This is a genomic window from Micromonospora sp. CA-248260 (assembly GCF_050942205.1).
Lineage (GTDB): Bacteria > Actinomycetota > Actinomycetes > Mycobacteriales > Micromonosporaceae > Micromonospora > Micromonospora antibiotica.
The window spans coordinates 6,700,133-6,757,086 of the sequence record NZ_CP192021.1; the positions used below are offsets into that span (position 1 = coordinate 6,700,133).

General features: G+C 73.4%; 50 protein-coding genes, 1 tRNA gene and 3 pseudogenes (2 of these 54 running past the window's edge). 23 read left to right on the top strand and 31 right to left on the bottom strand.

Features of this window, described 5'->3' with window-relative positions:
* Both hpt and ACQP2H_RS29185 read right to left on the bottom strand, forming a co-directional pair.
* On the bottom strand, positions 1–371 hold the 5' portion of the coding sequence (gene hpt / locus ACQP2H_RS29180; protein ID WP_208567737.1) for a hypoxanthine phosphoribosyltransferase. Its footprint begins 205 nt before the window's first position; 371 of the gene's 576 nt are visible here — the first part of the coding sequence; the start codon lies at positions 369–371; its stop codon lies beyond the left edge, outside the window.
* A gap of 100 nt (positions 372–471) precedes the next feature.
* Complete coding sequence (locus ACQP2H_RS29185; protein ID WP_363819843.1) at positions 472–609, bottom strand: hypothetical protein; 138 nt, start codon at positions 607–609, stop codon at positions 472–474.
* Between the two features lie 150 nt (positions 610–759).
* Between ACQP2H_RS29185 and ACQP2H_RS29190 the strand changes: the two genes are divergently transcribed.
* Complete coding sequence (locus tag ACQP2H_RS29190; protein WP_357536483.1) at positions 760–1,725, top strand: GlxA family transcriptional regulator; 966 nt, start codon at positions 760–762, stop codon at positions 1,723–1,725.
* 51 nt (positions 1,726–1,776) lie between these two features.
* Here ACQP2H_RS29190 and ACQP2H_RS29195 read toward each other — a convergent pair whose 3' ends face one another.
* From ACQP2H_RS29195 to dacB, 6 genes and pseudogenes are all read right to left on the bottom strand, one after another.
* Entirely contained in the window at positions 1,777–3,405 is a 1,629-nt protein-coding gene (locus tag ACQP2H_RS29195; protein WP_357536484.1) for a gamma-glutamyltransferase family protein, read from the bottom strand.
* 324 nt (positions 3,406–3,729) lie between these two features.
* The gene (locus tag ACQP2H_RS29200; protein WP_433233723.1) at positions 3,730–4,131 is read right to left on the bottom strand and encodes a TilS substrate-binding domain-containing protein; all 402 of its coding nucleotides are present in this window, start codon (positions 4,129–4,131) and stop codon (positions 3,730–3,732) included.
* A gap of 63 nt (positions 4,132–4,194) precedes the next feature.
* Positions 4,195–4,661, bottom strand: a pseudogene (locus ACQP2H_RS29205) (ATP-binding protein); the annotation flags it as partial.
* Positions 4,562–4,951, bottom strand: a pseudogene (locus ACQP2H_RS29210) (hypothetical protein); the annotation flags it as partial. The pseudogenes ACQP2H_RS29210 and ACQP2H_RS29205, both read right to left, overlap by 100 nt.
* A gap of 5 nt (positions 4,952–4,956) precedes the next feature.
* Positions 4,957–6,024: a zinc-dependent metalloprotease gene (locus ACQP2H_RS29215; RefSeq protein ID WP_208567733.1), complete on the bottom strand. Its 1,068-nt coding sequence runs from the start codon at positions 6,022–6,024 to the stop codon at positions 4,957–4,959.
* Positions 6,025–6,158: 134 nt separating this feature from the next.
* Positions 6,159–7,769: a D-alanyl-D-alanine carboxypeptidase/D-alanyl-D-alanine endopeptidase gene (gene dacB, locus ACQP2H_RS29220; RefSeq protein WP_255598743.1), complete on the bottom strand. Its 1,611-nt coding sequence runs from the start codon at positions 7,767–7,769 to the stop codon at positions 6,159–6,161.
* Positions 7,770–8,341: 572 nt separating this feature from the next.
* On the opposite strand from dacB, the gene ACQP2H_RS29225 reads away from it, so the two are divergent.
* Entirely contained in the window at positions 8,342–8,848 is a 507-nt protein-coding gene (locus ACQP2H_RS29225) for an inorganic diphosphatase (RefSeq protein WP_204927072.1), read from the top strand.
* Between the two features lie 71 nt (positions 8,849–8,919).
* Here the strand turns inward: ACQP2H_RS29225 and eccD are convergent.
* Positions 8,920–10,319, bottom strand: a pseudogene (gene eccD, locus ACQP2H_RS29230) (type VII secretion integral membrane protein EccD).
* Positions 10,320–10,422: 103 nt separating this feature from the next.
* Here eccD and eccCa point away from each other — a divergent pair.
* The 4 genes from eccCa to ACQP2H_RS29250 all read left to right on the top strand — a co-directional run bounded on the left by eccCa (position 10,423) and on the right by ACQP2H_RS29250 (position 17,462).
* A complete protein-coding gene (gene eccCa / locus ACQP2H_RS29235) occupies positions 10,423–14,394 on the top strand; it encodes a type VII secretion protein EccCa (RefSeq protein ID WP_357536488.1) in 3,972 nt (1,323 codons plus the stop codon).
* A gap of 73 nt (positions 14,395–14,467) precedes the next feature.
* Positions 14,468–15,865, top strand: coding sequence for a type VII secretion-associated serine protease mycosin (gene mycP / locus ACQP2H_RS29240; RefSeq protein WP_357536490.1), 1,398 nt, complete (start codon positions 14,468–14,470; stop codon positions 15,863–15,865).
* A gap of 41 nt (positions 15,866–15,906) precedes the next feature.
* A complete protein-coding gene (locus tag ACQP2H_RS29245; protein WP_357536492.1) occupies positions 15,907–16,704 on the top strand; it encodes a phosphatase PAP2 family protein in 798 nt (265 codons plus the stop codon).
* Positions 16,705–16,733: 29 nt separating this feature from the next.
* Positions 16,734–17,462: a phosphatase PAP2 family protein gene (locus ACQP2H_RS29250; RefSeq protein ID WP_357536494.1), complete on the top strand. Its 729-nt coding sequence runs from the start codon at positions 16,734–16,736 to the stop codon at positions 17,460–17,462.
* A gap of 63 nt (positions 17,463–17,525) precedes the next feature.
* Here the strand turns inward: ACQP2H_RS29250 and ACQP2H_RS29255 are convergent, their stop codons facing one another.
* From ACQP2H_RS29255 to ACQP2H_RS29280, 6 genes are read right to left on the bottom strand one after another with little or no spacing between them, the layout of a single operon-like run.
* Positions 17,526–18,704, bottom strand: coding sequence for a MarP family serine protease (locus ACQP2H_RS29255; protein ID WP_208567727.1), 1,179 nt, complete (start codon positions 18,702–18,704; stop codon positions 17,526–17,528).
* 58 nt (positions 18,705–18,762) lie between these two features.
* Positions 18,763–19,461, bottom strand: a complete 699-nt coding sequence (locus ACQP2H_RS29260; RefSeq protein ID WP_208567726.1) for an NUDIX hydrolase — start codon at positions 19,459–19,461, stop codon at positions 18,763–18,765.
* A gap of 28 nt (positions 19,462–19,489) precedes the next feature.
* On the bottom strand, positions 19,490–20,236 hold the full coding sequence (locus ACQP2H_RS29265; protein ID WP_433229610.1) for a TlpA family protein disulfide reductase: 747 nt from the start codon (positions 20,234–20,236) through the stop codon (positions 19,490–19,492).
* Entirely contained in the window at positions 20,233–21,021 is a 789-nt protein-coding gene (gene nth / locus ACQP2H_RS29270) for an endonuclease III (RefSeq protein WP_433229613.1), read from the bottom strand. The genes ACQP2H_RS29265 and nth overlap by 4 nt, the downstream gene beginning before the upstream one ends.
* Before the next feature lie 52 nt (positions 21,022–21,073).
* Complete coding sequence (locus ACQP2H_RS29275) at positions 21,074–22,231, bottom strand: CapA family protein (RefSeq protein WP_357536500.1); 1,158 nt, start codon at positions 22,229–22,231, stop codon at positions 21,074–21,076.
* Between the two features lie 56 nt (positions 22,232–22,287).
* On the bottom strand, positions 22,288–23,043 hold the full coding sequence (locus ACQP2H_RS29280; protein ID WP_357536502.1) for an adenosylcobinamide amidohydrolase: 756 nt from the start codon (positions 23,041–23,043) through the stop codon (positions 22,288–22,290).
* Positions 23,044–23,263: 220 nt separating this feature from the next.
* Between ACQP2H_RS29280 and ACQP2H_RS29285 the strand changes: the two genes are divergently transcribed.
* From ACQP2H_RS29285 to ACQP2H_RS29325, 9 genes are all read left to right on the top strand, one after another.
* A complete protein-coding gene (locus ACQP2H_RS29285; RefSeq protein ID WP_067306583.1) occupies positions 23,264–23,941 on the top strand; it encodes a Crp/Fnr family transcriptional regulator in 678 nt (225 codons plus the stop codon).
* A gap of 167 nt (positions 23,942–24,108) precedes the next feature.
* Positions 24,109–24,852 carry a metallophosphoesterase family protein gene (locus tag ACQP2H_RS29290; RefSeq protein WP_357536504.1) on the top strand — a complete coding sequence of 248 codons (744 nt, stop codon included), beginning with the start codon at positions 24,109–24,111 and terminating at the stop codon, positions 24,850–24,852.
* Between the two features lie 104 nt (positions 24,853–24,956).
* Positions 24,957–25,595 carry a TetR/AcrR family transcriptional regulator gene (locus ACQP2H_RS29295; RefSeq protein WP_208567720.1) on the top strand — a complete coding sequence of 213 codons (639 nt, stop codon included), beginning with the start codon at positions 24,957–24,959 and terminating at the stop codon, positions 25,593–25,595.
* 34 nt (positions 25,596–25,629) lie between these two features.
* On the top strand, positions 25,630–25,836 hold the full coding sequence (locus tag ACQP2H_RS29300) for a hypothetical protein (RefSeq protein WP_357536506.1): 207 nt from the start codon (positions 25,630–25,632) through the stop codon (positions 25,834–25,836).
* Positions 25,833–27,539, top strand: a complete 1,707-nt coding sequence (locus ACQP2H_RS29305) for an acyclic terpene utilization AtuA family protein (protein WP_433229619.1) — start codon at positions 25,833–25,835, stop codon at positions 27,537–27,539. Before ACQP2H_RS29300 ends, ACQP2H_RS29305 begins: the two co-directional genes overlap by 4 nt.
* The gene (locus tag ACQP2H_RS29310) at positions 27,536–28,732 is read left to right on the top strand and encodes an acyl-CoA dehydrogenase family protein (protein WP_219465102.1); all 1,197 of its coding nucleotides are present in this window, start codon (positions 27,536–27,538) and stop codon (positions 28,730–28,732) included. Before ACQP2H_RS29305 ends, ACQP2H_RS29310 begins: the two co-directional genes overlap by 4 nt.
* A gap of 118 nt (positions 28,733–28,850) precedes the next feature.
* Positions 28,851–30,452: an acyl-CoA carboxylase subunit beta gene (locus ACQP2H_RS29315; RefSeq protein ID WP_433229622.1), complete on the top strand. Its 1,602-nt coding sequence runs from the start codon at positions 28,851–28,853 to the stop codon at positions 30,450–30,452.
* Between the two features lie 73 nt (positions 30,453–30,525).
* Positions 30,526–32,541: a biotin carboxylase N-terminal domain-containing protein gene (locus ACQP2H_RS29320; RefSeq protein WP_433229624.1), complete on the top strand. Its 2,016-nt coding sequence runs from the start codon at positions 30,526–30,528 to the stop codon at positions 32,539–32,541.
* Positions 32,538–33,701, top strand: coding sequence for an acyl-CoA dehydrogenase family protein (locus ACQP2H_RS29325; RefSeq protein WP_219465106.1), 1,164 nt, complete (start codon positions 32,538–32,540; stop codon positions 33,699–33,701). The genes ACQP2H_RS29320 and ACQP2H_RS29325 overlap by 4 nt, the downstream gene beginning before the upstream one ends.
* A gap of 18 nt (positions 33,702–33,719) precedes the next feature.
* Here the strand turns inward: ACQP2H_RS29325 and ACQP2H_RS29330 are convergent, their stop codons facing one another.
* Together ACQP2H_RS29330 and ACQP2H_RS29335 are read right to left on the bottom strand one after the other, a co-directional pair.
* Complete coding sequence (locus ACQP2H_RS29330) at positions 33,720–34,760, bottom strand: hypothetical protein (RefSeq protein ID WP_208567713.1); 1,041 nt, start codon at positions 34,758–34,760, stop codon at positions 33,720–33,722.
* Complete coding sequence (locus ACQP2H_RS29335; protein WP_208567712.1) at positions 34,757–35,698, bottom strand: transporter substrate-binding domain-containing protein; 942 nt, start codon at positions 35,696–35,698, stop codon at positions 34,757–34,759. The genes ACQP2H_RS29330 and ACQP2H_RS29335 overlap by 4 nt, the downstream gene beginning before the upstream one ends.
* A 233-nt stretch (positions 35,699–35,931) precedes the next feature.
* On the opposite strand from ACQP2H_RS29335, the gene ACQP2H_RS29340 reads away from it, so the two are divergent.
* Positions 35,932–36,258, top strand: coding sequence for a hypothetical protein (locus ACQP2H_RS29340; protein ID WP_208567711.1), 327 nt, complete (start codon positions 35,932–35,934; stop codon positions 36,256–36,258).
* Here ACQP2H_RS29340 and ACQP2H_RS29345 read toward each other — a convergent pair.
* The 7 genes from ACQP2H_RS29345 to ACQP2H_RS29375 all read right to left on the bottom strand — a co-directional run bounded on the left by ACQP2H_RS29345 (position 36,245) and on the right by ACQP2H_RS29375 (position 44,179).
* Positions 36,245–37,804: a serine/threonine-protein kinase gene (locus tag ACQP2H_RS29345; protein ID WP_357536518.1), complete on the bottom strand. Its 1,560-nt coding sequence runs from the start codon at positions 37,802–37,804 to the stop codon at positions 36,245–36,247. The two genes, ACQP2H_RS29340 and ACQP2H_RS29345, sit on opposite strands and share 14 nt — an antisense overlap.
* A 30-nt stretch (positions 37,805–37,834) precedes the next feature.
* Positions 37,835–38,353 (bottom strand): hypothetical protein, encoded by a 519-nt coding sequence (locus ACQP2H_RS29350; RefSeq protein ID WP_219465108.1) that lies wholly within the window; start codon positions 38,351–38,353, stop codon positions 37,835–37,837.
* A 154-nt stretch (positions 38,354–38,507) separates the two neighbouring features.
* Positions 38,508–42,080, bottom strand: coding sequence for an adenylate/guanylate cyclase domain-containing protein (locus ACQP2H_RS29355; RefSeq protein ID WP_433229629.1), 3,573 nt, complete (start codon positions 42,078–42,080; stop codon positions 38,508–38,510).
* Positions 42,077–42,877: an MBL fold metallo-hydrolase gene (locus tag ACQP2H_RS29360; protein WP_433229632.1), complete on the bottom strand. Its 801-nt coding sequence runs from the start codon at positions 42,875–42,877 to the stop codon at positions 42,077–42,079. Before ACQP2H_RS29360 ends, ACQP2H_RS29355 begins: the two co-directional genes overlap by 4 nt.
* A gap of 147 nt (positions 42,878–43,024) precedes the next feature.
* Entirely contained in the window at positions 43,025–43,486 is a 462-nt protein-coding gene (locus ACQP2H_RS29365) for a RidA family protein (RefSeq protein WP_208567707.1), read from the bottom strand.
* Positions 43,487–43,496: 10 nt separating this feature from the next.
* Positions 43,497–43,652, bottom strand: a complete 156-nt coding sequence (locus ACQP2H_RS29370) for a DUF4177 domain-containing protein (protein WP_088643831.1) — start codon at positions 43,650–43,652, stop codon at positions 43,497–43,499.
* A 44-nt stretch (positions 43,653–43,696) separates the two neighbouring features.
* Complete coding sequence (locus ACQP2H_RS29375; protein ID WP_219465111.1) at positions 43,697–44,179, bottom strand: hypothetical protein; 483 nt, start codon at positions 44,177–44,179, stop codon at positions 43,697–43,699.
* Positions 44,180–44,506: 327 nt separating this feature from the next.
* On the opposite strand from ACQP2H_RS29375, the gene ACQP2H_RS29380 reads away from it, so the two are divergent.
* Genes ACQP2H_RS29380 through ACQP2H_RS29390 form a run of 3 tightly spaced genes read left to right on the top strand, consistent with a single transcriptional unit; the run spans position 44,507 to position 47,334 of the window.
* Entirely contained in the window at positions 44,507–45,127 is a 621-nt protein-coding gene (locus ACQP2H_RS29380; RefSeq protein WP_219465112.1) for an Rv0361 family membrane protein, read from the top strand.
* A 26-nt stretch (positions 45,128–45,153) separates the two neighbouring features.
* The gene (locus tag ACQP2H_RS29385) at positions 45,154–46,131 is read left to right on the top strand and encodes an ArsA family ATPase (protein ID WP_357536525.1); all 978 of its coding nucleotides are present in this window, start codon (positions 45,154–45,156) and stop codon (positions 46,129–46,131) included.
* Positions 46,132–46,185: 54 nt separating this feature from the next.
* Positions 46,186–47,334: an ArsA family ATPase gene (locus ACQP2H_RS29390; RefSeq protein ID WP_208567703.1), complete on the top strand. Its 1,149-nt coding sequence runs from the start codon at positions 46,186–46,188 to the stop codon at positions 47,332–47,334.
* A gap of 6 nt (positions 47,335–47,340) precedes the next feature.
* On the opposite strand, the gene ACQP2H_RS29395 is transcribed toward ACQP2H_RS29390, so the two are convergent.
* Complete coding sequence (locus ACQP2H_RS29395; RefSeq protein WP_208567702.1) at positions 47,341–47,661, bottom strand: WhiB family transcriptional regulator; 321 nt, start codon at positions 47,659–47,661, stop codon at positions 47,341–47,343.
* A gap of 403 nt (positions 47,662–48,064) precedes the next feature.
* On the opposite strand from ACQP2H_RS29395, the gene ACQP2H_RS29400 reads away from it, so the two are divergent.
* Positions 48,065–50,500: a penicillin-binding protein gene (locus ACQP2H_RS29400; RefSeq protein ID WP_219465115.1), complete on the top strand. Its 2,436-nt coding sequence runs from the start codon at positions 48,065–48,067 to the stop codon at positions 50,498–50,500.
* Between the two features lie 74 nt (positions 50,501–50,574).
* Here the strand turns inward: ACQP2H_RS29400 and ACQP2H_RS29405 are convergent, their stop codons facing one another.
* Together ACQP2H_RS29405 and ACQP2H_RS29410 are read right to left on the bottom strand one after the other, a co-directional pair.
* Entirely contained in the window at positions 50,575–50,976 is a 402-nt protein-coding gene (locus ACQP2H_RS29405) for a peptidoglycan-binding domain-containing protein (RefSeq protein ID WP_219465116.1), read from the bottom strand.
* Positions 50,977–51,214: 238 nt separating this feature from the next.
* The gene (locus ACQP2H_RS29410; RefSeq protein ID WP_433229640.1) at positions 51,215–51,670 is read right to left on the bottom strand and encodes a GatB/YqeY domain-containing protein; all 456 of its coding nucleotides are present in this window, start codon (positions 51,668–51,670) and stop codon (positions 51,215–51,217) included.
* Between the two features lie 25 nt (positions 51,671–51,695).
* On the opposite strand from ACQP2H_RS29410, the gene ACQP2H_RS29415 reads away from it, so the two are divergent.
* Together ACQP2H_RS29415 and ACQP2H_RS29420 are read left to right on the top strand one after the other, a co-directional pair.
* A complete protein-coding gene (locus ACQP2H_RS29415; protein WP_433229643.1) occupies positions 51,696–52,589 on the top strand; it encodes a metallophosphoesterase in 894 nt (297 codons plus the stop codon).
* Between the two features lie 331 nt (positions 52,590–52,920).
* Positions 52,921–52,997 (top strand) — tRNA-Pro (locus ACQP2H_RS29420).
* Positions 52,998–53,053: 56 nt separating this feature from the next.
* On the opposite strand, the gene ACQP2H_RS29425 is transcribed toward ACQP2H_RS29420, so the two are convergent.
* From ACQP2H_RS29425 to ACQP2H_RS29440, 4 genes are read right to left on the bottom strand one after another with little or no spacing between them, the layout of a single operon-like run.
* Complete coding sequence (locus ACQP2H_RS29425; RefSeq protein ID WP_433229646.1) at positions 53,054–54,154, bottom strand: tyrosine-type recombinase/integrase; 1,101 nt, start codon at positions 54,152–54,154, stop codon at positions 53,054–53,056.
* Positions 54,145–54,429 carry a helix-turn-helix domain-containing protein gene (locus tag ACQP2H_RS29430; RefSeq protein WP_377685296.1) on the bottom strand — a complete coding sequence of 95 codons (285 nt, stop codon included), beginning with the start codon at positions 54,427–54,429 and terminating at the stop codon, positions 54,145–54,147. The genes ACQP2H_RS29425 and ACQP2H_RS29430 overlap by 10 nt, the downstream gene beginning before the upstream one ends.
* A 13-nt stretch (positions 54,430–54,442) precedes the next feature.
* A complete protein-coding gene (locus ACQP2H_RS29435) occupies positions 54,443–56,167 on the bottom strand; it encodes a replication initiator (RefSeq protein ID WP_433229650.1) in 1,725 nt (574 codons plus the stop codon).
* On the bottom strand, positions 56,164–56,484 hold the full coding sequence (locus ACQP2H_RS29440) for a hypothetical protein (RefSeq protein ID WP_433229652.1): 321 nt from the start codon (positions 56,482–56,484) through the stop codon (positions 56,164–56,166). The genes ACQP2H_RS29435 and ACQP2H_RS29440 overlap by 4 nt, the downstream gene beginning before the upstream one ends.
* Before the next feature lie 303 nt (positions 56,485–56,787).
* On the opposite strand from ACQP2H_RS29440, the gene ACQP2H_RS29445 reads away from it, so the two are divergent.
* Positions 56,788–56,954, top strand: partial view of a GntR family transcriptional regulator gene (locus tag ACQP2H_RS29445; RefSeq protein WP_433229655.1) — the 5' portion only. Its footprint extends 625 nt past the window's final position; only the first 167 of its 792 coding nucleotides appear in the window; the start codon lies at positions 56,788–56,790; its stop codon lies off the right edge, out of view.

Consider the following 56,954-nt stretch of genomic DNA (forward strand, 5'->3'; position numbering starts at 1 on the left):
TAGCGCAGCAGCCAGGACAGGGTCAGGCCGGAGTCGACGATGTCCTCGACCACCACCACGTGCCGACCGGCGATGTCCCGGTCCAGGTCCTTGAGGATGCGTACCACGCCGGAGGAGGTGGTGCCCTGGCCGTACGAGGAGATGGCCATGAAGTCCAGCTCCACGGGTGGACCCTGGCGGCCCAACGCCCTGGCGAAGTCGGCCATGAACATGACCGCGCCCTTGAGTACGCAGACGAGCAGGAGCCCGTCGGTGACCCCGGCATAGTCCGCCGAGACCTGCTTGGCCAGCTCCGCCGTTTTCTCGCGGATCTGTGCCTCGGAGATGATCACGTGATCGATGTCGGCGTCGTACCAGGAGCCGTCAGCCATGCTCCTAGCCTGCCGTACGCCGGCCGACCCGCGTCGGCGGGGCCGCACCTTTCGGCGCGACCCCGCCACGGTTTTTTCCGGCACACCGGGAGCAACCACCTCAGCAGGCGTGGGACCGCCAGCGGCGACCGTCCTCGGTGGGCTTCCAGTCGGCGGAGTCACGGGTGTCGGCGGTCAGGCCGACAGCCGAGGCGACGGCCAGCGCGACGATGAAGAGCAGGAACAACAGCAACTGCATGGCGGCGCTCACTTTCCGGGGATCTGCGTGGTTTTCGCCGCCGGCGCGCACCGGACTGCTACCAGTTTCCGCCCCCATCCCAGCGCCGGACAGTGGCAGTAATGCCATGCCCCCTCGATTTTCTGCCACTCCTGCGGTTACCCTCGTCACATGATCCGATCGGTGGCCGTCATCGCACTGGACCAGGTGGCCGTCTTCGAGCTGGGCGTGCTCACCGAGGTCTTCGGCACCGACCGCACCGACGACGGTTTCCCCGGCTACCGGTTCACGGTCTGCACCGCCGACGGCGACCCGGTGCGCACCGCCTCCGGCTTCGGCCTCACCCCGCACGCCGACCTCGCCCCGGTCGACGACGCCGACCTGGTCGCGGTGCCCGCGTACACCCACGGCGACGGTGAGCTGCCCGAGGCGGTGCTGGCCGCGCTGCGCCGCGCCGCCGACCGGGGGGCGTACGTGTTCAGCGTCTGCTCCGCGGCGTTCGTGCTCGGTGCGGCCGGCCTGCTCGACGGCCGGGAGTGCACCACCCACTGGAAGTACGTCGACGAGCTGCAACGCCGCCACCCCTCGGCCCGGGTCCGGTGCAACAGCCTCTACGTGGCCGACGGGCCGGTGCTGACCAGCGCCGGCACCGCCGCCGGCATCGACGCCTGCCTGCACCTGGTACGCCAGGAACACGGTTCGGGCACCGCCACCCGGCTCGCCCGGCGGATGGTGGTCCCGCCGCACCGCGACGGCGGCCAGTCCCAGTACGTCGAGGCGCCGATCCCGGCCACCCCCGACGCCCCCACCCTCGAACCGGTGCTGAGCTGGCTGGTGGGGCACCTGGACCGGCCGACCACCGTGGACGAGCTGGCCGCCCGCGCCGGCATGTCACCGCGGACCTTCGCCCGCCGGTTCCGGGCCGAGACCGGCACCACCCCGCACGACTGGCTCACCAACCAGCGGGTGCTGCTGGCCCGCCGGCTGCTGGAGGAGACCCGGCTCAGCGTGGAGAGCGTCGCCGGCCGCTCGGGTTTCCCCGACGCCGCCGCCCTGCGCCACCACTTCGCCCGCCGGCTCGGCACCACCCCGCAGGGCTACCGCACCACCTTCCGCGACCGGGTCCCCACCGCCTGAGCCCACCACCGATCCGGCACGGACCACATCACCGACCGGACGCGCCGACGATCAGTAGCCCAGTGCCGCGCCGTCCACCCGGGGCTCCGCGCCGACCACCCAGCCGCCGGCCGGGTCACGCCACAGCGCCTGGCCGTACCCGAAGACCGACGGCTCGTCGGCGACGGTGACCTCGTGGCCCCGAGCACGCAACCCCGCGACCAGGCCGGGCTCCGCCGCCAGGGCCGGCTCGACGAGCAGGGTCCGGCCGGCGTGCCAGTACCAGCGGGGAGCGTCCAGGGCGGCCTGCGGATCGAGGCCGGCGTCGACGGTCGCGGCGACCAGTTGGACGTGCCCCTGCGGCTGCATGTGCCCGCCCATCACCCCGAACGGCCCGACCGGTGCCCCGGCACGGGTCAGGAAGCCCGGGATGATCGTGTGGAAGGGCCGCTTGGCCGGCCCCACCACGTTGGGATGACCCGGGTCGAGCCGGAAACCGGTACCCCGGTTCTGCAGGGCGAAACCGTGGCCGGGCAACACCACCCGGGAGCCGAACCCCAGGTAGGTGGACTGGATCAGGCTGACCATCAGGCCGTCGGCGTCGGCCGTGCAGAGGTATACGGTGCCGCCCCGTTCGGGCGTGCCGGCCACCGGGTCGCCGGCCCGGTCGGTGAGCAGCGCCCACCGCCCCGCCAGGTAGCCCGGGTCGAGCAGGCCGGCGGTCGGCACGTCGGCCCGGTCCGGGTCGGCCACGTGCGCGTGCGCGTCGGCGAAGCCGAGCTTGACCGCCTCCACCTGCCGGTGCACCCGGTCCACCGGGTCGGCGACCGGGTCGAGCCCGTCGAGGACGCCCAGCGCCTGCAGCGCCGCCAGCCCCTGCCCCGGCGGCGGAAGCTCCCACACCTCGTGCCCCCGGTAGCGGACGCTGACCGGGTCGACCCAGGTCGAGGTGTGCGCGGCCAGGTCGGCGGCGGTGAGGAAGCCACCGGTCCGGGCGGCGTGCCGGTCCAGGGCCGCCGCGATCGCACCCCGGTAGAAGTCCTCCGCGCCGCTGGCGGCGATCAGCCGCAGCGTCCGGGCCGCCGCCGGATTGCGCCAGCGTTCACCCGGCCGGGGTGCCCGACCCGCCACCGTGAAGACCCGGTCGAACTCGGTGAACTCGGCACCCGTCGGCACCGGCTGCGCCAGCGCCCGCGCCCAGGTGGCGGCGGTGCCGGTGGAGACCGGGTGGCCATGCTCGGCGTACCCGACCGCGTCGGTGAACAGGTCGGCGAAGGGCAGCACACCGAACCGGTCGTGCAGGTCCCGCCAGCCGGCCGGCGCACCCGGCACGGTCACCGGCAACCAGCCCCGGGCGGGCATCGCCGGCCCGGCCGCCTGCTCGCCGCCGAGCGCCGCCACCGGTTCCGCCGCCGCCCCGCCGGTGGCGGCCAGCACCACCTCCCGGGTCAGCCCGGCCGGTGACCGCCCGGCGGCGGCGAGACCGTGCAGCCGGTCGCCGTCCCAGACGATGGCGAACAGGTCACCACCGATGTCGTTGGACGGCGGCTGCACCACGGTCAACGTGATCGCGGTGGCCAGCGCCGCGTCGACGGCGTTGCCGCCGCGCCGCAGCACGGCCAGGCCCGCCGCCGCCGCGAGCGGGTGGCTGGTCGAGACGGCACCGTGCGGGGCGAACAGGGCACTGCGGGGGTACGCCATCAGCCCTGTCTACCGCACCACCCCAACCCACCCCCACGGGTACGCGGCCACGCCGCTGCGCGGGCGCCTCGACGCTCGGCGCTCGACGCTCGACGCTCGACGCTCGGCGCTCGGCGCTCGGCGCTCGGCGCATCATGATCAGATTGCGAAAATGGAGACGACATGCCGGCCCGAATGCTCAAAACGCAATCTGATCACTCCCCCGCCCCCGGCCACCCTGCCTGAGGCGCACTCGGCCAGCCAACGGATCCCCGCTCGGGACGCGCCCAGCCAACGGGTCCCCCACTCGGGCGCGCCCAGCCGACGGACCCCGATCGGATGTGCTCAGCCGACGGGCAGCAGCCGGCCGCCCCGACGGCCGACGCGTACCCCGCCGGGCAGCGCCGTCGCACCCTGCCCCCGCCAGGCGGTGACCAGCGCGTCCAGCGCGTCCACGTGCCGGTGGGAGAGCGCACCGGGTGGGGCCCCCAACTCCCGCGCCCAGGCGTGCAGCACCCGGCTGCGGACCGCCCCCGGCAATCCGGCCAGCGCCACGACGGACAAGCCCCCACCGTCCCGCAGGGGAGGCCGGTCGACTGCCGCCCCGTCGGATGGGGGTGGCGGGGTGGCGAGGGCGGCGGCGGCCAGGTCGTCCAGGGCGGCGGTGTCGGCGGCGAGCAGTCGGGCTGTCCGGGCCAGATTGTCCAGGACCCCCTCGCCGAGGGCGGTGACCAGGGCCGGCAGCACGTCGGCGCGGACCCGGGCCCGCGCGTACGACGGATCGGTGTTGTGCGGGTCCTGCCACGGGGTCAGGCCCGACGCCGCGCACGCGTCGCGGGTCTGTGCCCGGGTGACGTCGAGCAGGGGGCGCAGCAGCGGCACCCCGGCCAGGTCCCGCCGGGCGGGCATCCCGGCCAGCCCGCGCGGGCCGGCCCCCGGGCGAGCGCCAGCAGCACCGTCTCGGCCTGGTCGTCGCGGGTGTGTCCGAGCAGGACGGCACTGGCCCGATGCCGGCGGGCGGCGTCCGAGAGCGCCTGGTAGCGGGCCTGCCGGGCGGCCGCCTCGGGGCCCCCGGCCGGCCGGCCACCGTCACCGGCACCGCCTCGACCGGATCGAACCCGACGCTCGCAGCCCAGTCGGCGACGGCGGCGGCACGTTCGGCCGACCCGGCCTGCAACCCGTGGTCGACGGTCACCAGAGCGGCCCGCCGCCCGAGCCGGGACGTCACGAAGGCGGTGGCGACGGCGAGGGCGAGCGAGTCCGGCCCGCCCGAGCAGGCCACCAGTACCGGCCCGTCAGCGGGCAACCCGGCCAGGGCACGGCGCACCGCGACCCGGAGGGTGGCCACCGACGGCGCAAGGGCCACCCCGGGCGGGGCACCGCGAACGTGCCGTCCGGCCACGGTCGGGTCGACGCAACTGGTTCCGCCCACCGGCTCGGCACCGCTCTGCCCGACCACCGGGCCGACGGTCGGGCCGACAGCGCTGTCCCCAACCACCGGACCCACGGCCGGGCCGACGGAGCTGTCCCCGGCCACCGGGTCGACGGAGCTGGGCCGACCGGCCACCGGGGTCAGCCGGCGGTCGGGGTGGCGCCGGCCGGGCCGTGTACCCGGGCCACCCAGGCGGCCGGGTCACCCAGCTCGTCCAGCCGGGGCAGGGTCAGCGGCGAACCGAAGATCTTGTTGAAGCCGGCCATGCCCACCTGCTCGACCACGCCGTGCACGAACTTGCGCCCCTCGGCGTACTGGCGCATCTTGACGTCCACGCCGAGCAGCCGGCGGATCGCCTTCTCCAGCGGGTTGCCCGCCTCGCGGCGGCGGTTGAACCCCGCCCGGATCCGCTCCACGCTGGGGATGACCTGCGGGCCGACGCCGTCCATCACGAACTCGGCGTGCCCCTCCAGCAGGGTCATCAGCGCGGTCAGCCGGTCCAGCACCGCCCGCTGCGCCGGGGTCTGCACGATGTCCAGCACGCTGGTGCGGCTGTCCGGGTCGCGTACCGCGTCGGAGAGGGTGGACACCCCCCTGCGCAGGCGCTCGACCAGGTGTTCGGTGCCCTGGGAGGCGTCCACGAACGCCTGCACCTCACCGAGGAAGTACGCCCGCATCCACGGCACGGCGGTGAACTGGGTGCGGTGGGTGACCTCGTGCAGGCACACCCAGAGCCGGAAGTCGCGCGGGTCGGCACCGAGCTTGCGCTCCACCTCGACGATGTTCGGCGCGACCAGCAGCAGCTGACCCGGGTCGGCGGAGAAGACCTCGTACTGGCCGAGCACCCGGCCGGAGAGGTACGCCAGCACGGTGCCGGCCTGCACCCCGGTGAGCCGGGAGCCGACGGCCTCCGTGAGTACGCCTGGCGGCTTGTCGCCGGAGAGCCGGCTGACCAGTGGGGTGATCACCTCCCGCAGGCCGGCGATGTTGGTGGCCGCCCAGTCCCGCCGGTCCACCACCCGCACCGGCGGATGACCCACCTGCGGGCGCAGCCCCGTGTAGTCGGCGACGTGCCCGGCCGCCTCGTCGGTGAGCCGGCGTAGATCGCCGACCACCTCGGTGGCCTCCGCGTACGACACGCGGGGGCCCGACTTGCTCAGCGCCCCCGCGGTGGCGGCGGCCAGATCCCAGTCCACGAACTGCGCCATGCCACCCACCGTACCCGCGCCGCGACACCCCGGCCGGTTCCGCACGACGGGCTGCTCGACGGCCGGCCCGGGCGCGACCCGCTGGACGGCAGCGGGCGGACGGGGACCGCTCAGCGGCAGGCGACCGGACCCGTTCAGCGGCAGCCGCAGCCGGCCAGTGCACCGGCGATCCGGTCCAGTGCCGCCCGGGTCACCTCCGGGTCGCCGCCCGGCGCCTGGTCGGTGAGCACGGCGAAGGTGAGCAGCCGGCCGTCGCGGGTGGTCACCAGGCCGGCGATGGCGTGCACCCCGGTCAGGGTGCCGGTCTTGGCCCGGACCACGCCGGCCCCGGCGGCGGTGGACGTCGACTCGTACCGGGTGCCGAGGGTGCCCGACCAGGCGGCCACCGGGAGGCCACCGAAGATGGCGGTCAACTCCGGGTGGGTGCCGTTGCCGGCCAACGCGATCAGGTCGGTGAGCAGCGAGGGGCTGATCCGGTTGCTCCGGGACAGTCCGCTGGCGTCGGCGAGGCTGATCTCGTCGGCCGGCAGGCCCAGCTCGCCGATCACCTCGTCCATCGCCGCCGCGCCACCGGCGAAGGACGCCTGCTGGTTGCGGGCCAGGGCGACCTGGCGGGCGAGTGCCTCGGCGATCACGTTGTCACTGTCGGTGATCATGATGTCGACCAGCCGGATCATGGGCAGCGACTCGACCTTGCCCAGTTCGGTGCCGGGCGCGGGTGCGCCACCCTCCGTCGCGCCGCCGGCCGCCGGGGCGGTGCCCCGGACCACCCCGGTCTCCGGCAGGCCGAGCAGCCGGGCGAAGGAGCGGCCGGCGGCCAGGTCGGGCTCGGCGTACCGGGTGGCCGCACCGTGGCTGTCGGCGAAGTTCTTCCGCGCCCCCGCCGGGTCCTGGCGTGCGCCGTCGGTCATCAGCGCGGTGATCGACGCGCCGAAGCCGCCGGTCGGGATGTCCGCGTCCCAGCCGGGACCGTGGACCGGGCCGGGGAAGAGGGTCGAGTCGACCACCACCCGGGTCGGGGCGGTGCCGCCGAGGGCCTGCTTGACCTGGGCGGCGAGGGTGTCGAGCCGGGCGGCACCGGGATAGAAGCCGGATTTGTCGACGGCCAGGGTCGGGTCGCCCCCACCGACCAGCACCACCTCGCCCGGGTTCGCCCCGGCGAGCACGCGGGTCGCGATCCGGTAGCCGGGGCCCCGCGCCTTCAACACGGTCACCCCGGTTGCGAGCTTGGTGACCGAGGCGGGGACGGTGCCGTCGTCGCCGCCCCTGGCGTACAGCGATTCGCCGCTCACCACGTCGGCCACCGACACGTTCACCCGGCTACCCAGGGCGGCGGCACCGGTCAGCGGCTCGACCGCGGCGCGTACCCCGGCGGGGGTCGGCACCGAGGCGGCGGCGTCGGGGCCGGCGAGCACCGGGGACGGATCGGGCTCGGGGGGACGCGCGGAGGGCGACGGGGTGGGGTCCGCGCCCAGCCAGCCGGCGACCGGACCGGGCCGGAGCACCGCCGCCGCCCCGGCGAGGCCGACCAGCAGCACGACGACCAGCAGCACCGGCACCCACCGCCGACGACGACGCGGCGGCCCACCGGCCGCCCCCGGGGGGCCGGTGACCGGCGCGGAACCGGGGGGTACGGGACGCGACGCCGGCCCCGGCTGGCCAGCCGACGACGGGTGGGCAGGCGAAGGATGACCAGTCGACCCCGGCTGGGCAGGTGACGACGAATGGACGGGCGGCGACGGCATCCCGCCCCCGGGGGAGACCGACGCCGCGCCACGGTGCGGCGCGACCTGCGCGGACCCGGCGTGCGGCGTGGCCGGTGCACTGCCGGCGTGCGGCGCGACCTGCGCGGAGCCGGAGTGCGGCGCGGCCGGGGCGCTACCGGCGTGCGGCGGGACCTGCGCGGAGCCGGAGTGCGGGGCTGCCGGGGCGGAGCCGACGGCCGCGCGACCGGCGGCGGCCGTGGCCGGTGGACGCCAGACCGGCGGGGGCGGCTGGTCGGCGGCCCGACCAGCGGCCGACGGTGACTCGGGGGTCGACTCCGGGCGGCGTGGGACGTTCGCGTCGGGCACCGACACCCGGCCGGTGGCCCCGCCGGTCACGGGTCGCCCCGAACCCCGGCCGTCAACCCCCTCCGGGCGGTAGTGTGAATCTTCCCTCCTCACGACCCCCTCCTCCCGCCGCCGAACTCGCCTGGGTGACACTACTTCGGTCCGAAGACTATGCGGCGTCCGGAGCCGACGGGTGGCCATTCATCCGCACCGGGGGCGTCAGTGGTTCCGTTCAGCCAGCGTGGGCAGACGAGGGAGCGTGGGAGATGGATTTCGACGTCACGGTTGAGATCCCGAAGGGTCACCGAAACAAGTACGAGGTGGACCACGCGACCGGCCGGATCCGGCTGGACCGCACCCTGTTCACGTCGACCCAGTACCCGGCCGACTACGGCTTCATCGAGGGCACCCTCGGCGAGGACGGCGACCCGCTGGACGCGCTGGTGCTGGTGCCCGAGCCGACCTTCCCGGGCTGCCTGATCCGCTGCCGCACCATCGGCATGTTCCGGATGACCGACGAGAAGGGCGGCGACGACAAGGTCCTCTGCGTGCCCTACGAGGACCCCCGCCAGGAGCACCTGCGCGACATCCACCACCTGGGCGAGTTCGACCGGCTGGAGATCCAGCACTTCTTCGAGGTCTACAAGGATCTCGAACCGGGCAAGTCGGTCGAGGGTGCCACCTGGGTCGGCCGGGTCGAGGCCGAGGCCGAGGTGTTGGCGTCCTACCAGCGGGCCCGCGACGCCGAGGCGCAGGGCGGCACCGCCCACTGACCCACCAGCTCCACCGCAGGCCCGGACCCCGGTGGTCCGGGCCTGCGGCGTGACAGGGCGGCCGGTCGGCCTCAGCCCAGCAGGCCCCGGGCGGTGTCGTAGAGGTCCAGCACCGCGCAGGCCACCGGCACCACCGACACCACCAGCGCGGTGTCCGTCAGGTCAGCCACCCGACCGAGGTACGGCGAGACCGGTCGCCGGGCGTACGTCGTACCGGCGGCGACGGCGAGCAGGGCGACGAACAGCCCTCCCCCGCTCAACGCCAGCAGCCCGAGGGCACCGGAACGGCCGGCGAGCACCGCGCCGAGCACCACGAACCCGGCCAGCCCGGCGACCACCGGGGGCACCCGGTGCCGGACCGCCACGAACAGCCGGGACCGCAGCAGCAGCACCGCCGCCCCGACCGCCACCAGCACCCGCCCGGCGACGCCGCCGGTGACGGCGAGCACCGCCACGGTCGCGACGACCAGGGTGGCGTGCCCGAGCAGCATCCCGGTCAGCATCTCCTCGCTGCGGGCCACCGCCGCGTACACCCGACCCCGGTCCGGCAGGTCCCGCACCCCGTCCGGGCCGCCCGTCGGGGCGTCCGGCAGGGTGATCGGCGGCAGCGGCACCTTGCCCAGCCGGATCGCCGCCAACGGCAGCACCCCGAGGGCGAAGACCAGCACGCAGAGCAGTACGGCGGCGGTGGCGGCCGAGGTGAGCAGCAGCCCACCCAGGCCGGCGAGCGTACCCACCGCGCCGACGGTCGCGCCGGCCACGAAGACCCGCAGCCGGGTGGCGACGCCGAGCAGACCCAGGACGGCGGCCAGGAGCAGCGCCACCGCACCGGCGAGGAGTTCGGGTGCGCCGAGCCAGGGCAGCGGCTGCACCGACCCGACCGGGTCCCCGGAGCTGACCGCGAGGGCACCCGCCGTCGCGGCGTACGGCAGGGCGTAGCCGCCGAGGGTGGCCCCGGTCGGGCCGTCGCCGTACGCCCGGGAGGCGATCGTGGCGGCGAGGGTGAGCAGCAGCGCCACCGCGCCCGCGGCGGGCCAGCCGGCGGGTTGCCCCGGCCCGGCGGCCAGGACGGCGAGCAGCCCCACGGCCAGCGGCACCCCGCCCCGGCCAGTACGGCGGCCCGGGTGGTCGCCGCCGACCAGGCGGCCCCCCGGCGGCGGGCGCCGTCGGCGATGGCCTCGACCACGTCGTCGTACTCCAGCTCGGGCCACTGGTCGTGGGCGGGCACCAGGTGCAGCACCTCGCCGTCGCGCACCCCCTGCGGCAGCAGCGGCTGCGCGGTCACCAGGACCGCGCCGTCGGTGCGTCGCAGCACCCAGCCGCCGTGCCGCTCGCCGTCGTCGGCCAACCCCTCGCCGGCGTGCCGCAGCACCTCGGGGAGCAGTTCGGCCAGGGGCACCTGCTCCGGCAGGGCCACGTCGACGCGGCGCCCGGGGGCGCTGATGGTGACCCTGGCCAGCCCGGTTGTCATCGACTGGACTCCATATCGATCGGGAGCGGTGGCTGACGGACGACGCGCACTTTACCTACGATGAGCCAGGTTCGGGTTACCGAGCGCCACAGGGAGGTGCCTTTTGTCCACTGTCGTCATCAAGCGGCCACCGCGCCGGCCCGCGCCGGAGATCCCGGTCGGCGAGCTGCCCGTGGAGGGCCCGCCGGAGATCCCCGTGGTCACCGGCGGACGCTGGCAGCAGGCACTGATGGTGCTGCCGATGCTGGGTGGCACGGTGGCGATGGCGATGATGTTCGGTCGGGGCGGCGGCGCCTACTCGTACGTGGTGGGCGGCATGTTCGGGCTCTCCTCGGTGGCGATGCTGATGACCTCCTGGGGCAGTGCCTCCGGCACGCCGAGGAAGTCGGAGATGATGGCCGCCCGCCGGGAGTACCTGCGGCACCTGACCGGGCTGCGGCGACGGGTCCGGCAGACCGCCCGGCAGCAGCGTGCCGGGCTGTACTACCGGCACCCGGACCCGGGTCGGCTCTGGTCGACGGTGGACAGCCACCGGGTCTGGGAACGCCGCCCCGGCGACCCGGACTTCGGTGTGGTCCGGATCGCCGTCGGGCCGCAGACGCTGGCCACCCCGCTGGTCCCGCCGGTCACCCGCCCCCTGGAGGAGTTGGAGCCGATGACCGCCGGGGCGCTGCGGCGTTTCCTCGACGCGTACTCGGTGGTGCCGGACCTGCCGGTGGCGCTGTCGCTGCGCAGCTTCGCCCGGGTCTTCGTCCGGGGTGGGCGGTCCGACGGCACCGGCGGGGCGGCGGAGAGCGGCGGCACGGGGTCGCCCGACGCGCAGGCGCTGGCCCGCGCGATGCTCACCCAGCTCGCCGTCTTCCACGCCCCCGACGAGTTGCTCGTCGCGGTCTGCGCCGGCCCGGAACGGCGGCGGCACTGGGAGTGGGTCAAGTGGCTGCCGCACGCCCACCACCCGAGCAGGGTCGACGCGCTGGGCCCGGTCCGGCTGGTCGCCAGCTCCGCCGTCGAGCTGGAACGGCTCCTCGGCGAGGTGCTGGCCAGCCGGTCCCGGTTCAGCCCGGCCGGGCCGGCCACCGACGGCCCGCACGTGGTGGTGCTCCTCGACGGCGGCGACCTGACCGACGCCACCGAACTGACCGGCGACGGCGGCATCGACGCGGTCACCGTGCTCGACCTGGACACCCCGCCGCCGCGCCTGCTGGACCGGTTCGCCCTGCTGCTGGAGGTCCGGGCCGGCCGGCTGCACTCCTGGTCGGCCGAGGGGCACGCCGAGGTGGGCCGCGCCGACCGGCTGGACGTCGCCGACGCGGAGGCGGTCGCCCGCCGGCTCGCCCCGCTGCGGCTCGCCGCCGTCAGCCGGGGCACCGAGGCCACCCCCGGTGCCGAACTCGACCTTCCCGAGCTGCTCGGGCTCGGCGATCCGGAGGGGTTCACCGCCGACCAGGGTTGGCTGCCCCGCTCACCCCGCGACCGGCTGCGGGTGCCGATCGGCGTCGGCGTGGACGGCGGCGCGGTCGAGCTGGACCTCAAGGAGTCCGCGCAGGACGGGATGGGCCCGCACGGGTTGCTGATCGGCGCGACCGGCTCCGGCAAGTCGGAGCTGCTGCGTACCCTGGTGTTGGCGTTGGCCGCCACGCACAGCTCGGAGCAGCTCAACTTCGTGCTTGTCGACTTCAAGGGCGGAGCCACCTTCGCCTCCTTCGACCGGCTGCCGCACACCGCCGCCGTGATCACCAACCTGGTCGACGCGTTGCCGCTGGTCGACCGGATGGTGGACGCCATCAACGGCGAGCTGATGCGCCGCCAGGAGCTGCTACGCCGGGCCGGCAACTTCGCCAGCCTGCGCGACTACGAGCGGGCCCGGGCGGCCGGTGCGCCGCTCGCCCCGCTGCCGTCACTGCTGCTGGTCTGCGACGAGTTCTCCGAGCTGCTGTCGGCCAAGCCCGACTTCATCGACCTGTTCGTGCAGATCGGTCGGCTCGGCCGGTCACTCGGCGTGCACCTGCTGCTGGCCAGCCAGCGGCTGGAGGAGGGGCGGCTGCGCGGGTTGGACACCCACCTGTCGTACCGGATCGGGTTGCGGACCTTCTCGGCGTTGGAGTCCCGCACGGTGCTGGGGGTGCCGGACGCCCACGAGCTGCCCCGCTCCCCCGGGCACGGCTACCTGCGCGCCGGCACCGACCCGCTGGTCCGGTTCCGGGCCGCGTACGTCTCCGGGCCGGTCCGGCGGCGCAGCGGGGGGACCGGCGGCGGGGCGGGCGGGGTGGCCCGGCTGCTCGCCTTCTCCACCCACCTCGTCCCGGTGCCGGAACCGGTCGCCCCGGTGGCCCTGCCGGCCGTCGGGGAGACCGCCGAGACCCTGCTCGACACGCTGGTCGGCCGGTTGGCCGGGCAGGGTCCGCCGGCCCACCAGGTGTGGCTGCCGCCGCTGGAGCACGCGCCCACCCTGGACGAGTTGCTCGGTCCGCCCACCGTCGACCCGCAGCGTGGCCTGGGCTTCGCCAACCCGGAGCTGCACGGTGGCCTCCAGGTGCCGGTGGCGATCGTCGACAAGCCGTACGAGCAGCGACGCGACCTGCTGTGGTTGGCGCTGGGCGGGCCGGCCGGGCACGTGGCCGTGGTCGGGGCACCGCAGAGCGGCAAGTCGCACGCGGTGCGGACGTTGGTCTGCGCGCTGGCGCTCACCCACACGCCGACCGAGGTGCAGGTCTACTGCCTGGACTTCGGTGGCGGCGGGTTGACCGCGCTGCGGGAGCTGCCGCACGTGGGCGGGGTGGCCGGCCGGGCCGACCCGACGGTGGTCCGGCGTACCGTCGGGGAGGTCGCCACCCTGCTCGCCGAGCGGGAACGCCGCTTCGCCGAGCTCGGGGTGGAGTCGATGGCGGCGTGGCGTGACCGCCGCCGGGCACTCACCGCCGCCGGTCAGCCCACCGTCGACCCGTTCGGTGACGTGTTCCTCGTCGTGGACGGCTGGGCCACCCTGCGCGGCGAGTACGACGACCTGGAACCCCTGATCACCGACCTGGCCACCCGGGGTCTGTCCTACGGGGTGCACGTGGTGGCGAGCGCCGTGCGTTGGCTGGACTTCCGGCCCGGCATCCGGGACCTGTTCGGTTCCCGGGTGGAGCTGCGTCTGGGCGACCCGTCGGACTCGGTGGTGAAGCGGGCGGCGGCGGCCGGGGTGCCGGAGCAGGCGGGCCGGGGGATCACCGCGCAGAGCCTGCACCTGCTCACGGCCCTGCCGCAGCTCACCGGCGGGGACACCGGGGATCTGGTGAAGGCGGTCGCCGGTGCCTGGTCGGGCCCGGTCGCCCCCCGGGTGCGGTTGCTTCCCCCGGTGCTGCCGTACGCCGAGTTGGACAAGGGTGCCGGCACCGGCCTGGCGTTCCCGGTCGGGATCGCCGAGGCGGATTTGCGCCCGGTGCTGCTCGACTTCACCACCGAGCCGCACTTCGTGGTCTTCGGTGACGCCGAGTGCGGCAAGTCGTCGTTCCTGCGGGCGCTGGCCACCTCGATCATCGACCGGTTCACCCCGGAGCAGGCCCGGGTGATCCTGGTCGACTACCGGCGCAGCCTGCTCGGCACCGTCGAGACCGACCACCTGATCGGGTACGGGACGGCGGCGGCACACACCGCCGAGTTAATCGAGTCGGTCGCCGGTTACATGCAGGGTCGACTGCCCGGCCCGGAGGTCACCCCGGCGCAGTTGCGGGACCGTTCCTGGTGGTCCGGCCCGGAACTGTTCATCCTGGTCGACGACTACGACCTGGTGGCCAGCGGTCCGGCGAACCCGCTGCGGGCGTTGGAGGAGCATCTGCCCCAGGCCCGTGACGTCGGCCTGCACCTGGTGCTGGCCCGCCGCTGCGGTGGCGCCGGCCGGTCCCAGTACGAGCCGATCGTGCAGCGCCTGCGCGAGTTGTCCACCGCCGGACTGGTGATGAGCGGCAGCCCCGACGAGGGGCAGTTGGTGGGTGCGGTCCGGCCGGGTCCGTTGCCGGCGGGGCGTGGCCGGCTGGTCACCCGACGCGAGGGCGTACGCCTCGTGCAACTGGCCCATCTGCCGCCACCGTGATCCGGGTGTGCCGGAACGTGCCGTGTCGGCGGGGAGAACCGGTAATCTCCGTGCAGCAGGTGTCCCGTGATGAATGGCTGACGATGTGACCAGGGTTGGGCAGGGCTCCCCGACGGCGCTGCACCGGTTCGCCGGGCGGGCGCTGCTCGGTGTCGCGGCGACCACCGTCACCGTGTTGGGCACGGCCCCACCTCCGGCTGCCGCCGCGGTCCCCGCCTCCATGCCGGCCCCGTCGTCGGTCTCCACGGTGGCCGGCCGTCCGGCCGCGCTGGCCGGGGCGCGCACCGGCACCCCGCTGGCCGAACCCGACTTCGCCCCGGTGCAGGCCCGTGCCGACCGGGTCCGCGACGACCAGTTCCAGCTCGACGAGCTGAACGCGGCCACCGCCTGGCGTACCTCGACCGGGCGCGGCGTGACGGTCGCGGTGATCGATTCCGGGGTGGACGGTGGCCACCCCGACCTGGTCGGCCAGGTGCTGCCCGGCATGGACCTGGTCTCCCCCGCCGGTGGCGACGAGCCGGACCCGGTGGGGCACGGCACCACGGTGGCCAGCCTGATCGCCGGGCGCGGCGACGACCGGCGGGGGGTGGTCGGGCTCGCGCCGGACGCCCGGATCCTGCCGGTCCGGGTGCTCGACGACGAGAACCGCTACGACGACGCGATGATCGTCGCCAAGGGGGTGCGCTGGGCGGTCGACAACGGCGCCCGCGTGATCAACCTGTCGCTGGGTGGCAGCGGCGACAGCCCGGCCCTGGCCGCCGCGCTGGACTACGCGTTCGCCCGGGACGTGGTGGTGGTGGCCTGCACCGGCAACGTCGCCACCTCCACCACGTCGAAGGTCTGGTATCCGGCCCGGGAGCCGGGGGTGATCGCGGTGGCCGGTCTGGAACGCGACAGTGAGAACCTGTGGTCCGGTTCGATCACCGGCCACGCCACCACGCTGACCGCTCCGGCGACCGGCCTGGTCGGGGCCCGCCCGCCGAGCAACTACTGGGGGGTGCAGGGCACCAGCTTCGCCGCGCCGCTGGTGACGGCGACCGCCGCCCTGGTCCGCGCCCGCTACCCGCAGATGTCCGCCGGGGACGTGGTGAACCGCCTGCTGAGCACCGCGAAGGACATCGGTCCGACCGGCCGGGACGACCGCTTCGGGTACGGCCTGGTCGACCCGGTCGCCGCGCTCACCGCCGACGTGCCGCTGATCTACCGCAACCCGTTGGACGACAACGACTCCCCCGGGGTGGTCGGGTTCGGCCCCGCCCCCGGTGCCGCCGACGACACCCGGGCCGGGGGCACCGGCAGCGACCCGCTCGGCTTCGCCGCACCCCGCCAGCAGACCCGGTGGACGGCCCAGCCGGCCGGCGGTGCCGACGACGCCGCCCCCCGCCGGCTGTGGACCGGGGTAGCCGTGATGGTCGCCCTGGTCACCGGGGTGGCGTTGATGGTGCGCCGGTTCCGGTTGTGGGGCCGTTGAACCGGGCCTGAGATCGGGCGCGGGTGGGTAGAGCAGGGCGCATGAGTTCCTCCGGCCCGCGTACCTCCGTACCCCCGTCGGAACGGTCCTGGCGGGACCGCCGCCTGGACCGGGACCACTCGCTCGGGTTGCGGTTGACCCTGGCGTCGGCGGCGGCGTTCCTGCTGCTGGTGCCGTTCGCGTTGCTGGCGGTGCTGGTGGTGGGGGCCTGGTCGCCGCTGCACGACCTGGACGCCGCGGTCACCGACGCCCTGCACCGGTTCGCCGCCGACCATCCGGTGTGGGTGCGGGCGATGAAGGCGTGGACGCACCTGGCCTCGCCGGGGCCGCTGCGGGTGGCCGCGCTGGTCGTGGTGGTGTGGTCGTGGCGTCGCGGAGCCCGCCGGCTGGCGCTCTGGGTGGTCACCACGATGGCCGTCGGCGGGGCGCTCGGTGCGCTGTTGAAGCTGCTCGTCGGCCGGGAACGACCGGAGCTGCTCGACCCGGTGGCCCGCGCCGCCGGGTTCTCCTTCCCGTCCGGGCACGCGCTGAACGCGACCCTCGCGGCGGGGGTGCTGCTGCTGGTGTTCCTGCCGTTCACCCGGGGCCGCCCGGTGGCCCGGGTGCTGCTCTGGACGGCAGCCGTGCTGCTGGTCGGGGTGACCGGGCTGAGTCGGGTGGCGCTGGGCGTGCACTGGGCCAGCGACGTGTTCGGCGGCTGCCTGCTGGGGGTGGCGGTGGCGGCGGCCACCACGGCGGCGTTGCGCACCTGGCGGGAGCAGGCCGGGCTGCCGGCCACCCGGGCCACCGTGGACGGGGTGTCGCCGGAAGTGGCCGATCGACCGGGCCCGTACGCGTAGCGGGCCACCGGCGGGGGTACTGGGCGGCCATGTCCGCCATCGCTGCGCAGGTCGCCAAGCGGGTCCTTCTCCCGGTGACCCTGCTGCTCGCCTTCATGGTCCTGCTCGGGCTGCTGGTGACCCGGGTCCTCGACGACGTCTGGCCGTTGACCGTGGAGGACACGGTCAACCGGGAGTTGGCCGCCGACCGCACCGGCGGGTGGAACGACGTCTCGCTGGTGTTCAGCACGCTGGCCAGCACCCAACTGATCGTCGTGGTCACCGTGCTGGTGGCGCTGGTGCTCCGGCTGGTGCTGCACCGCTGGCGGGAGCCGCTGTTCCTCTGCGCGGCGGTGACCGCCCAGGCGCTGGTCTTCCTGCTCACCACGATGGCCATCGACCGGCAGCGCCCGGCGGTGGAACACATGGACGTCTCCCCGCCGACGTCGAGCTTCCCGTCCGGCCACACCTCGGCGTCGGTCGCCCTCTATGCCGGTATCGCGCTGCTGCTGGCGCTGCGGGCCAGGAGCACCGCCGGCAAGGTCACCTGGTGGACCCTGCTGGTGCTGGTGCCGGTCGGGGTTGCGGTGACCCGGATGTACCGGGGCATGCACCACCCGAGCGACGTGGTGGCGTCCTTCGTCAACGGCGGCACCTGTGTGGTGATCATGGCGCGGGCGGTGCTCGACCGCTCACTGACCTGGGGCCGGGCCAAGCTGCCCGGCCGCGCCCCGGCGGGCGGGGACACCCCGCCCGCCCACGCTCCGGCCGTCGGCTGACCCCGGGTCCCGCCCGACCGCCGGCTGACCCCGGTCCCGGCCGGTCGGGAGGCGTCGGCGGGCTCAGGTGCAGTCGCCGGTGGCCACCCCACGGGTACGCTCCGCGCCGGCCAGCGCCACCGGTCGGGCCTCCTCGGCGGTGACCGCGAAACCGGTGTTCGGGTCGTCCGCCGCCGCCGCGAAGATCACCCCGAGCACCAGGCCGTTGGAGGAGACCAGCGGGCCGCCGGAGTTCCCGCTGCGCACCAGCGCCCGGATCGTGTAGATCTCCCGGTTCACCTTGCTGGCGTTGTAGATGTCCGGGCCCTCGATCCGGTCCACGTCCCGGATCCGGGCCGGCCGGGCGTCGTACGGGCCGTCGAGGGGGAAACCCAGCACGATCGCGTCCGCGCCGCTGCCGGCCTGCCCGGCGGCGAAGCGCAGGGACGGACCGGGCAGCCCCGGCACGTACAGCACGGCCAGGTCGCGGTCCGGGTCGTAGACGACGACCTCACCGTCGTACCGCTCGCCGCGCAGTTCGACCGCGACGGTACGGGTGCCGGCCACCACGTGCGCGTTGGTCATCACCCGGTCGTCGGCGTAGACGAAGCCGGAACCCTCGATCCGGCGTGAGCAGCTCGGCGCGGAACCCAGCACCTTCACCACCGCCCGCTGGCTGTTCGCCACCACCTGGGAGCCGGCCAGCGCCGGGTCCGGTGGGGCGACCTGCCGCGCCGAGGTACGGCCCAGCCCGTTGAACACGTCGGGGAACCCGTTGGTGTCGACGGTGTCCCGCAGCGCGGTGGACAACTCCTGGGCCTGGTCGGGCAGGACCCGGTCCACCACGGTCAGCAGCGCGCTGTTCTTGACCGAGGCGGCCAACCAGGGCAGCGACGAGGAGCCCAGCGGGACCGCGACCAGCCAGGCCACCAGCATCACCGCGAGGATCGAGACGAACGCGCCCCCGATGTCGTCGGCCCGCCTGGCGGTGTCGTTGGTGATCGTGCGTCGCAGGTGGGAGCCGAGCCAACCGGCCAGCGCCTGGCCGAGCACGGCGAGCCCGAACACCGCGACCAGGGAGACCAGCACCCGTGTCCCGCTGTCGACGAACTGTCGGGCCAGCAACGGCCCGAGCTGGAGACCGATGAGCGCACCCAGGAAGAACCCGGAGAACGACAACGCCCCGATGACGAAGCCCTGACGGTATCCGCTGATCGCGAACACCAGCATGAGCAGGAGCAGAACGAGATCCACGGCCGACACCGGTCAAGGGTACGTGCACCGGACACCCGTGCGGCGCTGTGGATGCGGAACGTGACGGTCAGGTCAGCGGGCCGGCCAGTTCGTCCGCCTCGTCGGTGCCGGCCGAGGGGGCCGGGGTGGCCCCGGTCGGCGGCAGCTCGACCACCCGCGACCAGGGCCACGGCCGGGCCCAACCGCCCATCTCCAGCAGGGCGGCCAGCACTCCGGCGGTGAAACCCCAGACCAGCATCCCCCGGACGGAGAACGCCGGGCCGATCCAGCCGCTGGAGTGGCGGACCCGCAGCCGGTTGGCCGGGTCGACCAACTCGGCGACGGGCAGCCGCGCGACGTGCGCCACCTCGGCCGGCTCCCGGGGGTGCACCGGGTGCGGGCTGTGCCACCAGGCCAGCACCGGGGTGACCACGAAGTCGCTGACCGGGATCCAGAGCTTCGGCAGCTCGGCGAGGACGGTCACGCTGGCCGGGTCGAGGTCGACCTCCTCGTTGGCCTCGCGCAGCGCGGTGGCCCGCGCGTCGGCGTCCTCCGGGTCGGCCGCGCCGCCGGGGAAGGCCGGTTGGCCGGCGTGGTTGCGCAGCGTGGCGGCCCGTTGCAGGACCAGCACGTCGGGGCCGACGCCGGGCTGTTCACCGAGCAGCACCAGCACCGCGCTCTCCCGGCCGCCCTCCTCGGGGGTGGTCAATCGGGTGAAGTCCTCGGCGCGGGCGGTGCCGAGCCGGTCCAGCAGCGGGTCGAACCAGGACGGCGGACGGGGATTCACCGGGTCGGCCCGGCACCGGGGGTCGGCCTCACGCGGGCACCGCCAGACCGAGGTGCCGGCGGACCAGGTCGGCGAGGCGGGCGTCGTCGAGCGCGCCGGAGTTGTCGGTGTGCCGGATCCGCCCCTGCGCGTCGACCAGCAGGGTGAGCGGCACGGCCGTGCGACGCAGCTCCCGTTGCAACGCCTCGCCCTGGTCGAAGAGCACCGGGAACCGGATGCCGAAGTCCTCACCGATGGCCTGCGCGCCGTCCCGGCTGTCCCGGCTGTTCACCCCGATCACCTGGAGCTGGCCGGCGGCGCGGACGCTGAGCCGTTGGAAGGCAGGCAGCTCCTGGCGGCAGGGCGGGCACCAGGAGGCCCACACGTTGATCACGGCCGGGCCGTGGATGTCGCGCAACGCCACCGGGGACCCACCGGTGAAGCAGGAGAGCGTCAGCTCGGGCAGGAGGCTGCCGCCACCGTCGGCCGGAGCCGGGCTGCCGGCCGTACCGCTGCCGTCGCCGGCACCGGCGGACCCGGTGGGGGCGGCGGCACCGGCGGACCCGGTGGGGGCGGCGGCACCGGCGGACCCGGTGGGGGCGGCGGCACCGGCGGACCCGGTGGGGGCGGCGGTGCCGGGGGCCGGCGGGGCGGTCAGGGTGGCGCAGTCGGCGAACGGCGACGGGCGCGGGGCCCGGTCGGGGCCGGTGGCGGAGCCTGTCGGCTCGGCGGCGTCGGTGCAGCCGGCGAGGACCAGCAGCGGCGGGACGAGCAGTGCGGCGAACCGGCGTTTCACGGTGCCTCCGCGACGACGGCCTGTGCCGGCACCAGCTCCGGGTCGACCCCGGCGGCGACCGCGAGCTCCCGGGCCCGGGGGCCCTTGAGCAGCTTGGCGGCGGCGGCCGGCTCGGTCGGCCCGAGCCCGTACGACGGGCAGAGCCGGGTCAGGGTGCACGCCCCGCAGGCCGGCTTGCGGGCGTGACAGACCCGCCGGCCGTGGAAGATGATCCGGTGGGAGAGCATGGTCCACTCCCGCTTGGGGAAGATCGCCCCGATCTCGTGTTCGATCTTGACGGGGTCGGTCTGGATGGTCAGCCCCCAGCGCTGCACCAGCCGCTGGAAGTGGGTGTCGACGGTGATCCCCGGGACGTCGAAGGCGTTGCCGAGGATGACGTTGGCCGTCTTGCGGCCGATCCCGGGCAGCGTCACCAGGTCGGCCAGCCGGCCGGGGACCCGGCCGTCGTACCGCTCGGTCAGGGCCTGGCCAAGCTTGATCAGCGAGTCGGTCTTGTTGCGGTAGAACCCGGTCGGCCGGATCAGCTCCTCCAGCTCGCCCCGGTCCGCCCCGGCGTAGTCGGCCGCCGTCGAATAGCGGGCGAACAGCTTCGGGGTGACCTCGTTGACCTTCTTGTCGGTGCACTGGGCGGAGAGGATCGTGGCGACGGCCAGCTCCAACGCGGTGGAGTGGTCGAGTTCGCAGTGGGCGTCCGGGTGCGCCTCGGTCAGCGCCCGGCCGATCCGCCGGGCACGCCGGGTACGGCCGAGTTCCGTCTCGACCCGGCCGGGAGAGCTGATGGTCACGCCGGCCAGCCTACGTCGCCGCCCCGACGGGCCGCCGGAGCACGCCCCCGGGTCAGCCGGCGTCGGGCGGGCTGATCTTCCCCTTGCCGTCGAACCGCGCCCCGGTACGCGGGAAGTCGTTGCCGCTGAGCTGCTTGACCAGCCCGAGCCCCTGGTCGGCGGAGTCCATCCCCGGCTTGCCCACGGAACTCATCCGGGTGGAGGTGAACGAGCCACCGGCGAAGCTGCCGTCGGGCTTGAGGGAGACCTTCAGCACCCCGCCCCAGCCGAGCCGGCCGGTCGGGTTGAGCGACCGGGCACCCCCGGCGAAGTTGCCCAGGCTGTACGCGATCAACCGGCCCTGGTAGAACTCCATCCCGCGCAGCACGTGCGGACCGTGCCCGACGATCAGGTCGGCCCCGGCGTCGATCATGGCGTGGGAGAACTTCACCGGGTCACCCCGGTTCTCGCCGAGGAACATCTCGGTGCCGGGCCGGACCCGGGTCTTGTCCGACCCCTCGCCACCCATGTGCACCTGCACCACGACCAGGTCGGCCATGGTGGCGGCCTTCTCGACGACCCCCTTGGCGGCGTCGATGTCGACCAGGCTGTTGGACCACGGGTACGACGAGAAGCCGGCCACCGCGACCTTCACCCCGCCGACCTCGACCACGGTGATCTGGTCCGGCGCCCCGGTGTGCTTCAGGCCGTGCTTCTCCAGTGCCTGCTGGGTGTTCTCGTAGCCCTGCGGGCCGAAGTCGTAGCCGTGGTTGTTGGCCTGGTTGAGCAGCTGGAACCCGGCGTCCTTGAGATGGGAGGCGTACTCCGGGGGGACGCGGAACTGGTAGCAGTTGCTGGCGTTCGCGCCGCACTTGCCGGTGCCGGTGTCGGTGGTGAGCGGCTCCTCCAGGTTGCCCATCACCAGGTCGGCCTTGAGCGCACCCTTGACCTCGTCGAAGAAGCCCTTGCCGCCGTTGGCGGGCAGCCGGGACGGGGCCATCCCCATCACGATGTCCCCGGTTGCCGACAGGGTCACCGACTCGTCCTTGCCGGCCGCCCCGGTGGTGGTCGGTACCGGGGAGCCGCTGACGCCACCGCCACCACCCGGACGCCAGACCGGGTCCGGGGTGTCGTGCTGGGCGCAGCCGGCGAGGAGCACGGCGAGCAGCGCGCCGGTGGCGTACGCGGCGCGGCGGCGGGGACGGGACTGGGAGAAGGCGGCAGAGTACATCGCCCGCGACGCTACCGGGTGGGTAATCGACCGACGACGGCCGATCGGACGGAAGTTCAGCACGACCGCCGCTGCGACCACGGGACGCAGGGCACCGCCCCGCCGTCGCGGACCGCCGCGTGGACGACCCGGGCCAACGGGGCGCCCCAGGTCGACCGGGGGCCGCCGTAGGGCTCCGCCCGGCCGGCCGGCGGGCAGAGCACGGTGACCGCGTCGGTGGGGGTGCCGGTGCCCGGTAGGCCGAGTTCCCCGATCGCCTGGCACTTCGCCTCGGTGGCGGTGGCGACGGCGTTCACCAGTGCGGCGTCGCCGAGCGCCACCGGCACGTAGACGACGACGTTGACCGTCCCCACCCGCTGCGCTAGGGCCCCGCCCTGCCCGGGGGCAGTGCCCTGGCCGGGGGTCCCGCCCTGGCCGGGGGCGACGCCCTGCTCGGGAGCAGCGCCCTGCTCGGGGGTAGCGGGCTGGGCGGGGGCGGCGGCCCAGAGGGGGGTGCCGAGGCCGACGGTGACCCAGGCGCGGACGCCGGTGTCGGTCCGGGTCACCACCTCGGCGACGTCCACTCCGGTGAGTAGGCCGATCCCGGGCCCGTCGAGGCCGAGCCGGTCGGCGAGCTCAGCCAGGTGGGCCGCCGGGTCGTCCCGGTGGTACGACATCGGCACGGTCGCGTTGACCACCCAGTGGCGTACGCCGACCCCACCACCGAGCGGACCGGAGCTGACCGCCCGCAGCGGTGAGCCGGCCCGCCACACCAGGAGCGGTATGTCCCATCCGTCCTCGAAGCGGTGGGTCAACACCGGGTCGCCAAGCACCGGGACACCCTACGACCAGCGGCGACAACTGTCGGTGAGCAGGTGGTGTGGGCGGCTGATCGTAGTGGCCGATCGGGTCGGCGGGGTTACGCCCAACGATCAAGTTTCCCGGGGTGCAGCTCTGATTCGTCCTCACGTGCGCCTAGACTTGGCGGCGCGCGAGGGATCAGCGGACGGCGGACCCGGCCGAGGGACGGCAACGCGCAACCGGAGGTGCGCGATGGACGAGGTACTGGCCCGCAGCGGGATCTTCCAGGGTGTCGACCCGGAGGCTGCCGAGGCGCTCGCCAAGGAGATGGAGACGATCGACGTCCGCAAGGGCGAGATCGTGTTCAACGAGGGCGAGCCCGGCGACAGTCTCTACATCCTCCTGTCAGGCAAGATCAAGGTCGGGCGTCGGGCAGCGGACGGCCGGCAGAACCTGATCGCGGTGATGGGCCCGTCGGACATGGTCGGCGAGCTGTCGCTCTTCGACCCGGGTCCGCGTACGGCCACCGCCACGGCGGTCACCGACACCCGGCTGGTCCGGCTGCGCAAGCAGGCGCTGCGGCCCTGGCTGAACAACCGGCCCGAGATCGCCGAGCAGCTGCTGCGGGTGCTGGCCCGTAGGCTGCGCCGGACGAACGACTCGCTGGCCGACCTGATCTTCACCGACGTGCCGGGCCGGGTCGCCAAGAACCTGCTCCAGATGGCCGGCCGGTTCGGCACCCGCGACGGCGGCGTGCTGCGGGTGACCCACGACCTGACCCAGGAGGAGATCGCCCAGCTCGTCGGCGCCTCCCGCGAGACGGTCAACAAGGCGCTCGCCGACTTCGCCTCGCGGGGCTGGCTGCGACTCGACGGCAAGAGCATCATCATCCTCGACCCGGAGCGTCTCGCCCGCCGCGCCCGGGTCTGACCGGCACCGCCTCACCGTCCGAGCCAGGACCGCCCTCGCCGGCGGCCCTGGCTCGTCGGCATTCCGGCGCCGGTTCCGCCCGCCCCGGTCGACCGGTCGGTGATGACCCGCTCTGCCCGGCGCAGAATCCCTCGACAACCCGCTCCGCCGGGCGAGACCCTGGACCGGTGCTGGAACGCGTAGCGGTGCTCTCCGACGTCCACGGCGCGTTGCCCGCGCTGGAGGCGGTGCTGGCCGAGCCGGAGGTGGCCGCCGCTGACCTGATCGTGGTCACCGGTGACGTGGCGGCCGGCCCACAGCCGGTCGAGGTGTTGGACCTGCTGACCGGGCTGGGTGCCCGGGTCCGCTGGGTACGCGGCAACGCCGACCGGGAGCTGGTGCAGGCCCGCGCCGGCCGACCGTCGGAGCACGACGTCTCGAACTGGGCGGCGGAACAGCTCCGGGCCGACCAGGTGGTTCTGCTAGCCGCGCTGCCGCTGACGCTCACCCTCCCGGTCGCCGGCCTCGGTCCGGTGCTCTTCTGCCACGCCACGCCCCGCGACGACGAGGAGGTGGTGCTCGTCGACTCCCGGCCGGCCCGCTGGGCCGAGGTGTTCGCCGGATTGCCCCCGGAGGTGCGCACCGTGGTCTGCGGGCACACCCACATGCCGTTCACCCGGCTGGTCGACCGCCGCCTGGTGATCAATCCGGGCAGCGTGGGCATGCCGTACGGCGGGCCGGGGGCGTACTGGGCACTGCTCGGTCCGGGGGTGCAGCTGCGCCGTACGGGATTCGACGTCGACGCGGCCTGTGCCCGGGTCGCCGCCGGGTCGGGCTATCCGGACGCCGCCGCCTGGGCGGACGAGTACCTGCGCTCCCGGCACAGCGACCTCGACGCGCTCACCGCCTTCGCCCCGCGCGACGGCCGCTGACCGGCGACCGGCACCGGAACGGACCGACGGCACCGGCCGGGGTCACCACGGAGCCTAAAAAAGTCAGGCTTGACTGTTTGTTTCGGCGACGGCACGCTGTTCCCGTGTCCACCCCGTCGACCCGCGTCCCCCAGCAGGAACGCAGCCGCGCCACCCAGGCCCGGCTGCTGGAGGCGACGGTCGACTGCCTGGTGCGGTACGGCTGGTCGGGCACCACCACGACCGTGGTCGCCGCCCACGCCGGTGTGTCCCGGGGCGCCCAACTGCACCACTACCCCACCAAGGCGGCCCTGGTCACCGCCGCCGTCGCCCACCTCGCCGAGCGCCGCGCCGAGGAGTTGCGCGTCGAGGCCGAGGCGCTGCCGGTCGGGCCGCAGCGGCTCGACCGGGTGATCGACCTGCTCGGCGTCGCGTTCACCGGGCCGCTCTTCGTCGCCGCGCTGGAGCTGTGGGTGGCCGCCCGCACCGACCCGGAGCTGCGCGGCGCGCTGGTGCCGTTGGAGGCGCGGGTGGGTCGGGAGATGCACCGGCTCACCGTCGCGCTGCTCGACGTGGACGAGCGCCGCCCCGGCGTCCGCGAGGCCGTACAGGCCACCCTCGACCTGCTGCGCGGGCTCGGCGTGGCCAACCTGCTCAACGACGACTCGGCCCGGCGCACCGCCCTGCTGCACACCTGGAAACACCAGCTCGCCACCCTGCTCGCCCCCGGAGCAGCAGCACCGGGCCACGACGACCCGGCCTGACCCTCACTCACCGGCCCACCCGACCGGAGGCACCATGGTCGACCCGACCGCACTGCTCGTCGACCTGACCGACGGGTCCGACCAGCTCGTCGCCGCGCCGCCCCCACCGGACGTGCTGCCCGACCGCAGCGGCCGTACCGTGCTCGCCGCCGCGTGGCTGGACGTGGCGCAGGTCCGCGCCGGCCCGCCGGGGGCAGGCCGCGCACCCCGCGCGGGCGCAGCCGGGACGGTCCTGCGGTGACCGGGGTGCTGCGGGTCGGCAACGCCTCCGGCTTCTACGGCGACCGGTCCACCGCCTGGCGGGAGATGCTCGACGGCGGTGAGCTGGACGTGCTGACCGGCGACTACCTGGCCGAGCTGACCATGCTGATCCTCGGCCGGGACCGGCTGCGCGACCCCGGCCTCGGTTATGCGAAGACCTTCCTGCGCCAGCTCGAAGGTTGCCTCGGCACCGCCCTCGACCGGGGGGTGCGGATCGTCACCAACGCGGGTGGGCTGAACCCGGCCGGGCTGGCCGCCGCGATCGGCGTGCTCGCCGACCGGCTCGGCCTCGCCGTCCGGGTCGCCCACGTCGAGGGCGACGCCCTGGCCCTGCCGGACGCGCTCACCGCCAACGCCTACCTCGGCGCGTTCGGCATCGCCGCCTGCCTCGACGCCGGGGCGGACGTGGTGGTCACCGGGCGGGTCACCGACGCGTCGCTGGCGGTCGGGCCGGCCATCGCCCGGTTCGGCTGGGGACGCGACGACCTGGACGCGCTGGCCGGGGCGACCGTCGCCGGGCACCTGATCGAGTGCGGGGCACAGGTCACCGGCGGCAACTTCAGCTTCTTCACCGAGCTGCCCGACGGCGGGCACCGGCCCGGCTTCCCGATCGCCGAGATCCACCCGGACGGCTCGTCGGTGCTCACCAAGCACCCCGGCACCGGCGGCGCGGTCACCGTCGAGACGGTCACCGCCCAACTGTTGTACGAGGTGGGCGGCCCCGACTACCTCGGCCCGGACGTGGTGACCCGGCTGGACACGGTACGGCTGCACCCGGACGGGCCGGACCGGGTCCGGGTGGACGGGGTCCGGGGCACCCCACCGCCGGCCACCCTCAAGGTGGGCGTCAACAACCTGGGCGGCTTCCGCAACGCGATGACGTTCGTGCTCTGCGGGCTGGACATCCCGGCCAAGGCGGCCCTGGTCCGGGGGCAGGTCGAGGCGGCGGTCGGCCCGGACGGGCTGGAGTTCACGCTGGCCCGTACCGACCATGTCGACGCGGTCGACACCGAGACGGCGAGCGCGCTGCTGCACGTACACCTGCGTGACGGTGACCGGGCTCGGGCCGGGCGGGCGTTCTCGGCGGCGGCGGTGGAGCTTGCCCTGGCCTCCTATCCCGGTTGCACGTTGACCACCCTGCCCGGCGACGCCACCCCGTACGGGGTCTTCACCGCCGACGCCGTGCCGCAGGCCGACGTGCCGCACGTGGCCGTCCTGCCCGACGGCACCCGCCTGCCGGTCCCGCCGCCACGGACGGTGGCACCGGCCGTGGCCGGGCCGACGCCCGGCACGGCGGGCCCGACCCCGGTGGCCGGGCCGACCCGGCGGGGTCCGTTGGGTGAGCTGGTCGGGGCGCGGTCGGGTGACAAGGGTGGCGACGCCAACCTCGGCGTCTGGGCGCGTACCGACGCGACCTGGGCGTGGCTGCGCGGGTGGCTGACCGTCGACCGGCTGGCCGAGCTGCTGCCGGAGACGGCCGCGTCGACCGTCGAGCGGTACGAGCTGCCGAACCTGCGGGCGGTCAACTTCGTGATCCGGGGCCTGCTCGGGCCGGGGGTGGCCGCCTCCACCCGGTTCGACCCGCAGGCCAAGGCGCTCGGCGAACTGCTCCGCTCCCGCATCGTCGACCTGCCCGCCGCCCTCACCCCCGGACGGCCCGCAGCCGGGGAGGCCGACCGGTGACCATCGTGGACACCCCGGAGCGGCGGCAGTTACGGGAGCTGACCCGGGCCTTCGTGACCCGGGAGGTGCTGCCGCACCTGGCCGACTGGGAACGGGCCGGTGAGGTCCCGCGCGCGCTGCACGCCACCGCCGCGAAGCTCGGCCTGCTCGGCGTCGGCTTCCCCGAGTCGGTCGGCGGCAGCGGCGGCGACCTGCTCGACTCGATCGTGGTCACCGAGGAGATCATCCGCTCCGGCGGCTCGTCCGGGCTGGTCGCGGCCCTGTTCACGCACGGTGTCGCGCTGCCGCACATCGTCGCGGCGGCCGGCGGGCGGACCGGCGGCACGCTCGGTGGCCGGCTCGCCGCCCGCCCGTCCGCCGCCGACGACCCGCTGGTCACCAGGTACGTCCGGCCGACGCTGGCGGGTGAGCTGATCGGCGCGCTGGCGATCACCGAACCGGAGGGCGGCTCCGACGTCGCCTCGATCCGCACCACCGCGCGCCGCGACGGCGACCACTACCTGGTGAACGGGACGAAGACGTACGTGACCAGCGGGGTACGCGCCGACTTCGTCACCACTGCGGTCTGCGGCGACTTTCCCGGCAGCGGGTCGCTGCACCTACTGGTGATCGACAAGGGCACCCCCGGGTTCACCGTCGGCCGGAAGCTGGACAAGCTCGGCTGGCACTGCTCGGACACCGCCGAGTTGTCCTTCGTGGACGTCCGGGTGCCGGTGGGCAACCGGATCGGCGAGGAGGACACCGGCTTCCTGGCGATCATGCAGGGCTTCGCCGCCGAGCGGCTCTCCCTGGCCACCCAGGCGTACGCGACGGCGCAGCGCTGCGTGGAGCTTTCGACCCGCTGGTGTCGGGACCGGTCCACGTTCGGTCGTCCGCTGGCCAGCCGGCAACTGGTCCGGCACCGGCTGGCCGAGATGCACACCCGCGCCGAGGCGGCCCGCGCGTACGTGCACCAGGTGGCCGCCCGGGTGGCGGCCGGCGAGCCGGTGGTGACCGAGGTGGCGATGGCGAAGAACGTCGCGGTGGCCGCCTGCGACCAGGTGGTCGACGCCGCGCTGCAACTGCACGGCGGCTTCGGCTACCTGCGCGACGCCGAGGTCGAGCGGCACTACCGGGACGCCCGCATCCTCGGCATCGGCGGCGGCACCACCGAGATCATGAACGAGATCATCGCGAAGGGCCTGGGCCTGTGAGCGCGAGGAGTGAGCCGGGTTTGCGAGCCCCGCAGTCGCGAACGAAAGACGGACCTGTGAGCGCGAGGAGTGAGCCGGGTTTGCGAGCCCCGCAGTCGCGAACGAACGGGGGAAATCTGTGAGCACACTGGAGAGTGCGGTCGATCCGGCCGCGCCGGCCTTCGTGGCCAACCGGGACGCGCTGCGGGACCGGCTCGCCGAGTTGGACGCCGCGCTCGACCAGGCGCGGGCCGGCGGTGGCGAGAAGTACGTGGCCCGGCACCACCAGCGCGGGAAACTGCTGCCCCGGGAGCGGATCGAGTTGCTGCTGGACCGGGACAGCCCGTTCCTGGAGTTGTCGCCGGTCGCCGGGTACGGCAGCGACTTCCCGGTCGGGGCGAGCGTGGTCACCGGCATCGGCGTGGTCGAGGGCGTCGAGTGTCTGATCGTCGCCAACGATCCGACGGTACGCGGCGGCGCGGTGAACCCGTGGTCGCTGGCGAAGACCCGGCGGGCCGGCGAGATCGCCCTGGCGAACCGGCTGCCGATGGTCAACCTGGTGGAGAGCGCCGGGGCGGACCTGCCCACCCAGGCGGAGATCTTCATTCCGGGCGGTCGGGTGTTCCGCGACCTGACCCGGCTCTCCGCCGCCGGGATCCCCACGGTCAGCGTGGTCTTCGGCAACGCCACCGCCGGTGGCGCGTACGTGCCGGGGATGTCCGACCACGTGATCATGATCCGGGACCGGTCGCAGGTCTACCTGGCCGGGCCGCCGCTGGTGAAGATGGCCACCGGCGAGGTCACCGACGACGAGTCGCTCGGTGGCGCGGCGATGCACGCCGGCACGTCGGGCCTCGCCGACCAGCTCGCCGAGGACGAACGGGACGGCATCCGGCTGGCCCGGCGGTGCGTACGCCGGTTCAACTGGCGCAAGCAGGGTCCGCCGCCGCGCGACCCGGCACCCCGACCGCCGAGGTACGACCCGGAGGAGCTGCTGGGCATCGTCAGCGCCGACCTGAAGGTGCCGTTCGACCCGCGTGAGGTGCTGGCCCGGGTCCTCGACGGCAGCGAGTTCGACGAGTTCAAGCCGGCGTACGGCACCGCGCTGGTCACCGGCTGGGGTGAGCTGCACGGCTACCCGGTGGGGGTGCTGGCGAACGCGCGGGGGGTGCTGTTCAGCGCGGAGGCGCAGAAGGCGGCCCAGTTCATCCAGCTCGCCAACGCCGCCGACACCCCGCTGCTGTTCCTCCAGAACACCACCGGCTACATGGTCGGCACCGAGTACGAGCAGCGCGGCATCATCAAGCACGGCGCGCTGATGATCAACGCGGTGGCGAACTCGACGGTGCCGCACCTGACGGTCAACCTGGGCGCCTCGTACGGGGCCGGCAACTACGGCATGTGCGGCCGGGCGTACGAGCCGAGGTTCCTGTTCACCTGGCCGAACGCGAAGTCGGCGGTGATGGGTCCGGCGCAGTTGGCCGGGGTGCTGTCGATCGTCGCCCGGCAGGCCGCCGCCGCCCGGGGCCGGGACTACGACGAGGACTCCGACGCGGCGATGCGGATGATGGTCGAGCAGCAGATCGAGTCGCAGTCGGGGGCGCTGTTCCTGTCCGGTCGGCTCTACGACGACGGGGTGATCGACCCCCGGGACACCCGTACCGTCCTCGGGCTCTGCCTGTCGACGATCCACAACGCACCGGTGAAGGGCGCCGACGGCTTCGGCGTCTTCCGGATGTAGGGGGGCGCGTGAGCGCGAGGAACGCAGCGCAGCGGAGTCCCGCAGTCGCGAACACCAGCGAGAGGGCGTGATCATGGTTGTTCGGAAGCTGCTGGTGGCCAACCGGGGGGAGATCGCCCGCCGGGTCTTCGCCACCTGCCGGGCGCTGGGCGTGGCGACGGTCGCCGTGCACTCCGACGCGGACGCCGACGCGCCGTACGTGGCCGAGGCCGACGAGGCGGTCCGGCTGCCGGGGAACACGCCCGTCGAGACGTACCTGCGGATCGAGCTGGTCCTGGACGCGGCCCGGCGTACCGGCGCGGACGCGGTCCACCCGGGTTACGGGTTCCTTGCCGAGCACGCCGGGTTCGCGGCGGCCGTGGTCGACGCGGGCCTGACCTGGGTCGGTCCGCCGGCCGGGGCGATCGCGGCGATGGGCGACAAACTGGCGGCGAAGGAGCTGCTCGCCGACGCGGGCGTGCCGATGCTGCCTTCCTGGACCGAGGGCGACGAGGTCACCGACTTCCCGGTGCTGGTCAAGGCGTCCGCCGGGGGCGGCGGCCGGGGGATGCGCATCGTCCGCGACCCGGCCGACCTGCCGACGGCCGTCGACTCGGCACGCCGCGAGGCCGCCGCCGCGTTCGGCGACGGCACGGTCTTCGTCGAGCGGTACGTCGAGCGCGGCCGGCACGTCGAGGTGCAGATCTTCGGCGACACCCACGGTACGGTCGTGGCCCTCGGTGAGCGGGACTGCTCGATCCAGCGGCGGCACCAGAAGATCGTCGAGGAGGCCCCGGCGGTGCTGCCCGACGGGGTGCGGGAGCGGCTGCACGCGGCGGCGGTCGCCGCCGGGCGGGCTGTCGACTACGTCGGGGCGGGGACGGTGGAGTTCCTGCTCGCCCCGACGGGTGAGTTCTTCTTCCTGGAGATGAACACCCGGCTCCAGGTGGAGCACCCGGTCACCGAGGCGGTCACCGGGCTGGACCTGGTCCGGCTGCAACTGCTGGTCGCCGAGGGTGGCGCGTTGCCGGTGCCGGCGACCCCGCCGGCCGACGGCCACGCCATCGAGGTACGGCTGTGCGCGGAGGACCCGACGCAGGGGTTCCGGCCGGCGACCGGCACGCTGCACCGGTTCGCGGTGCCCGGGGTGGTCGGCGAGTTCACCCCGACCCGGGGCCTGCGGCTCGACTCGGGGGTGGACACCGGTTCGACGGTGGGCGTGCACTACGACTCGATGCTCGCCAAGCTGGTCGCCTGGGCGCCGACCCGGGGCGAGGCGGCCCGGGCGCTGGCCGGGGCGCTGGCCCGCGCCGAGTTGCACGGGGTGGTCACCAACCGGGACCTGCTGGTCCGGGTGCTGCGCAGCGCGGAGTTCGGGTCGGCGCAGGTGGACACCGGGTTCCTGGACGCGCACCCGGAGGTATTCGCGCCGCTGCTGCCGGCCGACGGGCTCCCGCTCGCCGCGCTGGCTGCCGCGCTGGCCGGGGCCGCCGCGCGCCGGGCCGTCGCCCCGGTGCTCGCCGGCCTCCCGTCGGGTTGGCGCAACGTGCCGGCCGTCCCCCAGGTCGTCCGGTACGCCACGGCGACCGGGGACGAGATCGAGGTGCGCTACCGCCTGGACCGGTCCGGCGCGCTCGCCGACTGGTCCACCGACCCGGCCGTCGCCGGCCCCGGCCCGACGACGGCCGACGCACCGGACGCCCCGCCGGTGGTGGAGCTGGTGACGGCGGCACCGGACCGGGTGCTGCTCGACGTGGCCGGGGTACGGCGGGCGTTGCGCGTACACCGGGCGGGGTCGGTGGTCTTCGTGGACGGCCCGGACGGGGCGGCGGAGCTGACCGAGCTGCCCCGCTTCCCACTGCCCCGCGCCGCGTTGGCGGTCGGGTCGCTGCTCGCGCCGCTGCCCGGCACGGTGACCCGGGTGCACGTGGCGGCCGGTCAGCGGGTCGCCGCCGGTGACCTGCTGCTGACCCTGGAGGCGATGAAGCTGGAACATCCCGTGCTCGCCCCGACCGACGGCGTGGTCGCCGACCTGCCGGTGCCCGCCGGTGGGCAGGTCGAGACGGGTGCGGTGCTGGCCGTGGTCAACCCTGAGGAGGCACCCCGATGAACTTCGACCTCACCCCTGAGCAGGATCAGCTCCGCGACGCCGTCCGCGCGCTGGGCCGCCGGTACGGCCACTCCTACTTCGTCGAGAAGGCGAAATCCGGCGGGCACACCACCGAGTTGTGGGAGGAGGCCGGCCGGCTCGGCTACCTGGGTGTCAACGTCCCCACCGAGTACGGCGGCGGCGGTGGCGGCCTCACCGAGCTGGCCATCGTCTGCGAGGAGTTGGCCGCCGCCGGTTGCCCGCTGCTGCTGCTGGTGGTGTCGCCGGCCATCGCCGCCACGGTGGTCCACCGGCACGGCACCGATGAGCAGCGCAAGCGTTTCCTGCCCGGGTTCGCCGACGGCTCGCTGAAGGTGGTCTTCGCGATCACCGAGCCGGATGCCGGGTCGAACTTCCACCGGCTCGGCACGGTGGCCCGCCGCGACGGCGACGACTGGCTGCTCTCCGGCCGCAAGTGCTACATCTCCGGCGTGGACGAGGCGCAGTACGTGCTGGTGGTGGCGCGTACCGAGGATGCGGCGACCGGAAAGCTCAAGCCCGCGCTGTTCCTGGTGCCGACCGACGCGGCGGGGTTGACCCGGTCCAAGCTGGACATGGAGATCGTCTCCCCGGAGAACCAGTTCCTGCTCTTTCTGGACGACGTCCGGCTGCCCGCCGACGCGCTGGTCGGCGGGTCGTTGGACGCCGGCCTGCCGGCGCTGTTCGCCGGGCTGAACCCGGAGCGGATCACGGTCGCCGCGATGGGTGTCGGCACCGGCCGGTACGCCATCGAGCGGGCCACCGACTACACCGCCACCCGCAAGGTCTGGGGTGGGCGGAGCATCGGCGCGCACCAGGGGGTGGCGCATCCGTTGGCGCACGCGGCGGTGCAGGTGGAACTCGCCCGACTGATGATCCACAAGGCGGCCACCCTGTACGACGCGGGCCGCGACCTGGAGGCCGGCGTCTGCGGCAACATGGCCAAGTACGCGGCCGGGGAGGCCGCCGCGCTGGCCGTGGACACCGCCGTGCAGGCCCTCGGTGGGGCCGGTATGACCACCGAGTACGGCGTGGCGACGCTGCTCGGCGCGGTGCGGGCCGGCCGGATCGCCCCGGTCAGCCGGGAGATGATCCTCAACTTCGTCGCCCAGCACGTGCTGGGTCAGGAGAAGTCCTACTGATCCTGCGGGTCGACGGCGTCAGCGCGGGGTGCGGCAGGCGGCGTCGGTGCGGTGCACCGGTCGGACCCGCCGGCCCAACCCCTCCAGCAGCGAGTCCTCCACGTGGTAGTCGCGGATCCGCAGCCGGTGCCGGGGCAGCTCCTCCTCGCTGGGGCAGAGCACCTGGGCGCGGACGTCGTCCACCGGCACGTACCGGACGCCGCCGCGTTCCTGGAGCAGCACCATGTTGACGTCGTCCACGGTGACCACGTGCCCCCGGACGTCCTCGGTGACGCCGGGGCTCGACTCCACGGTGGTCACGGTGAGCGGCAGCACCGGTGTGGTGATCACCGGTAGCGCCGCCCAGACCAGCATGGCCAGTACCGCCGCCTCGGTGACGGAGGCGAGCGGCCGGATCACCGCCCCGGGCAGTGGGCCGGTCACCGCGAGCGCGAGCAGCGGCGGGGCGACGAACAGCACCAGGGCGAGCAGTTCCCGTTGCTGCCAGGCGTCGAGCAGGGTGGGGGCGAGCAGCCAGCCGTAGCCGGCGAGGAGCGTCACCACGATCAGCGTCCGGGGCACGGGGTGCTCGTGCAGTCGCGCCGGGGTGAGCTGGAACGCTGCGACGAACGCCGGCAGCAGCAGCGGCAGGTAGAGCAGTTGCCAGGTGACCAGGGCCAGCAGGAAACTGGACAGCACGAACCAGGCCGGGGTTAGGTCCGCCCAGCGGACGAAGAGCGGGCGGCGGACGGTGGGCGGCATCCGTTCGACGCTGACCCGCAGCACCGCGCCGAGGGCGAAGACCGCGACCAGGCTGGTGGAGAGCAGCCGGGCGGCGGTGGTCAGGAAGCCGGCCAGCAGGTTGACCGGCCCGACGTTCGCCACCAGCAACAACGTGGTCTGGAGTTCGCCGCCCGCCTCGACGCCGAGGCGCAGCACGGAGAAGATGGCGGGGACGCCCACCACCGCCGTCCAGAACGACTGGCTGGCCCGTGTCCGCCGCTCCACCGCCGGGTCCCAGCCGTCGCGTACCGGGACGGTGGTGGCGCCCAGATCCTGCGGTACGGCCGGGGCGGTCACCGCGTCGGCGCCTTGTCGTCGAAGTCGACCAGCGCCGGCACGTTGAGCGGTTGGGGCTGTGCCTTCTCCGCTTTCAGATACGGTGCGAGGGACCTGGTGTAGGCGGTGATCCACGGACTGCTGATCCCGTTGCGACCCTGGAGGTAGCTCTTCTGCAGGGCGAAGGCGACCAGGTCGCGCAGGGCGGGGTCGCCGATCGGCACCCCGATGCCGAGCAGTTCGCTGGTGCCGAAGGGCATGTCGACGATCTCGAACTCGGTCGGATAGAGGGAGAGGAAGCCGGCGAGGATCGTCTCGTCGGAGCTGACCGCGTCGTAACGACCTTCCCGGATGCCCTTGACGCAGTCGCCGACCTCCTTGACCACGAGCACCTTGACGTCGTGTTTGGCCAGCTCGGCCTCGGTGGTGGAGCCACCACTGGTGCAGACCTTGTAGGCCGGTTCACGGAGGTCCTCGATGGTGCGGATCTTGTCCCTGAGCCGGGTCGGCACCATCACCTCCTGGGTGGTGACGAAGTACGGCCCGGCGAAGCTGACCAGCTTCTCCCGCTCCTCGGTGATGGAGAAGCTGGAGACCACCAGGTCGACCACGCCACCCTGGAGGGCGGGGATGCGATCCTCGGTGGTCACCGAGACCCACTCGATGCGCTGGTCGCCCTCGTAGCCGAGGTAGGAGGCGACGTAGCGGGCGATCTCCACGTCGAAGCCGGAGTGCTTGCCGTTGCGCAGCTCGCCCATCAGCGGCTCGGTGGTGGCCACCCCGATCTTGATCTTCGCCTGACCGTCGATGTGCGACTCGCGCAGCTTGTCGCGGACCGAGGGCAGCGAGGGTTCGCGGCGGTTCTCGCAGCCGGCGGCGGCGGCCAGGGTGAGGGTCAGGGCCACCGCCAGGGTGGTGGTGACCGAACGGACCCGGTGGCGGGCGGACGTGTCGTTCATCGGCGCACCTCGCTGACGGACAGCCTGGGGGACACCGAGGGTAGCCGTTCCGGTCCATCTCGGTCGCGCCGCACCGGTGGCGGGTCGTCCGCCGCGACACCCGCCCGACCGGAAGGCGGGAGCAGGGCGGAGGGCGGGGACCGTCTTCCGGCGTTTCGTCACTCTAGGCAGAACGGTCAACCACACCGAGCCGTATGGTTTGACAGCGCGCCCGTTCAGGCCATGCTTGTCAGGTGAGCCGATTCCTGAAGCCGGACGCGCGGACCGTGGCGGTGGTCGCGGGGCTGGCGACCGGCGCGGTGCTGGTGGCGTTGGTGTTCCGGCATCCCGCCGGCATCCTGACGGTGGGGCTGGCCCTGCTCGGGGTCCTCTTCGCGACGGTGACCGGCACCGCGCTGGCCGCGTTGCGCGAACGCGACCACGAGGAGACACCGGCCGTGCCGCCCTCGCCGGGGCACCTGGAACCGGGATCGTTCCTCGACGCGGACACCCTCGACGCGTTGGACAGCGCGGCGGTGCTGAGCCGGCTGCACCGGATGCGCGAGGTCAGCGACCAGTGAGGGTGGGGGCGACCAGGGCGTCGACCCCCCGGCCGGCGAGGCAGCGGTAGGTCCGGTCGAGATCCGTCTCGCCGGGCGGCAGCACCTCCAGCCGCCAGCCGTTGGCGTAGTCGATCCCACTGGTCAGCCGGAACGTGCGGGCGTTGCACACCGACCGGACTGTCGGGTCGGCGCTGATCGTGGCGTGTCCGGCCCCGGCCAGCGCGGCCGGCAACTGGCCCTCCACGTACGTTTCCCAGGTGTGCCGCCCCTCGCAGGAGACCTGCGGCGCCTCCGCCCGGTCGCCGCGTAGCCGTACCGGGCCGAAGCACTCCAGCACGGGGGCGCACCGGGCACCGGGCGGCAGGGTCGCGGCCGTGCCGTCGGCCGCGCAGCCGGGCAGGGTGCCCCAGCGGGCGGCCGGGCTGGACGAGCCCACGGTCGACGGGGCGGCGGTCGGCCCGGCCACCGGTGGCGCACCGCCGGCGACCCACGCCCCGGCGCTCGCCGAGGCGGCCAGGGCGAGCACCCCGGCCCCGCCGAAGAACCAGCGTCGCCGCCGCCGCTCGCCGTGCGGAACGGTCGGATGGTCGTCCTGGGCCGGCGGGCGGGGGGCGGGCTGGCCGGTGATCCGCCCCGGTTGACCGGTGGTCCACCCGAGGGTGTACGGCCCGGTGCCGCCGGACCCGCCGGTGGAGGGCCCGCCGGAGACCGGCGCACCGCTGACCGGGGCGGGGGCCGGGTCGACGGGCAGCGCGGTGAGCAGGTCGCGCAGTTCGAGCGCGGAGGGGCGGGCGTCGGGGTCGTTGGACATCCCGGCGCGGAGCACGTCGACCAGTTCGGTGGGCACCCCGGGCAGGTCGGGGATCGGGTGGTGGAACAACTCCAGCACGGTGACCAGGCTCGGGTTGCGCTCGGACTGCCAGCGTGGGGGCCGGCCGGTCATCACCGCGTAGAGGGTGGCGCAGAGGGCGTACACGTCGACGGCAGGTGACGGCGGGCTGTGGTTGAACATCTCCGGCGGCGCGTAGGCCGGGGTGAGCACCTCCAGGGTGACCGAGGCGTCCCGCGCCTCGGCCAGCACGGCCAGCCCGAAGTCGGCCAGCACCGCCGAGTTGAAGTGCGAGTGCAGGATGTTGGCCGGCTTGACGTCGCGGTGCAGCACCCCGGCCGCGTGCGAGTGGGCCAACGCGTCGGCGATCTTGATGCCGAGGTCACGGGTCTCGGACGCGTCGAGCGGCGAGGTCCGCATCCGTTCGGCGTACGACCCGTCGCACAGCTCCATGATCAGGTAGGGGTGCTGGTCGACGGTCACCCCGACGTCGAAGAGGTCCACCACGTGCGGATGGGAGGACATCCGGCCGGCGGCCCGCGCCTCGCGCAGGAACCGGGCCTGGTCTCGTTCGTTGTCCAGGGTGCGGTTCTCCACCTTGACGGCGACCTCCCGACCGACGGAGATCTGGGTGGCCCGGTAGACGGTGGCGTAGCCGCCCCGGGCAAAGACCTGCAAGTCGGTCAGACCGGGCACATTGGGCAGCCGGGAGGCGCCGGGCGGGGTCTCGGTCACGGCTCGAAAATACCCGTTCCGCCGGGGCGCTCAGCGGTCCGTACCGGCGGCAGCGGCCGGGCCGGCGGCGACCGACCCGCTCGACGCACCCCCGGAGACCCCACTGACCTGGGACACTGTCGAGATGGGAGCGTTTCCGCCCGCACCAGCGGATCGACGGGCGTCCCAGCGCAGGCCGAGCGCCGTCGCCACCGCACCCACCCCCTCCCACAGCGCCACCCCGATGAACCGGTCCGGAGCCACGTCGGCCAGCACGGTCAGCGTGAAGACGGTGAAGGTGACCAGCCGGAAGACCACCGTGAACCGGTAGAACGCCCGCCACTCGGTCGCCACCGCCAGCAGGTAGTAGACGCCCATGTTGAACGACGCCATCGAGGACGCGGTGAGGAACGTGCCCGTGTAGTCGCCGGCCGCCCGGGTCTGCGGCACCTCGAAGCCGAGCATCCGCAACTGCGCCTCCGGCCACACCAGCCCGAACGCGCCGAGCAGCACCGCCAGCACACCGAAGACCGCGATCGTCCAACCGGCGCCCGAACGCGGCAACCTCATCTAGATCCCCCACCTGACGGCGCGACCGGCACCGAGGGGCGGTCGCGTGAAGTGACACGCTAACCGTCCCCGCCGATACGCGCACATCCCCGTAACCGACAGACCTACCGTTTCGACGCCGGACCCCGCCGCCGACGGCGCGACGCGGGGCCGGTCAGACCCCGCCGGCCAGCCGGGCCGCCAGGGCGTCGGCGCTGGCCCGCTCGCTGCGCTGCTCGGTCGCGTACGCCAGCCGGACCGCCTCCTGCGCGCTGGCCGCCGCCTCCACCGGGTGCCCGCAGGCCGCCAACGCCTCGGCCAGCACCCCCGCGCCGATCACCTGACTGCGGACGTCCTCCGCCGGGGCGGCGACCGCCCGCCGGGCCCAGTCCAACGCCTGCTCCGACTGACCGTGGGCGAGCAGCGCGGAAGCGTACCGGGCCAGGGTCTGCCGGCGGGAGAAGAGCAGCGTCGGTGTCTTCGCGGCGGTCGTCGCCACCGGGGCGAGCAGCCCGACCGCGGTGGCCGGGTCCCCGGCGGCGAGCCGGGCGGTGGCGAGCAGCACCCGGGGCGCGGCCTGCGCCGGGGCCTGCGGGTTGTGCGGTTCGACGGCGGTCAGCACCGCACGGGCGTCCCGCTCGGCGGTCTCGCAGTCGCCCATGTCCAACGCCACGAACCCGCGCAGCGTGCCGGCCATCCCGGTCAGCAGTGGATGCGACGTCCGACCGGCGTACGCCAGGGCGTCGGTGAACAGGTCGGCGGCGTGCTCCGGCTCGCCCAGCCCCCGCGCCACCACCCCCCGGACGACCAGCGCGAACCCGCGCCCCCAGTCGTCGGATACCGCCGCGAAGTCCCGGTACGCCCGGCGGGCCGACCGGTCCGCCTCGGCAACCTCGCCCAACTCGGCCGCAGCGAACGCCTCGACCGCGCGCAACGTGCCCACCGCCCACGCCTCACCGACGCGTTCCCCGAACGGCAGGAAGATCCCGGCCAGCCGGCAGGCTTCCCCCAACCGGCCGGCCAGCAGCCGGGCGAAGGCGGTGGTGCCGCGCAGCCAGGCCCGCCCGTACGGGTCCTTCAACTCGGCGAAGAGCCGGGCGGCCCGACCGAGCACCGCGTCGGTGCCGGCGAAGTCCCCCCGGGTGGTGGTGACCCAGGCCAGGTTCTGCAACGCCCAGGCCTGCCCCCGCAGGTCCTTCGCGGCGAGGCTGATCTGGTAGGACGCGGCGAGCCGGCTGCTCGCCTGACCGAGTCGACCGGCGACGAAGTCGGCCATCCCGAGCCGGCGCATGGCCGAGGCCCGCAGGTTGGTCACCTCCCCGGCGGTGGCCACCTGCAACGCCTCCTCCCAGCAGGCCACCGCGCGCCCATGGTCGCCCTGCGTCTGGTGGGCCTGGCCGGCGAGCAGCAGGGCGCTGGCCCGGGTGCCGGCGTCGTCACCGGCGTTGGCGGCGATCTTCTCGGCGAAGGCCAGCGCGTCGCCGACCCGACCGACCTGGAGCAGCGCCCGGGCGTGCGCGACCCGGTCGGCCGGGGGCACCCCCTCGCGGGCCAGGTCGGTGGCGCGTTCGGCGTGTTCGACGGCCAGTGCCGGCTCACCGGCCTGCAACGCCCGGCGGGCGGCCCGGCCCAGCGCGGCCACCCCCAGCCCGGCGACCGTCCGGGCCGGCGAGTCGGGGCGGAGCTTGACCGCGTCGGCGAGGGCGGCGGCCCGCTCGACCTGCTCGGCCACGAAGTCGTCCCGGGCGGCGTCGGTGAACCCGCCGGGTGCGGCGACCGACGCCGCCGGGTCACCGGTGGCCCAGCGGGCCAGTGCGGCGTGCCGTTCGGCCAGCTCCGCCTTGCTCACCCCGGCGTAGGCGGCCTCGCGCATCAGCGGGGTGGCGAACGCGAAACCGGTCCGGGTGCGGTGCAGCATCCGGCGTTGCAGCAACTCCTCGACGGCCCGTTCCAGCTCGACGGCGGCCACCGCGGCGGGCCGGCCGTCCCGCCCGGCCCGCTGCTCGCGCAGCGCCTCCAACGCGCCGGTGGGCACCGCGTCACCGACCACGGCGGCGTCGCGCAGCGCCGAACGGGCCTCCGGCGGGAGGGCGTCGATGCGGGCGGCGAGCACGGCGGCGAGGTCCCGGGAGAGCAGCCGGCTGCCCAGCGAGCCGGGCACCAACCGCCAGCCGCCGTCCGGGCCTGCGGTCAGCGCTCCCCGCTCCCGCAGCAGGGTGACCAGTTCGGCCAAGTAGAAGGCGTTGCCCTGGGCGGTGGCGAGCAACCGGTCGGCGTCGGACTGGGGCAGCCTGCCGCCGTTGAGATAGCTGGTGAGCAGGCGGGAGGCGTCCGCGCCGCGCAGCGGCGGCAACGGTTGCACCTCGGCGTCGGCGATCCAGGTCAACGTCCCGGCGGTCCGGACCAGCTCCGGTCGACCCAGCAGCATCACCAGCACCGGGCCGGTGAGCCGGGACAGGGTCGCGCCGAGGGCGGCGATCGTCTCGCCGGTGGCGTCGTGCAGGTCGTCGACCACGATCACCAGCGGCGCCTCGGCGGCCAGCGCGCTGAGCAGCCCGGCCACCGCGACCGGCACCGCCTCGGCGTCGGCGGCCGGCGGGGTCGCCCCCCAGCCGCCCTGGTCACCCGCGTTGCCGGGCAGTTCGGCGTAACCCAGCAGCGCCAGCAGCTGGTCAGCGGCGATCGGCGGTACCTCGGTACGCAGCCGGCCGAGCCGTTGACCGAGCCGGCGCAGCCGCTCCTCGACGGCCGGCCGGGTGAGCGCGGTGGAGGTGTCGCTGGGCAGGCCGACGGCGGCCCGGACCAGGTCGGCCAGCGGGGCCAGCCGACGCCGCTCACCGAAGGCGGCGCAGCGGACCGAGAGCACCCGGGCCCCGCTGTGCGCGGCGTACCGGCCGGCGCCGACGTCGTAGCCGGCGGCGAGGCGTTCCACCTCGGCGGCGAACCGGGACTTGCCGATCCCCGCCTCGGCGGTCATCAGCAGCACCCGGGGTTCGCCCCGGTCGATCACCTCGGCGAGCCGGCCGGCGACCCGGCCGATCTCGGTCTCCCGCCCGACGAAGGGGGCCTCGTCGCCGAGCCCCGACCGGGTGCCCGGGGCGTCCAGCAGACCCAGCAGCTCGTACGCCTCGACCGGCTCGCGCTTGCCCTTGAGCCGCAGCGGGCGCAGCACCCGCCAGGAGGCGACGTGCCGGGTGGCCGAGGAGGTCCGGGCACCGGCGTAGATCGCGCCGACGGCGGCGGCGTCGGCGAGCCGGGCGGCGGTGTTCACCGTGTCCCCGATGACCGTGTACTCGATGGCGGCCTGGATGCCGGCGATCACGTCGCCGGTGTTCAGCCCGACCCGCAGGCCGAGCGGTGCGCCGCCGCCGCGTTCGTCGTCGAGGACCCGGCGCACGGCCCGCTGCATCGACAGGGCGGCCCGGACGGCCCGCTCGGCGTCGTCCTCGTGGGCCACCGGGGCACCGAAGACCGCCATGATCCCGTCGCCGGTGAGTTTGTCGACGTGCCCACCGAACGTCTTCACCGCGCCGGCGAGCGCGGCCAGCACCCGGTCGGTGACGGCACCGACACGTTCCGGGTCGAGGTCCTCCGACCACGAGGTGAACTCGGACAGGTCACCGAAGAGCACGGTGACCACCCGGCGCTCGGCGGTCGGCAGGCCGGCGGCGGCCGGCAGCGCCGCCCCGCAGTTGTGGCAGAACCGCGCGCCCGGCACGGCGAGCGTGCCGCACACCGGGCAGGTCACGGCTGCTCCACTCCCAGGTACTCCAGTTGGGCGCGGACGGACCACTCGGCGGCCCACCACAGCGACCGGTCCACGTCCGCGTAGACGGTCGCCACCACCTCGGGTGCGGTGCGCGCGCCCGCGTCGACGGCGGCCCGCACCTGGTCGAGGCGGGCCTGGCGGTGGGCCAGGTAGAAGGCGGCCGCCGCACCGCAGTCGGCCAGCGCCGGGCCGTGCCCGGGCAGCGCCGGGATCCCCTGGTACGCCGAGAGCCGCTCCAGGCTGGTCAGGTAGTCGCCGAGGTGGCCGTCGGGGTGGGCGACGACGGTGGTGCCCCGGCCGAGGATGGTGTCCCCGGTCAGCACCACCTGCTCGGTGCCGTACGACACCCGGAAGCAGACCGAGTCGGCGGTGTGCCCGGGGGTGTCGACCAGGTCGATGTCCAGCCCGGTCCCGCCGAGCTGCGTACCCGCCCCGGTCAGTGGCGGGCCGCCGATGGTGTGCGCGGGGTCGACGGCGAGCACGGGTGCCCCGCCGAGCAGTTCACTCAGCCGGGGGGCGCCCTCGGTGTGGTCGGGGTGCCCGTGGGTGATCAGCACGAACCCGATCGGTCCCGACGCCGCCACGGCGGCCAGGTGCGCCTCGTCGGCCGGGCCGGGGTCGACGACGACCGCGTGCGGCGCACCCGGGGCGCGTAGCACCCAGGTGTTGGTGCCCTCCAGGGTCATCGGCCCAGGGTTGGGGGCGCGCAGCAACGTCACCCAGTCCGGCAGCCGGTCGGCCAGCGCGGCCGGTGGTGCCGTCACATGCCCGGTCATGGCTGCGATCGTACGACCCCGCGCGCCACTCCCCACGATCTTGCGGAACCCGCGTACCCGGTTCGTGGCCGTTCGCGGCTTTCCGCCGGCCGACCGGCCCGGATCGTGGTGCGCGCCGGGCCGGCGGGCGGCGGTGGGGCGGTGCGGTCAGCCGACCTCGACGATCAGTTCGACCTCGACCGGGGAGTCCAGCGGCAGCTCCGCCACCCCGACGGCGGAGCGGGCGTGCCGGCCGGCCTCCCCGAAGACCGCGCCGAGCAGGTCGGAGGCCCCGTTGATCACGGCCGGCTGGCCGTGGAAGCCCGGTGCCGAGGCCACGAAGCCGGTCAGCTTCACGATCTTGACGATGTTCTCCAGGCCGACCAGCGAATCGACGGCGGCGAGGGCGTTCAGCGCGCACCGCTCGGCGAGATCCTTGGCCTGCTCGGGCGAGACACCCGCGCCGACCTGGCCGGTGGCGAGCAGCTTGCCCTCGACCACCGGCAGCTGACCGGAGACGTAGACGTGCTGGCCGGACTGCACCGCCGGGACGTAACTGGCCACCGGCGGCACCACGTCGGGCAGGGCCAGGCCCAGCTCGGCGAGCTTGGCGTGGGGTCCGTTGCTCATCGTCGGGCCCTCAGCCCTTGGGGCGCTTGAGGTACGCGACCAACTGGTCCGGGTTCGGGCCGGGGATCACGGCGACGAGTTCCCAGCCGTCCTCACCCCAGTTGTCGAGGATCTGCTTGGTCGCGTGGACCAGCAGCGGGACCGTGGCGTATTCCCACTTCTGCATCGGTGGAAGGCTCCCTTGCCTGACGTGGATGTTCCGCCGACAGCCTACGGTCCGGGTGCGGGTCGGGGCGCGGGACGCTGCTCCGGGGCGGCGGGCAGCTCGCCGCACTGCCCGGTGTGGTCGTACGGCTGGGGGCAGCGCGACCGGTCGGGCAGCAGCAGGTCGCAGAAGACCCGGTGCCGGTTGTTCTGGTCGTCGACGGTGGAGACGGTGGTCTCGCCGGCGTCCAGTTCGACCAGGAAGCCGAGCGAGGTGGCCACGGTGCCGGCCAGGGCGGTGGCCGCCGTCAGGTCGGCCACCCGGATCGGCAGGTGGATGACGTAGCCGGGCTCCTCGTCGTCCCGGCCCCGGTCACCGGGGCGGCCGAGGATCCGCAGCACCTCGGACGGTTCGGCGCAGCGCCGGTAGGACCGCTCGTTCATCGGCAGTGAACCACCCGACCCGTCCGCGTCTCCGGGCGAACCGCCCCGCCTCCCCCGGTCTCCTGGTGAGAAGTGGGCCCGGGAGATGTTCTCCGCGTCGCGCATGTACCTGCCTCCGGCCTCGTACCGTGAATGACCGCCGTCCGGACCGGGCGCCGACCCGAACCGCTCCCCCACACCCGGACGAACGTAGGACCCGGCCGGGGCGGGGGACAACGGGACGCGCGCGATCGCTCACCCAAAGTCACATATGCGACAGACGCTTGGTCTGAAAGGTGATCGCGACCCACCGCAGGTCGTGAGCAGTCCGCCACGCGCCGCCCATCGACCGTTACCCTTGCGCCTCGGACGGGCGATCAGGGGTCGCCCGCCGCGCCCGTACCCGCGTCGTCGCCAGGGGCGGCGACGGCGCCCCATCCCCCGGGGGACCACATGACCCATCCACCGTTCGGTGGCGCGAGCGGATCGCCGGGCGTGCCGACGCCACGGCAGGACCAACCCGACCCGGGCGGTACCACCGCCCCCGGCACCTCCACGCCCGGCACCTCCCCGTCCGGCGCCGCCACGCCGTCACCGGCGGGCTACCCGGCGTACCGGACACCGGCCCCCACGCGACGGCGGGGCGTGCTGGTCGCCTCGCTCGCGCTGCTCGCGGCCGTCGTGCTCTGCGGTGGTGGCGGAACGCTCGCCTACCTGACCCTGCGCGACGCCGAGGGCGGCGAGGGCGCCCGGGAGCCGACGGTGGCGGTGGACGGTTTCCTCACCGCCGTCTACCAGGACCGGGACGCCGGCAGGGCGGCCAACTTCGTCTGCGCGGAGTCGCGCGACCAACAGAAGATCAGCGCGAAGGTCGCCGAGGTGCAGAAGTACGCCACCCTCTACACCAACCCACGGTTCCGCTGGTCCAGCCCGACCGTCGACAGCCAGAACGGTGACCGGGCCACCGTCTCCACCAAGCTCACCCTGACCACCGCCGACGAGAAGATCGCCGAGCAGCCGTTGCGGTTCACGGTGGTACGGAAGACGGGTTGGTGGGTCTGCGAGGTCGGCTGACCACGTGGGGTGGATAGGCTCGACCGGTGCGAGCAGCTGAGCGGCCGGCCGACCCGGCCGGCACCGGATGGCCGTCCCGCCTGCACGTGGTGACCGGCAAGGGCGGCACGGGCAAGACGAGCGTGGCGGCGGCGCTGGCGCTCGCCCTGGCCGCCGGGGGCCGACGCACCCTGCTGGTCGAGGTGGAGGGCCGGCAGGGCATCGCCCAGCTCTTCGGCGTCGATCCCCTCCCGTACACCGAGCGGCACCTCGCCGACGCCCCGGGCGGCGGCGAGGTGCGCGCCCTGGCGGTGGACGCCGAGGAGGCGTTGCTGGAGTACCTCGACATGTTCTACAAGCTCGGCGCGGCCGGCCGGGCGCTGCGCAAGCTCGGCGCGATCGACTTCGCCACCACCATCGCCCCCGGCCTGCGTGACGTGCTGCTCACCGGCAAGGTCAAGGAGGCCACCACCCGCACCGCCGGGCAACGCCGGGTGTACGACGCGGTGGTGCTGGACGCCCCGCCGACCGGCCGGATCGGCCGCTTCCTCAACGTCACCGCCGAGACCGCCCGGCTGGCGAAGGTCGGCCCGATCAAGACCCAGAGCGAGGGGGTCTCGGCGCTGCTGCGCTCCCCGATGACCGCGGTGCACGTGGTGACGCTGTTGGAGGAGATGCCGGTCCAGGAGACGGTGGACGCGATCACCGAGCTGACCCAGCTCGGCTTCCCGGTGGGCCGGGTGATCGTCAACGCCGCCCGCCCGCCGCTGGCCACCGGCCGGGAGTTGACCCGGGCGGAGCTGAAGCGGGGGCTGGCCGCCGCCGGCTTGCCCACCGACGCGGCGACCGTGGCCGGGCTGGCCGGCGAGGCCCGGGACCAGCAGGTACGCCGGGAGCTGGAGGATTCGCTGCGGACCGACCTGGCGGAGCTGGGGCGACCGGTGACCGAGCTGCCGTTGCTGCCCGACGGGGTGGACCCGGCAGGGCTGGCGGCGTTCGCCGAGCTGCTCCGCCGGGCGGATTGACGCGCAGCTCACGTCGGCCCGGGCGCACGGACCCCACCGGCCCGATACGCTCGAATGGTGCCTTCCGAAGACGCGGCGCCCGTGCTGGACGTCGACCAGATCCTCGCCGACCCCGGCGTGCGCATCGTGGTCTGCTGTGGCGCCGGTGGGGTGGGCAAGACGACCACCGCGGCGGCGCTGGCGCTGCGGGCGGCCGAACGGCACGGGCGGCGCACGGTGGTGCTCACCATCGACCCGGCCCGCCGGTTGGCCCAGTCGCTCGGCCTGACCGAGCTGGACAACACCCCCCGCCGGGTCAAGGGGATCGACGTCGAGGCCGGCGGCGGTGAGCTGCACGCCATGATGCTGGACATGAAGCGCACCTTCGACGACGTGGTGCTCCAGCACACCGACCCGGCGAAGGCGGCAGAGATCTTCGCCAACCCGTTCTACCAGGCCATGAGCTCCACCTTCGCCGGCACCCAGGAGTACATGGCGATGGAGAAGCTGGGCCAGCTGCACGCCCGGGGCGAGTGGGACCTGATCGTGGTGGACACCCCGCCGTCCCGCTCCGCGCTGGACTTCCTCGACGCCCCGGCCCGGCTGTCCCGCTTCCTGGACGGCCGGATGCTGCGGTTGCTGCTCGCCCCGGCGCGCAGCGGGGGCCGGAGCATGTTCAGCTTCGTCACCGCGAGCTTCGGGATGTTCTCCCGGGTCGTGCAGAAGGTGCTCGGGGCGCAACTGTTGACCGATCTCTCCGGCTTCGTCGCCGCCCTCGACTCGATGTTCGGCGGGTTCCGGCAGCGGGCCGAGCAGACCTACCGGATCCTGCAGGCAGGGGAGACGGCGTTCCTGCTGGTGGCGACACCGGAGCCGGACGCGGTCCGGGAGGCGGCCTACTTCGCCGGGCGGTTGGGTGAGGAGCGGATGCCGCTGGCCGGGCTGGTGCTCAACCGGGTGCACCGGCCGGCGGTGGCCCTGGGCGCGGTGCAGAGCCGGGCGGCGGCCGACCGGCTGGCCGACCTGGGTGGGCACGACGCCACGGTCGACGTGCTGCGCGCGCACGCCGCGCTGGCGCAGCAGGCGGTCCGCGAGGAGCAGGTCGCCCGGCGGTTCACCGAGGCGTTCCCGGCGGTGCCGACGGTGTCGGTCACGGCGCAGCCCGCCGACGTGCACGACGTCGACGGGCTCCGGACGATCGGGGCGGCGATCAGCCGTCCCTGACCGGCGTCAGCCGGCGGCGGTGACCAGGATCTTGTCCTTGCCGGTGCGGTCCTTGGCGTTCTTCTTCATCGCCGCCTCGAACATCTTGCGCCAGCTCGCCACCTGCGGGTGCCGGCGCAGCAGGGCACGGCGTTCCCGCTCGGTCATGCCACCCCACACGCCGAACTCGATGCGGTTGTCGAGCGCGTCGGCCAGGCACTCGTAGCGCACCGGGCAGCTGCGGCAGATCCGCTTGGCCACGTTCTGCTCGGCGCCCTGTACGAACAACGCGTCCGGGTCCCCGTTCTGACACGCCGCCAGCGACGGCCAGTCAGTGATCATCCCCATCTGTACACGTCCCCCCTTGCAGTACCTACCGACCTCGTGCGACCAGCCGTCGTTCCCCCGGTCGTCCGGCCCGTTCCTTCCCCCAGGGGGCACGGACGACGTGTGGCTCGGGTCGCCGCCACCATCATGCTCTGTAGTCGCATGATTACGCAACGTTGTCGGCGAAATCCAGCATTACGGACAGTCCCGGCTTACCGGGCCTTCGATCGCCGCTTACCCCGCCGGAGTACGTGAAAACGCTGCGCGGGCTCCACCGATCGGTGGAGACTCGGCGCGGGTCACACGCAACCCCACACCGGGGGTCGTGCGTTTAGCACAACGAGGTCGGCGCGCGCAGGAAATGGGGAAAGAACGCCCCGGCGCCCCTCGTTCCCTACTCGCGTACCCTGTCGAGGTGACCTGGATGCGGAAACGTGACCACAATGTCTTCACCAACGCCGCATCGCTACTGATCTGCGGCCTGCTGGCCGGTGTGGTGGTGGCGGCGGCGGCCTTCCCCGCGGTGGCGATGTCCGGCCTGGCGGCCAAGGCCGGAGCCGAGACCTTCGGGGCGTTGCCCAAGGAGCTGACGGTGGCCCGCGCGCCACAGATCAGCTACCTGCTCGCCAGCGACGGCAAGACCCCGCTGGCGACCATGTACGACGAGAACCGGCGCGACGTCAAGCTCGCGGACATCTCCCCGTACATGCAGAAGGCGATCATCGCCGCCGAGGACCACGACTTCTACAAGCACAACGGCGTGGACATCAACGGCGTGGCCCGGGCGTTCGTCAACAACCAGTCCGGCACCAACTCCCAGCAGGGCGCCTCCACCCTGACCATGCAGTACGTCCGGCTGGCCATCGCCTACTCGGCCACCCACCCGGCCGACGTGGTCGCCGCGACCGAGGACACCAGCGCCCGCAAGCTCCGCGAGATGCGGCTGGCCCTCCAGGTCGACAAGGAGTTCTCGAAGGACGAGATCCTCACCCGCTACCTGAACCTCGCCTCCTTCGGCAACGGCGCGTACGGCGTGTTCGCCGCCAGCCAGGTGTACTTCGGCAAGTCGCCCAAGAACCTCAAGATCGAGGAGGCGGCGCTGCTGGCCGGCATGGTCAAGGCGCCCACCACCAACGACCCGACCACCCGCAGCGGCTACCCGCTCGCGCTCGACCGGCGTAACTACGTCATCGACAACATGGTCAAGACGAAGGCCATCACCCAGCAGGAGGCGGACGCCGCCAAGGCGGTCAAGCTGGCGGTGAAGGACAAGCGCACCCCGAACGGCTGCGTCGCCACCAACCAGAAGGACTGGGGCTTCTTCTGCGACTACTTCTACCGCTGGTGGCTCGGGCAGGAGACCTTCGGCTCCACCACGTACGACCGGGAGCGGCGGCTCAAGAGCGGTGGCTACACCATCACCACCACGCTCGACGTGCAGGCGCAGAACGGTGCCGACCGGGCCGTCCGCAAGAACCTCGGGGTGAACAGCAAGGCCGCCCGGATGGTCGCCGCGATCGAGCCGGGCACCGGCCGGGTACGCGCACTGTCGGTGAACCGGAACTTCAAGATCGATGACCCGAAGAAGCCGCAGAACAAGTACTCCAGCGACCCCAAGAAGGCCAAGAAGAAGATCCGGGGCAACTACCCCAACACGGTGAACCCGCTGCTCAGCGGCGGCCAGGGCATCACCGGCTACCAGGCCGGCTCGACGTTCAAGATGTTCACCCTCGTGGCCGCGCTGGAGAAGGGCATCCCGCTCGCCTACCAGATCAACTCGCCGCCGGTGTTCAAGTCGGAGTACATCGTCCAGCAGAACTCCCCGGCCGCCTGCTCGGGGACGCACTTCTACTGCCCCAAGAACGCCTCGGCGAGCATGGCCGGCGTGCACAACATGTGGACGGCGTTCGGCAGCTCGGTCAACACCTACTTCGTCCCGCTGGAGCAGCAGGTCGGCGCGGAGAACGTGATCAAGGCGGCGCAGAAGCTCGGCATCACCTTCCGCAGCAGCGACGACGCCCGCCGGGCCACCAAGGAGGGCGGCGCCAACCAGTGGGGCGCCTTCACCCTGGGTGTCTCCTCGACCACCCCGCTGGAGCTGGCCAACGCCTACGCCACCCTGGCGGCCGACGGGAAGTTCTGCGAGCCGATCCCGGTGCAGCAGATCAAGGACCCGGAGGGCAACAAGCTCGACGTCGCCAACCCGCGCTGCGAGCAACGGATCAGCACCGAGGTGGCCCGGGCCGCCGTGGACGCGGCCCGCTGCCCGGTCGGTGACCGGTCGTCGGTCTCCAAGTGTGTCGGGGCGACCGCCCGCAACGTCCGGGGCATCGTCGGCAAGCCGGTGGCCGGCAAGTCCGGCACCACCGACGGTGACAAGACCTCGGCCCTGGTGGCGATGACCAAGCAGTTCGCGGTCGCCGGCATCATGGCCGACCCGGACTGGCCGCAGACCAACCAGAAGATGGGGCACGACGAGACGCCGACCGGCATCAACCCGGCGGTCTACCAGACGCTGCGCGACGCCATGAAGGGCAAGCCCGGCATCGAGTTCACCCCACCCAACGGCAAGATCATCAATGGTGACCAGCGGTCCATCCCGAACGTGAAGTGCCAGTCGGTGGACAGCGCCCGGAGCAGGCTCAAGGACGCCGGCTTCTCCGTCGTCGTCTCCGACAACAAGATCGCCTCGGACTGCCCGGCCGGCTCCGTCGCCGGCACCAGCCCCGACGGCCGCACCATCAAGGGCGGCGTGGTCACCATCGAGGTGAGCAGCGGCGGCGGCAGCACCCCCAACCAGGCCGGTAACACGCCGGGTAACACCGGCAACACACCGGGCCGTCCACCCGGCAACAACTGACGCCTCTGTCGACGCCAGTGGGCGGGCACCCGGTCGGGTGCCCGCCCACTGGCGTCGAGGCTCTCGGAGCCCGATCAGGTGTAGATGGGATCGGCGGCCTTGTCGCACCGGTTGCCCACCGAGCGCCACGTCAGGCTCAGCCGGGTCTGCGGTCCATAGACGCCGTCTGCGGTGATGCCCTCCCGCTTCTGAGCGGAGACAAGGGCGGACTTGGTCGCCGGGCCGAAATCGTTGTCCACGGTGATGCCGGCGCCATAGCAGTATTTCAACGCCCGTTGCAGGGCACCGACAGCGCTGCTGTTGGCGCCCTGCGCCATTCCACAGCTCGTGCTCGACGCGGTGCTGCCGGTCGACGGCATGGCGATGGGATCGACCGTGCTGTAGGCACTGCTAGCCACGTTGACCGTGCGGGAACACGTGGCCTGGATGGAGATGTCAGCGGACGCCGCCGACGGCACGACGACAACGGCACCCATACACGTCGAAATGAATAGGGAAGCAACAGCCAACGGCTTCATAGTCACCTCAAGTGGTCGAGGCAACGAGGGTCATGTCCTCAAACCGGTGTCGAACACGCCCCCGTTGCATGTCAAGCCGGCCAAACGAGCCTTCCACGAATCAGCCGTCACCGCAACAGCCAATTGCAGGCACTCTCGGTAATCAAAATTGAATTGACAAACCGGTGACCGGGGAAACGACCAGAGTTGATATGGGTCAGAGGCCGAGCTGTCGGCGTACCTCGGCGGCGACGCGACCACCCTCGGCCCGGCCGGCCACCGCGGCCTGCGCCGCCTTCATCGCCGGGCCCATCTGGGACTTCTCGGTGAAGCCGCCTGCGGCCAGCGCCCCCGCGACCAGCTCCGCCAGCTCCTGCTCGGCGAGCTGCTTCGGCAGGTAACGGTCGAGCACCGCACCCTCGGCGGTCTCCTTGTCGGCCTGCTCGGCGCGGCCGGCGTCGGCGAACGCGGCAGCCGCCTCCCGGCGCTTCTTCGCCTCCTTGGTCAGCACCGCGAGCACCTCGTCGTCAGAGAGCTCGCGCTTGGCCTTGCCGGCGACCTCGGCGGTGCCGACGGCGGCCAGCGCCATCCGCAACGTGGAGGTGGTCAGCTCGTCACGCGCCTTGAGGGCGGCGCGCATGTCTGCGGTCAGGCGGTCCTTCAGCGTGCTCATGGACGGTCAAACTACCCTGGTCGGCATGCGAAAGCGCACACTATTCGGCCTCGCCGCCGGGACCGTCGCCGCCGGGGCGGCCACCCTGGCGTACGCGTCCCTCGTCGAACGCAACATGCTCACCCTGCGCCGGTACGACGTGCCGGTGCTCCCGGCCGACGCCGAGCCACTGCGCGTGCTGCACCTGTCGGACCTGCACATGATGCCCGACCAGCGGCGCAAGCAGCAGTGGGTGGCCTCGCTGGCCGCCCTCGACCCGGACCTGGTGGTGGTCACCGGGGACAACATGGCCCACCCCGACGCGGTACCCGGGGTGCTGCGCGCCCTGCAACCACTGCTCGACTACCCCGGCGCGTTCGTCTTCGGCTCCAACGACTACACCGGGCCGGTCTGGAAGAACCCGTTCACCTACTTCCTGCCCAACCGGGAGTACACCGAGGGTGCCGCCCTGCCGTACCAGGAACTGCGGGACGTCCTCACCGGGGCCGGCTGGGCGGACCTCAACAACGCGCGCACCTCGGTCAAGGCCGGGGGCCGCCTCGTCGAGCTGGTCGGCGTGGACGACCCGCACATCGGGCAGGACGACTACCCGGCCGTCGCCGGCCCGGTCACCCCCGCCGCCGACCTGTCCATCGCGCTCGCCCACGCCCCGGAACCGGCCCTACTCGACCAGATGGCCGCCGACGGCTTCGGCCTGCTGCTGGCCGGGCACACCCACGGCGGTCAGGTCTGCGTACCCGGCTACGGCGCGCTGGTCACCAACTGCGGCCTGCCCAGGGCGATGGCGAAGGGCCTGCACCGCTGGCCCGGCTCCGACTCCTGGCTGCACGTGTCGGCGGGCCTCGGCACCCACCCCACCGCCCCGGTCCGCTTCGCCTGCCCGCCCGAGGCCAGCATCCTCACCCTCACCGCCCGCTGACCCACCCGCACACCGCTCTGCTGCCCACGCTCCGCTGCTGCCCCGCTCTGCTGCTGCCCCGCTCTGCTGCTGCCCCGCTCTGCTGCCCACCCCGCTGGCCTCGCCCCATCCCCCGTTCCATGATCAGATTGCGAAAATGGAGACGACACGCCGTCAAACTTGCGCAAAAACGCAATCTGATCATGGAGGCGGCAGACGGCGAGCCGGTTGACGGCGGGGTGGAGCCGGGCAGCGGAGGATCATCGGGTCCCCCTGGCCACCGAGCAACCGGGGCCGGGGGGTACCGAGTTTGCTCGGCGGAGCGGGTGGGCTACTATTTCACCGCACGCCTCGGGGTGTGGCGCAGCTTGGTAGCGCGCTTCGTTCGGGACGAAGAGGTCGTCGGTTCGAATCCGGCCACCCCGACCAGAGGTAAGAGCAGGTCAAGGCCCCTCCACGGAGGGGCCTTGATTCATTCCTGGGGCTCACTGCCCTCCCGGAGGCAGCGAGAAGGCAGCGAACGAAGCGAGCACCCTGCGATCGCGGTCACGTGTTGAGTGCGTGTAGCGGTCCAGGGTGGTCGACGTCTGCTCGTGCCCCATGACCTTGGCAACGTCGTTGATGGGCACTCCGTCGGAGACGAGCCACGTCGCATACGAGTGCCGCAGGTCGTGGAACCGCAGCCCGAACGGCAGACCGGCGCGCTGTAGTGACGGCTTCCATACCCGCGCCCGAAACGTGCCACGCTTGAGCGGTTCACCGGTACGCGCGACGAAGATCAGATCCTCGGTGCCCGTCTCGAATGCCTGCCGATGCTCGGTCAGCGCCTGAACCACGAACGGCGGCAAAGGCACGGTGCGCCGGCCAGCGCGTGACTTCGGGTACGGCTTCAACGTGACGTGCCCCGAAATCTCTTCCGCCACTCGCACCACCCGAAGCTCACCCACCGCCAGGTCGACGGCGTCCCAACGGAGCCCCACGCATTCTCCCCATCGAAGACCGGTGCCAGCGGCGAGGGCGACCAGGGCTCGATAGCGGTCCGGGACGACAGGCAGCAACTTGCCGAACAACTCCGAACGCGAGATCACCAGTTCGTCAGTATCGGTCCGCCTACGCGGGGGCAGCCGGACACCGTCGCAGGGGTTGAAGCCGATGAGCCGATCGCGGACCGCCGAACGCAGGACCCCGGAGGTGAGGCGGTAGCACTCGCGGACGGTGGCTGGCGACAGCCCTTGCCCCAGACTGGTCACCCACTCCTGAACGGCTGAGTGCTCGATCTTCGCCAGTGGCACCGGTCCCCACTTGGGCAGCACGTGATTACGCATGATCGAGGAATCCCGAGCAGCGGTAGCCTTTTCGTCGTTTCGGTTGCTGAGCCAGCGGGTTCCGTACTCAGCGAAGCGAAGTCGACCCGCGTCAGGGGCGACATAGGTCCCACGGTTGAGCGCGGACTCAACTTCCGCTAGGAAGGCGTTGGCCTCACGCTTAGTTCGAAACGTCTTCGACCGCTGCCGGCCAGCCGGGTCACGCCAGCACGCGCGGTGGCGGCCGACCGGGGTCTTGCGTACGAAGCCCATCAGGCCCATCCCCTCGGTTCCTCAACCGGCTCGACGCATGAGTCCAGCCAGGCGTGAAATCGCTTCTTGGGGATGACCCAGCGTCCACCGAGCTTTCGAGCGGGTATCTCCCCCTCGCGAACCAGGGCGTAAGTGCTACCCAGGGAGAGGGAGAGCAGACGGGCGACCTCACGGACGGAATAGACGACGCGGGCGTCTCCGAGACGAAGCACACGGCCCGGCGTCTCAGGCTCAGTGGTGGCGGGACGGGAACGCGAGTCGAGGCGAGTGACGTTGCTGTCCATGAGTTTCCTTCGGTCAAGGGGTGACGATCGGGCGTTGGTTGTCGCCGGCGGTTGTTCCGGCTCGGGCGGCGTTGAGGGCGGCTTTCCATTGGGCGCGTTGGGACAGCGCTTTGAGGAGGCGGTGTTGTAGGGGTGGGATGTCGGGGTCGTCGGGTCGGGCGAGTTCCCAGGCGTAGGCGGGTGGGTCGTCGGGTCCGACCGTTGGGGCGTCGTCGGCGGGCATGCTGACGCCGAGGAGGTTGCGGACCCAGGCCCGAGCATCGGCCCGGTGGTCAGCGAGGGTCTTCCCCGACCAGTCGCGGGACACGAGGATGCGGCGCCCGCCGATGCCGAGGGTTGCCCGTTGGTGGACCTTGCCCTTGCAGCGTCCCGCTTGCAGCCGGCCGTGAGCTTTCTTCGGCTGGATGCCGTAGATCAGCCAGTTGGCGCAGCGTTCGTTGCAGGGGGTGACCCGTAGTTGCTGCCAGAGCCGGTCGTGGTGCTGGCGTTGCCGGTCGGTCGTCGCGGTGTGGCAGTCGGCGGCGGACTTGGTGATGTACTTCGTGATGTAGCCGATCGTGCGGTTGGCGTGGACGGTGCCGGGGGTGACGCCTTCGGCTCGAACCTGCACACCGAAGCGGGCGACGTGTGCCGGTTGGGCGTCGGGGTCGGCGTCGACCAGGTCCAGGGCGTCGGCCCACGACGGCAGCGGCGTGCGGGTGTCGGGGTCGACCCACGCGTTGTGGTCGTTGTCCCAGACGGGCAGCCGGTCCAGGGTGTACACGGGTTCGTCGGCGGGGGGCCACCACACCTGGTGGTAGGTCGCGGCGGCGACCTGCTTGAGCATGGCCCGGGGGATGGTGCCCCGGATGGCGAAGTGCGCGTGCGGGGCGAGACGCCGTTGGGGCTCGACGCAGCCGGCGTACTGGACGTTCCAGCCGGCGCACCGGCGCAGGTTCTGCCAGAACCGGTCGAGGAGCCGGGGGAAGTGCACCGCGTCCCAGGCGGCCCGCCGGTAGTCATAGGTGCCCGGGTCGACCGGGGTGCCGTCGGGCAGGACCCGGCCGAAGCTGTCGAGGGTGAGGGTCAGCCACATCGACGGCCGGTGCTCGGTTCCGTCCGGGGCGGTGTAGACGCGGCCGACGGTGCGCGGCTCTACCTTCTTTCGTGGCAGGTCGGGTGCGTCTTGGCGGCGGCGGGTGGACCGTTTCCGGCGGGGACCGGCGTCGTCTTCGTCGTCTTGGTCGTGGGTGGGGGCGATGTGGCCGCGGAGTCCTTCGGCGGCGATGGCTTCCTCTACCTCGCGGATCGCCTGGTCGACGTCGGCGACTTGGTCGTGTTGGGCGGCACGGGCGGCGTCGTCGCGGGCGAATTCCAGGTGCGCGCGGAGCAGGATCAGTTCGCGTTGGGCGTCGGTGGCGGGTGTGGGTGCGGTGGCGGGTTCGTCGGTGCGGTGCCAGCCTTCCCGGATCTGGGTACGCCGCAGCCGCAGAGCGCGTTGGGCGCAGGGCGGGCACTTGTCCTCGCGGGTCGATCCGCAGGGCAGGTCCACGACTTCGGTGTGGCCGGTGTGCAGGTCGGTGCGGCGCAGGGTGACCGGGTGCAGGCAGACACCGTACTCGGCGGCCATCTCTTTGAGGACCTGACGCGACATCGGCAGCGCCATCCGCGCGGCACGGGTACCGGGGGCGGGCGGGATGTCGGCGGGTATGACGGTGGGGGTTTCGGGGGCGAGGCCGGGCAGAGTCGGAGCGGTCACAGCATCCTCGACAGGCCAGCGAGGTAGTCCACCGCCACGTGCATGCACCGCTTCAGACGGCGCTCACTGCCCCACTGAGCCCGCACCGCAGCCCTATACGCGGCCCGGTCACCGGCCGACGGCTGACCGTCATACGGATCATCGATCGCGTCGAGATGCACTCGCGCCAACCGGCGCATCTCCGGCAGACCCAGCAGCGCCAACCCATCGACGAAGAGCGACCACAGCTGCTCCCCGTCCAGCACCGGCCCGTCAGTCGACAGCCCCGAGGCGTTCAACGCCACCGCGAACTCATGCGCCGACACCAACTCGGCCACCCTCTGACGCCACGACGGGCTACCCGCCCACGCATCACCAGACGGACCAGCAACCAACACACCGAAGACCACATCGTCAGCAGTCCACGGCGAGGAAACCGGAGGAGCAGAGATAGGCTTGACCAGCATCGTTCTCGTCCCTTCGACAGGTGAAGCGGTGCACCGGCCTCGACGGGTGCCAGCCCGTCGGGGCCTTTGTTGTTCCGACCCAAAGCTTGGGCGGCCCACTTGGTATCTACCAAGGAACCACAACTAGAGCGCCCCGTCAACACTTGGTCCGTACCAAGTCGTAGAGTGGACGCCATGAGTTCGGAGCGAACGTCGAATGACCTGGGGCGGGAGCCGGAGCCGCGTCACGTCGTTCTTGCCACGACACTGCGTGACGCGATCAGCCGGGGTGAGTTCTCGCCCGGCGAACGGCTGCCCCCGGAGCGTGAGCTTGCGGACCGTTTCAACGCCTCCCGGACCAC

Bases quoted from the DNA above. Each gene is read 5' to 3' on its own strand.
- ACQP2H_RS29335 (WP_208567712.1), bottom strand. From the start codon at position 35,698: ATGAACGACACGTCCGCCCGCCACCGGGTCCGTTCGGTCACCACCACC.
- ACQP2H_RS29395 (WP_208567702.1), bottom strand. From the start codon at position 47,661: ATGGGGATGATCACTGACTGGCCGTCGCTGGCGGCGTGTCAGAACGGG.
- ACQP2H_RS29430 (WP_377685296.1), bottom strand. From the start codon at position 54,429: ATGGACAGCAACGTCACTCGCCTCGACTCGCGTTCCCGTCCCGCCACC.
- mycP (WP_357536490.1), top strand. From the start codon at position 14,468: ATGGCTGACGATGTGACCAGGGTTGGGCAGGGCTCCCCGACGGCGCTG.
- ACQP2H_RS29185 (WP_363819843.1), bottom strand. From the start codon at position 609: ATGCAGTTGCTGTTGTTCCTGCTCTTCATCGTCGCGCTGGCCGTCGCC.
- ACQP2H_RS29245 (WP_357536492.1), top strand. From the start codon at position 15,907: ATGAGTTCCTCCGGCCCGCGTACCTCCGTACCCCCGTCGGAACGGTCC.
- ACQP2H_RS29195 (WP_357536484.1), bottom strand. From the start codon at position 3,405: ATGGCGTACCCCCGCAGTGCCCTGTTCGCCCCGCACGGTGCCGTCTCG.
- ACQP2H_RS29360 (WP_433229632.1), bottom strand. From the start codon at position 42,877: ATGACCGGGCATGTGACGGCACCACCGGCCGCGCTGGCCGACCGGCTG.
- ACQP2H_RS29215 (WP_208567733.1), bottom strand. From the start codon at position 6,024: ATGGCGCAGTTCGTGGACTGGGATCTGGCCGCCGCCACCGCGGGGGCG.
- ACQP2H_RS29285 (WP_067306583.1), top strand. From the start codon at position 23,264: ATGGACGAGGTACTGGCCCGCAGCGGGATCTTCCAGGGTGTCGACCCG.
- ACQP2H_RS29350 (WP_219465108.1), bottom strand. From the start codon at position 38,353: ATGAGGTTGCCGCGTTCGGGCGCCGGTTGGACGATCGCGGTCTTCGGT.
- ACQP2H_RS29410 (WP_433229640.1), bottom strand. From the start codon at position 51,670: ATGAGCACGCTGAAGGACCGCCTGACCGCAGACATGCGCGCCGCCCTC.
- ACQP2H_RS29300 (WP_357536506.1), top strand. From the start codon at position 25,630: ATGGTCGACCCGACCGCACTGCTCGTCGACCTGACCGACGGGTCCGAC.
- ACQP2H_RS29390 (WP_208567703.1), top strand. From the start codon at position 46,186: ATGGTGCCTTCCGAAGACGCGGCGCCCGTGCTGGACGTCGACCAGATC.
- ACQP2H_RS29320 (WP_433229624.1), top strand. From the start codon at position 30,526: ATGGTTGTTCGGAAGCTGCTGGTGGCCAACCGGGGGGAGATCGCCCGC.
- ACQP2H_RS29365 (WP_208567707.1), bottom strand. From the start codon at position 43,486: ATGAGCAACGGACCCCACGCCAAGCTCGCCGAGCTGGGCCTGGCCCTG.
- ACQP2H_RS29370 (WP_088643831.1), bottom strand. From the start codon at position 43,652: ATGCAGAAGTGGGAATACGCCACGGTCCCGCTGCTGGTCCACGCGACC.
- ACQP2H_RS29275 (WP_357536500.1), bottom strand. From the start codon at position 22,231: ATGTACTCTGCCGCCTTCTCCCAGTCCCGTCCCCGCCGCCGCGCCGCG.
- ACQP2H_RS29425 (WP_433229646.1), bottom strand. From the start codon at position 54,154: ATGGGCCTGATGGGCTTCGTACGCAAGACCCCGGTCGGCCGCCACCGC.
- ACQP2H_RS29400 (WP_219465115.1), top strand. From the start codon at position 48,065: ATGCGGAAACGTGACCACAATGTCTTCACCAACGCCGCATCGCTACTG.
- ACQP2H_RS29225 (WP_204927072.1), top strand. From the start codon at position 8,342: ATGGATTTCGACGTCACGGTTGAGATCCCGAAGGGTCACCGAAACAAG.
- ACQP2H_RS29380 (WP_219465112.1), top strand. From the start codon at position 44,507: ATGACCCATCCACCGTTCGGTGGCGCGAGCGGATCGCCGGGCGTGCCG.
- ACQP2H_RS29405 (WP_219465116.1), bottom strand. From the start codon at position 50,976: ATGGGTGCCGTTGTCGTCGTGCCGTCGGCGGCGTCCGCTGACATCTCC.
- ACQP2H_RS29190 (WP_357536483.1), top strand. From the start codon at position 760: ATGATCCGATCGGTGGCCGTCATCGCACTGGACCAGGTGGCCGTCTTC.
- ACQP2H_RS29250 (WP_357536494.1), top strand. From the start codon at position 16,734: ATGTCCGCCATCGCTGCGCAGGTCGCCAAGCGGGTCCTTCTCCCGGTG.
- ACQP2H_RS29375 (WP_219465111.1), bottom strand. From the start codon at position 44,179: ATGCGCGACGCGGAGAACATCTCCCGGGCCCACTTCTCACCAGGAGAC.
- ACQP2H_RS29415 (WP_433229643.1), top strand. From the start codon at position 51,696: ATGCGAAAGCGCACACTATTCGGCCTCGCCGCCGGGACCGTCGCCGCC.
- dacB (WP_255598743.1), bottom strand. From the start codon at position 7,769: ATGCCGTCGCCGCCCGTCCATTCGTCGTCACCTGCCCAGCCGGGGTCG.
- ACQP2H_RS29325 (WP_219465106.1), top strand. From the start codon at position 32,538: ATGAACTTCGACCTCACCCCTGAGCAGGATCAGCTCCGCGACGCCGTC.